Here is a 57671-nt window from a genome sequence, read left to right on the forward strand (position 1 = left end):
TCTCCTTCGATTCCGAAGAGAATGGTGTTAATCAGCTCTTTGTCGGTGTACAGCAGATTCAGGAACTTCACAGCGGCCTCCGTCTCCTTCGAGGTGCTGGACACCATCCAGGTTACGGAATTCACGGCGCTTGTATCGAAATAGAACGGGGCGATGCGCTTGGTCTCAATGTTTTTGCCGACCTGCGCACTCAGCTGCTTGCCAACCTCCATGCCGCTGTAGCCGCCCAGGAAAGAGAACCCGCGTCCGGAGGATACCATCTCCATCGCTGTAATCGTCGTAGTTGCGGTATCCTTCTGCAGATATCCGGCCTCGAACCAGTCTCTCATCATCTGAATCCCGTTCTTGAAGACATCCGATTCGTAGAAGTTCACGACCTTCCCGTTGTCACCGATCACAACGCCTACTCCGGTGGTATCAGTCAGGTAATCCACCTTGCTGGCACCCTTCATCCAGTTCACAAGTCCCGTATCCGTCGGATTCACGTTGATCGGGCCGAACGGAACCACATCCGGCAGCTTCTGCTTCACGGCCCCGAACACGGCAGGCAGATCCTCTACCGATTGGATGGAGTCTGCGGCTACGCCCGCCTCTGCCAGCATATCCGCGTTGTAGATGATATTGGTCGGCAGCGCCATCCCTTTATTCACCGGAATGCCGTAGATATGCCCGTCCATCGTGGTGGTTTTGAGAATATCCGGCCCGAAATCCTTGTCCAGAATAGCTGACAGCTCTTTGCCGTGTTCAGTAAGCAGCTCTTCAAGCGGAGCCACCTGGCTCTTGGATACGTAGTTGGAGAATTGTCCGAGCGTGGTGAAGACATCCATCTTCTCCCCGCTCTGGAGCGCAAGATTGACCTTCTGGGCGTAATCTGCCGGGCCGAAAAGACGGAAGTCCACCTTCACCCCGATCTTCTCCGTTGTGATGGCGTTGATCGCATCCGTTACCTTGCTGAGATCGTCGGGAATCCGGTTGAAGGAGGGCAGCGCGAATACAATCTCAGCCACCTTGGCCTTAGCTTCCGTATCCCCGGAATTCTTGGACGATGTATTGGAATTGCCGCCGCAGGCGGAGAGCAGCGAACCGCAGATTACCATGGACAGCAGCAGTGAACCTAACCCCTTTTTCTTCATTGTCATCATGCCTCCTGTTCTATATTTACATTCTCATTGTACTTGCCCTGGAGGGGGAGGGCTTTCAATAATACGGGCTGTTTTTATAAAAAACCGCACTGGGCGGGTGACGGGACGCGCGGCTCTGCATAGCTAAGTTACACCCTAGGAATGATTCCTGCCAACGAAGCAAGAAGCTCCGCCTCCGGTAGGAGAAGCGGAGCTTCCTAATGGTCATCCTTGTCATGACTATAAGGCGGATTTGTGCTTGGAACGGTAGGCCGCCGGGGTTTCGCCTGTCCATTTTTTGAACACAGTGGAGAAATAGGAAAGGGTATCGAAGCCGGTATCCATGGCAATCTCCCCGATGCTTGCCGTGCTCTCCACCAGCCTCTGCTTCGCTGCTCTGATCCGGCAGTCGTTCAGGTACTCCTTTACGGTCTGGCCGGTCCCGTTCTTGAACACCTTGGCCAAATAATCCGCGGTCAGATATACGCTGGCTGCAACATCCTCCCGGCTCAGATCCTGGGTATAGTGCTCTTGAATGAAGCGTTTGGCCCGCTCGACTACCCCTTCGGACTGCAGCACCTCCTTAATGGAATCGAGCGTCTTGTCCGTCAGCGCCTGCGCCCATTTCATGAAGTCGAACACGCTGCTCTCGGCATCCTGGGCCAACTGCTGGCTGAGCTCACCTTCGAAGAGCCGGTGGGCTTGAATGTGGTGGCGCGCGAGCAGCGAATAGACCACCTGAAGCAGGTCCTCGCGGATCGAATGGAGCGTAGCCGCATCCAGCTTGTTCAGACTCGTCAGCAGCTCCAGTTCTTTCTTGAGCCGGTTCACAATCTGAGCCTTCTCCTTCTGGACGAACAGCAGGGTGAACAGCTCCGTATCCAGGGTGAAGCGCTCGGTCAGATCCACTTGGAAGGGCTTATTCGGCAAATGCAGCTTCCCCCGGAAAATAATGTTCGACTCGTCCGCCTGCTCCAGCTCCGTCTTAAGCTGCGCCAGGCGGGAGATCGCCGCAGGCTCACTGAAGTAACAGGTAGCCGTACATTTCAGATACTGCCTGGACAGCCGGATGATCTCTCCGGCGCTCGCCTCCAGCTCCTTCATATCCGCCGGATTCTCGGCAATGATCGCATTGTAGAATACCTTATCCATCTGATAGGCAATCATCCGGCCGCTGCCCACCAGGCTGCTGAGTATTTCAGAGACCAGGTTCGAGAGGGCGTAGTGGAAGATGCTCTCGTCCCATTCCCGTTCAATCTGGGAGCGGGGAACGCTTACCAGCAGCAGCCTGTATTCTGCCTGCACCGGGACGGACAGCTCCCGCTTCTGCACCTCACTCTGGATCAGCTCACGCCGGGGAGAGATTGTCGCCGTCAGCACATCGCTCCAGAAGCTGCGTTCTATCAGATCCTGGTTCTTCAGCCACGCATGACCCAGCTTGCTGTATTCGCCTAACATGATTTTGTTCTTCAGCGTATCCATCGACTTGCGCAGCGCCGCTTCCAGCTCCTGCTTGTCCAGCGGCTTGACCAGATACGAGTCGGCGTCATACGAGATCGCCTTGGAGGCGAAGGTGAAGCTCTCATGACAGGTCAGGAAGATGAATCCGCCTTCATATTGACGCTCTCTGACCCACTTGATCAACTCTATGCCCGACCCGCGCGGCATTTCAATATCACAAATCATCAGATCCGGCTCGTCGTTCTCGAAGAGTTGCTTCGCATCCTGTATATTATGAGCGGTGAGCACTTCCGTAATTCCGAATTCCTCCCAGTTCACAATACCGCGCAACGCTTCAATTGTAGGAATATCATCGTCAATCAGCATACAACGCATATTATCCTCCCTCTAAGCCAGGCTGGCTCCATTCGAGTGGCTTCACAGGAATCCACAGCTCAACCCTCGCACCTGTAGTCTCGATATTCGACAGCTTAAGCAGATCTTCCCGTTTGTATAGCAGTCTGAGGGTCTTGCGGATATTGGCAATGCCCACTCTGCCTCCGTCCTCCCCTGCCTCTTCGCGCTCCGGCTGATCCAGCCATTCAGAAGCGAAGCCTGCCCCGTTATCTTCAATGACAATGCTGACAAATGGACTATCGTCCCGCAGCTCCATCCGCACCCTGATGAAAATAGACAGCAGCTCCTGAACGAACATAGCATGCTTGAACGTATTCTCCACAAAGGTCTGGATCATGAATTGGGGAACCGGCACCTGCCGCGCTTCCTCCTGCATCTCAATCATGAAAAAGATCTGCTCCGGATAACGGATCTCCTGCATCCGGATATAATTCTCAGTATGCCGGATCTCCTCCTCCATCGTCACTTCCATCAGTCCCCCTCTGAACATATACCGGAGATGCTCGGAGAGACGGTGGATCAGGCGGCGGATCTCCTCATTTTTATTCTGATAGGTTAGGCTCGTAATTGTTGAGATCGCATTCAGGAAAAAATGGGGCCGGATCTGCATCTGCAGATACTTGATCTCGGCGCGGCTGATTTCGATCTGTTCTTCATAGGACTGAATCTTCAGATCCTTGATCTCACTGACCATGGACTCCAGCGCATGGAACAGCTTCAGGAATTCCAGGGAGTACGGGGTATTCTGCGGAATCTGGTATTCCAGCTGCCCCTGCTCAACCGCCTTCGCCGCCTTCACCAGCTCCAGAATCGGCCTTAGCACATCTCTCGTCAGGAATCTCAGCACCAGCGGCACCACGATGACCGAGAGCACCGCCAGCAGGGCGATCCCCCACTGAATCAGCTTCAGGCCTGAGAACAGACTGCCCTTGGCAACCATTTGAGTCATCTGCCCGAACTCGCCGATCGGTTCAGATACAATCAGGTAATCCCGCTTATACTGCCTGCTTAAGCTCTCAAGCGTCGTATCCCCCTCATTAAGAGAGATATTATTCGCCGCCAGGATCATTCCTTCAGAGTCACTCAGCACATAACGGTTCTTATCGTTGCCTCCCCTATCAACCATGGCCAGCAGCGTGTCCGCTTTCACCAGCGTTCCGAAGCTGACCCCTGAATACGAAATATATTTGAACAAGTAGGACTCGCCGCGGATCTGGAAGACCTTCCATTCCCCGCTTGGTGCTGCCGGAGCCGTACTGAATTTATGCATATTGATAAAATCCACCAGAGCCAGCTTATCCTCCGATTGAATCCGGCGGTTGAACTGCTCCAGCACCAGCTCCTCCGAGAGCCTGATGAACATGCCGTCGCTCGAATTATCACCTGCTATTTTTGCCTGCAGGCTATTCTTGAGCTGCTGGACCTTGAAATACCGGCTGTTCTCATCCATCCCCGCCGAATTCACCGCAGTATCCACGTTATGGTCGAACACCTCTATGAGGTCCTTGGAGAAGTTGTTGAAGTTATTATGAATATTGGCCTGATAGAGGGCCAGTGTATTACGCGAGCTGGTCAGTGCATTACTCCGCACCACCTCCAGGGAGTAGATGTTACTCAGAACAAGGATGGACAGCAGGATCGCAAGAATCACTGTCATCTGCAATGCAAATTTGAACACGATACTGTTGGTACGGATCATCCCCGCCTCTTCCTTTCCCCGGAATTCAGCACGCCCCTGAGCCGATACCTTCTTAGGCCAGACCCAGGGGCGTGTAAGTATGCAATTTGCGATTGAGTACGTGAAAATTATTAGTATTGGGATAGCCGTGACTCGCCACTTTTCCCAATTATTAATCAACTCACAGGAGCAGCCGCCCAGTCCAGCGCAGCTTCGATATGCTTATCCCAGTACGCCCAGTTATGGTCGCCCGGGCCTTCTTCATAGTAATGGGCGGCCTGCTCGCCTTCCAGGAACTGATGGAACCGGCGGTTCACATCCAGCAGCATATCCTCGGTTCCGCATGCCATATACAGCTCCGGCAGGGCAAGTCCCTGCGCCTTCACGTCACGCACCAGCTGCTCAGGGTCCTTGTCGCTGCCGAGCAGCCGGCTCAGATCGCCGAAGACGCTGGCATAGTAGGAATAACTGGCAATTCCGTCTTTATAGTCTGGGGCAATATTGGCAACTCTATACGGAATTAAGGCCGAGGATAAGGCGATGATCCGGCCGAAGCGCTCCGCGTATTTCAGGCCGTTGCGGATCGCACCGTAGCCGCCCATCGATAAGCCGCCGATCCAGGTATCCTCTCTGGCCGCTGATAGCGGGAACAGCTTGCGGGTGAACTCTACCAGCTCCCTGCCGATATACTCACCGTAGTATTCTTCTCTTAGCTCATCATTTACATAGAAGCGGTTCTCCCCGGCCGGCATGAATACTGCCACTTGATGCCTGTCTGCCAGCTCCCTGATTCTGGAGAAGTTCAGCCAGTCGTTCTGGCTGCCGGAGAAGCCATGCAGCAGATAGAGCGATCTCAAGGGCTGGCCCGACCAGGCCGGAAGTCCCCAGCCCTCCGGCAGATCCACCGGCAATATGGCCTGAATCGTGACCTCCCGCTTCAGACTTGCCGAGAACAGGCTGATTTGCATTGTAGCCATCATCATTCCCCCTTAACGAATTAGAATCAGACCCAGTATACCGCTTCTTGTCCCTGCTGATCTATATATTCGATAACAGTCTTATAGTTCTGCAGGTTAATATGCAGCCGGCAATAGGCTGCTCCCTGCTCCCACATCAGCCTGATTTCATCCGCCTCTGCCTCAAGCACCCGGAAGGTTCCCTGGAAGGCGCTATACTCATTGCGGAAACGGATCAGCTTCATCAGCCGCTGCACGACCTCCCGCTCACTCTCCGCTTCAATCTCCTCCAGCGTATAGTTATGGCGGTTAATCTCCCGGCCTTCCCCCGTCAGGGCGACCTGCTCCAGATCATTGCGGCCGGCCAGCAAGCCTACATAATAGACCTGTGGAATACCCGGTGCGAAGAATTGAATCGCCCTGGCTGCCAGGTACGCATCGTCATCCTCATTCAGCGCACTGTAATACGTGCAGCGGATCTGATGGACATCGAAGCCGTCCGGCGCTTTATGCTCCTCGGACAGAATCAGGCTCAGGTTCGCTCCGCGCTCCACGCAGAGATCCACCAGCTCCCGGGCTTCCTTGGTATCGATCAGATCATCCAGGTCGGGCTTCACCGGAATACCGTCATGGCAGTCCAGCATCGTGAACTGCTTATGCGGGCGGGTCCGCAGATAGTCGTACAGCGCCGTATTGGATTTGCCGGTAAGCGCCTCAAGCACGCGGTAAGGCAGAATGAAATCATAGATCCAGCAGCCGTATTCCGATAGCTTAGTCTGGATACTGTGATGCGCGTGCACCTCCGGCAGCAGCTCGATATCCAGCGAATCGGCCATCTCTTTGATCCAGTCCAGGAATTCATAGATCTCCGGCTCCACATAGAAACAACTGGTGCCCAGCTTCTTGATCACGTACCCGACGGCATCCAGCCTGACAATCTTGACATTCTGCGCTTTGAAGTTCAGGAAGAACTGCCGCAGCAGGTCGCGGGTGAGCGGAGCATGGATATCCAGATCAATCTGCTCGGAAGGATCGGTTTTGCCAAAAGTGGTCCACACCTTCTCTTCCTCCCCTCCGGAGGTAGTGAAGGCAGAATACGGCAGCGGTCGCCGCAGGAACATCTTCTCGATATCCGCACGCACAGGCTCGCCATTCTCCCAGATCTTGTCCAGGGTGATGAACAGATCCGCATATTCCGAAGCCCGGCCATGCTCCAGGAAGTCCTGGAAATACGGCGATTGCCTGGAGATATGATTGACCATCAGATCCACCAGCACATCGAATTCTGCCCCGATGCTGCGGATGTCCTCCCAGCTGCCGAATTCCGGCTCGATCTCCAGATAAGTCAACGGCGCAAAGCCGCGGTCCCCCGAAGAAGGAAAGGGCGGAAGGATGTGAATCCCCCCGGCAAACAGCCCGGCGAAGGGACCTTGCAGCACCTGATGGAGCTGCTTCAGGTCTCCGCCCAGCGAATCGGGATAGGTAATTAACTGTACTTGATTCTTCAGTGTCATCTTAAGAAGCCTCCTACAGGTTGAATTGTTGCTTAATGACCGCAAGCGCAGGCAGATCGACTACCGCACCGGTGAATTTCAGTTTGTACGCGCTGACAGCAAATCCAAGCTCCAGCGCCTCTGTGAGCGTATACCCTTTGATAATAGCTGTATAGAATCCGGACCAGAAGGCATCTCCTGCTCCCGTTGTATCTTCAATCTGCGTCGCCTTGGTCGCAAACGACATCGTTTCGCTTCCGGTGGAGACGAGTGCCCCGTCCTTGCCCAGCGTCAGAATGACCAGCTTCGCGCCAAGCGCAAGGAATCTGGCGATCTGCTCCTCCGGCGTGCCGGGTCCGAACAGACGCTCAGCGTCATCCCCGGAAGGCTTGATGATATCCACCTTCGGAATGATGCTTTTGACATAGGCTACCCCGTCCTCCCCCTTCTGCCAGATCGAAGGATGATAGTTGGGATCGAAGCCGATCAGCACCTTATGCTTCCTTGCCGTCTTGATCACCCGCTCTACTGTCTCACGGGACGGATTCCTTGAAATCGGCCAGCAGGAGAAGTGGACAATTCTGGAATGAATCAAGGCTTGCTCCAGCGCTTCATTGTACTCCAGCCGGTAATCCGCCGCACGGTAAAAGATCGGAACCGGCGTAGCCTGACTTTTGGTAATCACCACCATACTGGTAGAATCATCGACCTGCTGGATGCCGCTTGTCGCCATTCCGGCGCTCTGCAGCCGGTTCATCAAATAGTTGCCCAGGCTATCCCTGCCCACCGCCGAAGCCACATGCGACCGGATGCCCAGCTTCCCCGCATTGATGGCAATATTCGAAGGCGATCCGCCAAAATACCGTGTATATCCATCACCTACCGTGTCCTCGCCGTACTCATTGGAGATCATATCCACGAGCAGCTCGCCCACTGTTAACACATCGTTCGCCTGATCTTCAAACTGTATTGTCTCTCCGAGTTTAAACACCCGCACTCCCCCTTGGTACTCCAGTATCCTTGTGTCCTATCCATTCTATGGTCTCTGTGTACACAATACTTTCAAAAACCCGTCCTCTTTTTACAATTTAAGAGTTCAAGGCTCTTGCCAGGGCATGGATGTATCCCTCTCTGGCTCTGCGGCTGACTTCGGCTGCAGGGACAACATGCTCGAAGCCATGATAGCCCCCCGGGTAGAGATGAAATTCCACTTCTACACCCGCCTGTGCCAGCCGGGCCACATAGTCTATCGTCTCATCACGGAACGGGTCGAGCTGTCCGACGCAGATATAGGCGGGCGGAAGTCCCGCCAGTTGATCCGCACGGCCGGGTGCCGCATAAGGAGAGGTGTCTGCTCCCCCGGCAGGGCCGCCCAGGTACATCTCCCACGCGACCAGGTTGTTCGCCCGGTTCCACACCGCCGGGTGCGTGACCTCATAACTTGAAGGTGTAATGTTGCGGTCATCCAGCATTGGATACAGCGGAAGCTGGAAGCAGAGGGCCGGACCGCCCTTATCTCTAGCCATCAGGGCCAGGGCAGCCGCCAGACCGCCGCCCGCACTCGCGCCGCCTACGGCAATCCGGGCCAAATCGATGCTCAGCCCGTTGTTGATATCGGCCAGCCACACAAGCGCTGCATAACAGTCCTCAATGGCAGCCGGGTAAGGATGCTCCGGGGCAAGGCGGTAGTCGGGCGACACGACCACACAGTTGGCCGCGAGGACGAAGCTCTCGCATAACGCATCGTCACCGCTCGGCTGGCCCAGAATATAGCCGCCCCCATGAGTCCAGAGCAGGGCAGGCAGCTTATGCTTACTCCGCTTCGCCGGTTCATAGATTCTGATCCGTACCGGCCCGGAACCGGCAATCAGGACCCGCTCCGTAATGCGGACACGGTCCGACGGTTCTGTAGGCAACGGTATCATATTCCGGGCTGCGGCCAGATCCTCCGGCAAATGCAGCGGCGGCAATCCGGCCATCCCCTCTCTTAATTCCGGGGCCACGCGGTGAATGAAATTCATCTATATTCCCTCCATATCGCTTCTATGTGAATGAATCCTGCGTGCTTCAAGTGGTCCCCTTCTCCGATAACCGGACGGGAAGAATCGTCTCCAGCGGGACCGGCTCGCCGGCAATCTGCTGAAGCAGATATTGAACGGCCAGCTCGGCCATCTTCTTGATCGGCTGGACGATAGTAGTCAGATCCTCCGCATCCAGGGCGGCAATTCCGTCATATCCAATGACTTTGACTTGACCGGGCACGGCTCTGCCCAGCCTTCTGCACTGCTTCAGCACCTGAAGGGCCAGCATATCGCTGCTCGCGAACACGCCGTCCAGCTCAGGACGTTCCTCAAAAAGACTGCTGACCAGCTTCTCGTAATCCTTATACTTGAATCCGTTCAGATCGGTTTGCCGGACGGTATATTCAACATCTTGCCTGCTGACCTGCTCCAGGAAGGCGTCATGCCTTTGCTTGGCCAGCAGATTCAGGCGCAGATTCCCGCTGAGATAGGCGATGCTCCGGCATTTTTTGCGCAGCAGCAGCCGGGTGGCCAGCACTCCCCCTTGATAGTTATCCGAGGCAATGAACGGAATCGACTTAGAGATCTGCCGGTCCAGCGACACCAGCGGCAGGCTGATCGACTTGTAATCGTTCACGCTCATCGTATGGCTGCCCATGATAATGCCGTCAACCCGGCTGGCCCGCAGCAGATCGATGTATTCTTTCTCTTTTTTCTTATGATGCAGGGAATTGCACAGCATAAGCTTATAGCCTTGTTCATAGGCATAGGCCTCAATATGCTTGGTTACCTCTCCGAAGAACGGATGGGAGATATCCGGCAGAATCAGGCCGATTATATTGGACTTCTTGCGCAGCAAGGAGCGTGCCACCTCACTCGGATGGTAATTCAGCTCCTCCATGGCATCGTTTACCTTTTGCTTCAGACTCTCACTGAGGTATCCCCGGTTATTCAGCACACGGGAGACGGTAGTGACGGAGACGCCGACCTTCTCGGCAACATCTTTGATGGTTACAGCCATCCGTACCTCCTGACCCGGGTCAGCCTTCTTCCTCTGTTCAGCGGAACAGAGCATGACTCTGTGTTAACCGGTTAATATAATAGGGCAACATCAGCTTTAAAACGATAATGAACATCGAGGGTTTTAAAGTCTGAGCAAGAACATTGGGCTAATATTAAGCTGATATCACCCTGTTTCCTACTCCTACTCCTACTCCTAAATTCAAGTGGGTGATTGTATTTCCTGCAACAGAAAACGCATAACTGACTGTAAAATGAGATTCAATTGCATTTCATACAGTGGAATGTTGTGTTTTGGGTGAAAAATGGCCTCTTTTCAACATTCAATTGTACTGGATACAATAGATTCTATTTTGAAGGCTTTTTTACAGCATTCTAATGTACGAAATGCAGTTGCTATCGTTACAGCACCTGCAGCATCGGAAGGACTGCTGCGGGAATATTCACAATATTAAACCTGCTACTCTACTAGAGCAGACCTGGCAGGGATGCTGCCAATCCTGGGTATCAGGTCGTGCCGCGCTCCACAGCCGTTACCGGGAACGTATTCACCATCGCCACCGCCTGACCCTCGATCTGCTGGACCGCCAGCTCCATAATGGCTTCGCTCATCTCCTGAATCGGCTGCCGGACCGTGCTTAGACGCGGGGAGATCATGGAGGCGAGCTGCACATCATCATAGCCCACAATGCGCATCGCTGAAGGAATCTCCTTGCCGAGCAGGTTGCAGGCATGAATGACTTCGGCGGCAATCACATCACTGCTGGCAAATACGCCGTCGATCTCAGGATGCTCCTGGAGGTAGGCGGCAATGGCGGTATCCCCTCCGGTATAGCTCCCCTGTTCAACCTCCAGCTGCAAGAACAGCGGCGCAAGCCCTGCGTGCTTCAGCTCTTCTTCATACCCCTGCTTTCTCAGGCCGGCCAGCATGAAGTGATGCTGGGGACCGTCGATCCCCCGCTGGATATAGACCGTGTGCCGGCAGCCCTGGCCGGTTAATAACCGCGCAGCCAGCCGGCCGCCCTCCAGATTATCCGAGGTGACCACGGGAATATCTTCCGAGATGACACGGTCGAAGGAGACGATCGGCAGGTCCAGGTGAAGATAATGCTGCACATCCAGCACGGCACTGCCCATGATGATGGCGTCAACCTGGTTTTTTTTGAGCATCTCGATATAATCCACTTCCTTGGAGACGTTACGGTTGGAATTGCAGAGCAGCAGCTTGTAGCCCTTAAGGTCTGCGTAATATTCGAGATAGGCGGTCAGCTCGGCAAAAAAAGGATGAGAAATCGCCGGGATGATCAGCCCGATCATATTGGATTTTTTGCGGAACAGGGCCCGGGCCATTTCATTCGGCTGATAGTTCATTTCCTTCATCACCCGGTAGACCTTCTCCTTCGTCTTGTCACTGATATACCCTCTATTGTTAAGGACTCTGGACACCGTATTCACAGAAAGTCCTGCCTGCTTCGCAACATCCTTCAGATTCGCCATAGAAACCACCTTGCTTTTTAGTTCCAATTATAGATGAATTTCGCATGGATTTCAGCTATTGAAGCGTAATCGTCACTGCGGTGAACATTTGGACTTCCTCGCCTCCCCTTATTTCAGCGCCCCTTCCGTGATCCCTTTGATGATCTGTTTTTGCAGGAACAGGTAGATGATCAGCACTGGAATGATCGTCATAATCAGCCCGGCCATCAGCGGCGCATAGTCCACAGAATAGGAGGAGAAGAAGGTATACGTGGAGAGCGGCAGTGTCTTCTGATCCGGCGACAGCAGCACCAGGCTGGGCAGGAGATAGTCATTCCAGATCCAGAGCACATCGAGCACCAGCAGGGTGACGAATACCGGCTTCAGCAAGGGCAGCACAATACTGAAAAACGTCCGCAGCGTGGTGCTCCCTTCGATAAATGCCGATTCTTCCAGCTCATAAGGAATCCCCTTGATAAAGCCGTGGAACGTGAAGACGCCAAACGGCACTCCGAAGCCGAGATACATGAACAGCAGCGTCAGCTTGGTATTCAGCAGCCCCATATTCCCGTACAGCATGACCATTGGAATCATCAGGACCTGGAAGGGAAGGGCCATAGAGGCCAGCATGAGGAAGAAGAAGAAGGAATTCACCTTCCATTTGTAGCGTACGAACAAGTACCCGGTCATCGCCGAGAAAATAATAATGATCGTAACGGAAATCCCCGTAATGATCAGCGAGTTCATGAACCCCTGCATAAAGTCCATATTGTCAAAAGCGCTGGCATAGTTCTTGAAATTAATCGTTGTCGGCAGCGACAGAGGACTCTCGAAGAATTGCTGGGTGGTCTTGAAGGAGTTCATAATAATCAGCAGGAACGGTGTTAAAAAGGCCAGCAGCAGCAGGTACAGGAATCCTGTCCGCAGGCCCGGGAGGATGCGCCGGTTAGCATTCATTAAGATTCCACCTCCAGCTTCTTCAGCAGATAGGATTGCGTCAAGGCGATCAGTGCTACGACAGCGAACAGAACGACTGCCTCTGCCTGGCCGACACCGTATTGATTGGACAGGAAGGCTTTTTGCACGATATGGTAGGTAGCCAGCTCCGTTGAATTGAACGGTCCGCCCTTGGTTAACGCCAGGTTGATGTCATACGTTAAGAAGGACCGGGACAGGGAGATGAAAATACAGATGACGATCGCAGGAACCGTCAGCGGCAGGATAATTCTGCGGATCACTGAAGTCCGCCCCGCTCCGTCGATGCTCGCCGCCTCCAGCACATCATTCGGTACGCCAGTGAAGCCTGCGATATAAATGATCATCAGATACCCGATCAGCTGCCAGGCGGTCGCAATGATCAGCGCCCAGAATGCCGTCCCCGTATTCGTCAGCCAGGAGGTCTGAAACAGCTCCCAGCCGTATTTATTCCCAAGGTAAGGCAGCACCTGTGAGAAAAGCGTCTGCCACAGATATCCCAGTACGATCCCTCCGACCAGATTGGGTGTGAAGAACCCGGTACGCAGCCATTGTTCCCCTCTCCCGCCTCTCGTCAGGGCGAGTGCGATGAAGAAGGCGAACACATTGGCAATCACCACGGTGAAGAAGACATACTTCAGGGTGAACCACAGCTGCTGAAGGAACACCTTATCCCTGAATACTTCGAGATAATTCGAGAAGCCGATCAGGCTGCTGTCGCCTGTACGGACATCCCAGTTCGTAAAGGTCAAATATAAGCCGACGATGAACGGTATAATCACAACGGCGGCAAAAGCGAAGATAGAGGGACCTCCGAAGACCAGAAACGTCCCCGCATTCTTCAGTGATAGCTTTTTGTTCATAGTGCTGCCCCCTTTCCTCTTAACAGGCTGAACTGGAGAATTTTTTATGTTTTGGGATTAGCCGCGACTCCAGAGAAGTTTTGGACTTCCGGCCGCTGTTGTCTGCAGATTTCTTGATTTAAACCGTTTTTAACGGTTGAAATCCGCAGACAAAGGCGGTCGCTATCGCTCCTTCAGTTCCAAAATTCCCCTCCGCCACTTTTCCCTTAACTTAAGTCTTCAAGTTCAATAAATAGAGATTCTCTATTTCCCTGCATACGATTTCCAGTAATCCTGAACCTCCTGCGCCAGCCCCTGGCGGTCGATATTGCCTACCAGATACTTCTGCATCGCAGCTCCGGTCTTGGCCCAGTAATCCTGCGGCAGGTAATTAATGACACCGATGTTGATGATGTTCCCTTGCTTCACGTATTCGCTGACGGCATTGGACATGATGTTCGTGCTCTGTGCCTTGAGATCCTTATACGGCATGGACAGCCCCATATCGCTAATAATAGCCTTCTGCCCGTCCTCGCTGCTGACCATCCATTCAATGAACGCTTTGGCGGCTTCCTGCTGCTCAGGCGTAGACTTCGAATCATCAATGGCGAACAGCTTAGGCTCGCTGTAGGCGACTTGCGTGTTGCCGAAATCCTCCGGGTTATTGCTAACCGGCAGCGGCAGGATACCGAAGTCAGTATCGCGGCCTTCCAGCGTTCCAATGACCGCCCAGCTCCAGTCTCCCATGAAGTAGAAGGCGGCAGCTCCCTTGGCGAAATCTGCGCTGTCACGGTTATAATCGGCAACGAGCGGGTCGCTCTTACGTGCGTTGTACTTCTTCAGCAGATCGAAGGTATCCATCAGGCCGGTGAACTGCGGATTCTCCGTCAGCTTAACCTGCCCGTTCTTCAGCTCCTCCACAAACTTCCGGTTGTCCTCGACCTTCTGCGACTGCAGGGAATAGGTCAATCCCAGATAGTGGGCGCCGAGCGACCAGTCTGCTCCGTGAAGCATGACCGGTGCTTTGCCGGAGGCTTCAATCTTCTTGAAGACCGCTTCGAGGTCATCACGGGTCTTCACCGATGCTGGATCAAAGGCACCGCCGATCCCCTCTTCTACCGCACGCTTGTTGTACAGCAGACCGTAGCCTTGGGCAGTCCAGGGAATACCCAGGAATTGTCCGTCCAGCAATGCGCCATCGATGGCTCCCGGATTGGTCAGCGCTTCATATTTAGCCTTCTCTGGCTCTAAATCCAGAAAATCATCCTTATATTGAAGTATGGTGCCTGCATCCAGATTCACGATTGTCGCCGGATTGCCGGAGGCCAGCAGGGATTGGAACTTCTCAAGCTGCGCGCCGCCGATCGGTGTAGGAATCAGTTCAATCGTTACCTGCGGATTCTGCTCATGATACTTCTTGAACAGCTCCTCGAATACGGTATTGACTTCTGCAGAGGTATTGAAGAAGGTGAGCTTAACGTCCTTGGCGGCCTGCTCTGCTGCTGGCGTCTCTCCCTTTTCTTCCTTAACAGCACCGTTTGCCGAATTCCCCTTGGAGCAGCCTGCGAGTAACCCGGTGACCACCGTCAGAGCGATAGCGAAGCTTGCAGCTTTTCTCAATTTCAAATGAATTCCCCCCGTACTTTTGATTGTTTTGAATGCGCATACATTTCTGAATGCAACTTTATGATAACCGGTTAACATATTTATGTCAATCGGTTATCATATTTAAATTTTAGCTAATGTAGAGGAGTGAATATGACTCTTGCAGCGGGGAAAAACGAATCCGGCCCTCGCGCCGCTTCCAGTCCAATTGTGGTCGGTTTTTCGACCACATTCCGCCCACGCGCCTCCGCCGCGCCCAATGTAATCGGTTTTTCGACCACATTCCGCCCACGCACCTCTCCCGCTCCAATTGTAATCGGTTTTTCGATTACATTTCGCCCACGCACCTCTCCCGCTCCAATTGTAATCGGTTTTTCGATTACATTTCGCCCACGCACCTCTTCCAGTCCAATTGTAATCGGTTTTTCGATTACATTCGGCCCAAGCGCCCTCCCCGCTGTCCAATGTAATCGGTTTTTCGATTACATTTGCCCCCCAGCCCTCGCAGCCACACATTGTAATCGGTTTTTCGATTACATTCCGCCCCCCAGCGCTCGCCGCTGCCAATTGTGTTTGGTTCTAACAGGCCAGCAGCAAAAAAGGCTTCAGCCCAAATGAGCCGAAGCCTTTCCCCTACAGCTTCCCCCGGTAATCCTGGGGCGTCATGCCGAACTGCTCCTTGAACACCTTAATGAAATACTGGCTGTTGGCGTAGCCGAGCTGCTCCGAGATTTCATAGATTTTCAGCTCTGAATTGCGCAGACTCGCCACCGCCTGCTCCATCTTCATGTTCAGGATATACTCGCTGATGCTGATTCCGCTGACCTGCTTGAACAGTCTGGACACATATGCCGGATGAAGCGAGACCGCGTCCGCAACGAATTGCTGGCTGGCCTCCGCCAGATTAGCCGCGATACAGCTCTGCATCTCCTTGACGATGCCCATCCGGTTATTCTGTGTATCCCGTTCGAGCTTGCCCTGCAGGGTATCCACCAGCGCTTCCCCCCAGCTGATCAGTTGGGAGACAGAGCGGAAGAGCGTCTTCTCCAGAAGCTCGCGTCCCACCAGGTCCGATAACAGCGAATGATTCTTATGGGCTATATAGTGGAAGGAGCCGAGAATCATGGTGCGGATCTCCTCAATATATTCTTCGTTATACGCCGGCAGATTGTTGCTGAATTCCTTCATCTGCTGCAGCCGTTCCTTGTACCCCTGCCACTGGCCGGTCTCCAGCAGATGCATCAGTGTCGGGGAAGCATATAAGTCCTTGAGCGGCTGGACCGGCGAGCTCTTCTGCTTGTCCGTCAAGGAGATGAAATAGCCCTGGTCATTGCCCACTTGCTGTCTTAACGCCGACTGGGAATCCTCATACATGGCGCGGAGATCCAGCGGGAATTCCCCCGGGTAGGACAGAATCACCGAGATTCCGCCATTCAGATATTCATTGACACTGCTGTGCAGCTGATGGGTATTATGGGTTAGCTGCTTCAGAATCTTGCCTGGGTCAACCGCCCCTGCTTCATTGCTCTTCACAATAAACACCAGGTTCTCGTAAGCATCCCGGCCATGCCACAGCTCGAAGCCCGGGCCCAGCAGCTCGCAGGCGATGTTCGTCACCGCGTATTCAAAGAGCAGCTGGCTATCCAGCCCGAAGTTCGTGAAATGCTCCTCCAGACGGATCAGAATCAGGAAGACCCGGTCGTTCACCTGAAAATCGATCTGATAACCGCTCAGCTTCTCCTTCAGCCGTTCCTGCGGATAAGATTTGCCCTGAATCAGCTCGGCCAGCAGCTTGTCCTTCAGCGCCGGAAGATGCTCCCGGAAGGCCAGCATCGCCTGCTCATAGGAGGCCGTCCGGTCGAGCTCCTTCTTAATGGTCTTAATCGTGCCCTCCAGAGCAGCTCGCAGCTTCTGATGATCCAGCGGCTTAACCAGATATTCCACTACCCCATACTGGAGGGCTTCCCGGGCATATTCGAACTCGGCATAGCCGGTTAGCAGAATACATTTGATTCTCCGGTGGGTCCGCTGTACCTGCTTCACCAGCTCCAGCCCGCTCATCCCGGGCATAGCAATGTCCGTAATGACTATATCAACCGGGTATTGCCCGATCACCTGCATGGCCTGCGCGCCTGAATAGGCTTTATATACTTTTTCAATCCCGAAGTCCTGCCATGGAAAAGCAAGCTCCAGATCATCTACGACATATTGTTCGTCATCTACCAGCAGAATTTGCAGAATGAGCTTCTCCCTCCTTTTCAATACGAATCCGGTAACAGGTGCCTTCGGACAGCACGGAGTCTACGGATAACCCGGAGTCCTTGCCAAAGTACAGGCGCAGCCGCTGATTCACATTCCTTAGCCCGGTTCCGAGCTGTTCATTGCTGATGATATTGTCCTCGATATGGCGGCGGACCGCTCCGAGCCGTTCCTCCGTCATGCCGATTCCGTTATCCTTCACGGTAATCAGAAGATACGAAGCCTCTTCTTCGGCGGCAACCGAGATGATGCCGGGCCTCAGGCTCGGTTCAATACCATGCTTAATGCAGTTCTCCACCAGCGGCTGCAGAATCATCCTTGGCAGCCGGTATCTGCGCGCCTCTGCCGTGACACCGAACTCGAAGGTGATTTCTTTTTTGCGCAAATGAACCATATGCAGATAATGCTCGACGAAATCCAGTTCATCCTGAAGCGTCGAATCGAGCTGTTCAATCTTATGAATGTAACGGCAGTAGGAGGCCAGATGCAGCGTCATCGCGGTGACCGCATGATAATCCTCGATGCTTGCTTTGCTCTGAATGAAATTCAGGCAGTTATAGAGAAAATGCGGATTAATCTGCGCCTGATACTGCTTCAGCTTCGCTTCCTTCACTTCAATCTCGCCCAGGAGAACCTGCTCTATCAGTGTCTGGGTATTCTCCGCCATCCGGTTAAAGGAATTGCCGAGCACCTTGAACTCATTGACCTGCAGATCGACGGCACGGCTGGAAAAGTCGCCCCGGTCGAACCGGTCAATCGCCTTCCGCAGCATGATAACCGGCTTCTGGACCTGCTTGCGGAGCAGCAGCGTGTAGAACATAATACCCACCAGCACCACCAGTACCGCATAGAGGAACAGCCGGTTATTGCGGTTAATCGGCTCGATATACTGGCGCTTGGGATAGGCGTCAATGAAATACAAATCCAGCATATCTGACTTCATGTAGTTAATCAGGTACTCTGCACGGTTCTCTGTAGCGGAGATGGTCCCCCTGTTCCCGCTAATCTGGGGACTGATCGACTGTAACAGCTCCTGCGGAAACGCCGCCCCCGGCTGGATAAAGGCCCCCTCGGAGGCATCGTATAACAGCGGCATACCGGAGACATACTGCTCCATCATTTTCACCAGATTATCCAGAGAAATCCTGACTTCAATTAACAGCGAGCTGATATGACTGCGCATGATGTTGGAGTAATATCCCTTGCCTTCCTTATCCATGTGCAGCACCCAGCGGTTCCGCGCCTGCTCCGGGGGGCTGAAGGTGCTGAAGGAGAAGGAGGAATCCGAGGATACCGTCTCTTTCTCATCCTCATAGTACAGAATCACTGTATTCTTCCAGGAGGTGGAGGCTGTGTTCAGGGCCAGCTTATCGATGATAGTCAGCTTCATCTCATATTTGGAATATTGATCCCCGAACTTCAGAATATAAGGATATCCACGCACAGACTGGTCCTGTGACAAAGTAATGGTATTTGTCAGCACCTGTTCAAATTGCGTGGATAGCTGGGAGGTCATGAATTCAACCTCGTACATTTTATTTTTTCTCAGCTCATTCTGAATGTCCTTCACGTTCAGCCGGTAGATGAGCCAGAACGCACCTACGATGATCAGCAGCATCAGCATCAGGACAAACGACAGCCACTGAAAGATAGACAGACGATATTTCACATGGTCTCCTCCGAATGAAAGGACGGCCTGGGGGCCGCCCTTATTCTTTATCTCTTTATTTCTGCAGGGATTGATACCATTCATTGACCTCTGTGGTCACTTTGTCGCCGCCTGTAGTTTTCCATTTCTCTACAAAGGTATCGAATTCGTCTACCGGCGCTTTGTCATAAATAATTTTGTTCAGAATTTCCTTCTCGAGCTTCTCCAGCATATCTCCACGGGCGAGCTGAGTTTCAGTAGGCGTACCTGTGAACATCTCAGGCATTACACTGTCCTTCTGGTCGACGATGATCTTTGCTGCCAGGATCTGCTCAGGAATACGCTCAGACAGATTCTTCTCATACTGGTTAGCAGGCTCAGCGCCGCCGGCCAGCTTAGCCAGTGTATTCATCATCAGGTTAGGAATAATGGCTCCATCGTAAGTCAGGGTATAACGGATCGCATCCACCCAGCCGCCTGGAATCTTATCCGTATCCTGCTCTTTCAGGACGGTTCCGTCTTCAGCGATATCATAATCGTAGCCTTTGGCGAAGCCGTTCACGAAGGTTGTGCTGTCCGGGTTGGCCCAGTTATCAAACAGATAGTTCTGGTAGACGAAGAATGCGTCTTTATGCTCCATATCCTTGTTGATCAATACAGCACCGGAGGCGATCTTCGTGCCGTGTCTGCCTACCTTGCCATCCGGGCCTGCCGGAAGCGGATAAGCCTTATGCACTGCACCTGGAACGTTCTTCTGCAAGTCCGGCAGCGGCCAGCCTGTCATCCAGTAAGGGCCGACAATGATACCGGATTTGCCTGCTGTAAAAGCTTCTGTCGCTTTGTTCTCATCATACAGACCGGATTCGGAGGAGATATATCCTTCCTTCATCCATTTCTGCATCGTTGCCAGACCCTGCTTCATCTCAGGCTGAACAGAACCGTAAGCGAGCTGGTTGTCCGCTGTCTTGTTCCACTGGTTAGGCATGGCGCCGAACATCCCGAAGACCCATCCGGCTTCAGACATCCATGTGTTCAGATTATTTTTGAAGCCTACAGCCAGTCCCGTTGTATCCTTCTTGCCGTTGCCGTCAGGGTCCTGGTTCGTGAACGCATCAAGTACGGTTTCCAGCTCAGCCAGATTCGTCGGAGCCTTAAGGTTCAGCTTCTTCAGCCAATCCTCACGGATATACATGACCGGATCATTATTATAAGCGTTTTCCAGAATCGGAATACCCATACGCTTGCCGTCTCGCATGTAGGGATTCCATACGGTTGGCTCTTCGGCCATCGCTTTTTTGTAGATATCGGAAGCATATTTGTCGAACAATTCGCCCGCATCGGTGAACTGGCCGCTGTCAATCAGATCGGAGATCAGTGACGGGCTGCCGCGGAAGGAGATGATGTCCGGCATTTTCTCACCTGAGGTCAGCATCAGGCGCAGCTTGGTTTCATAGGCGTTATTCTGGTCGCTTACGGTCCAGAGATACTTGATGTCAATACCCAGCGTATCCTTGGCCCATTTGGTGTGCACGTTATTCTCGATGTTCTCGCCGTTCTTGAATTTCAGGCTGCTTGCGATGGGAAATACCGTTGAAATGGTTACCGGCTCTGTATATTTACCATTCTCAAAGGGTGCCGAATACATAGCGTCTTCGCTTGCCGCCGGCTTGTTGTCCCCTTCTGCCTTCTTGTTGTCAGCATTGCCGCCGCAGCCGGCCAGCAAGCTGCCCAGCATGACTGTGGATAACACGGCCGCCGCAGAGAATTTCATTTTCTTTATCATTTAATCTTGCACCCCTTTAATTAAAATTTAATCATATTAAGTATATGAGTCAATCTTTTTCAGCTTCCAGCGCGTGCATCACCCCCTTTAATAGGAAGGACGGCTATTCCTTAACCGCCCCGAGGACAATTCCCTTCACGAAGAAACGCTGCAGGAATGGATACACGATGAGGATCGGCGCCATTCCGATGAAGATCTGCGCGGCTTTGACCGTTCTTTGCGAGATATTCTCCAGATCCTCCGGCCGTACGGTCACCTTACTGAAGTCCTGCTGGACAATGACCGACTGCAGGAAGGTCGCCAGCGGATAGTTGCGGTGATCCGTCATATACAGCAGGCCGTCGAACCAGGAGTTCCAATGCCCGACGATCGTGAACAGCGATAGTGTAGCAATGGCCGGCATGGATACCGGGAGATACACGCTGAACAGTGTTCTGAAATGACCTGCTCCGTCGATGAAGGCGGCTTCTTCCATTTCTTTGGGCACAGCCCGGAAGAAGTTAAGCAGCAGAATGATATTCCATACCGAGACGGCACCTGGCAGAATCAGTACCCATAAGGAGTTCATCAGGTGCAGCTTCTGAATCAGAATGTACATTGGCACCAGACCGCCGCTGAACAGCATGGTGAAGACCAGCAGCCAGATATACATGTTCCGGCGTCTGAACCGGGCGTTCTCTTTGGACAGCGCGTAGGCAGCCAGAATGACTACCCCCATGCTGAACAGCGTTCCCAGCACCGTGCGCTGCAGCGTCACCCAGATGGACCTGGTGAAATTCTCATTGGCTACGGTCTTGGTGTAGGCATCCACTGTGAAATCTACCGGCCACAGACCCACCAGATTGGCATTGGCTGCCGATTTCCCGCTGAACGATACAGCAAGGACGTGAATCAGCGGGACAACACACATGATTGAAACTGCGATCATCAGGATATAGTTGAACACCGTGAAGATGCGGTAAGGTTTTGTTTTATGATACATGCCAGATTGGCCTCCATTCTAGAAAATACGGTAGTTAGCAAATTTATACGAAAGGCGGTAAGCTGTTACGATCAAGACAAAGCTGACAACGGATTTGAACAATCCGACCGCTGTGGAGAAGCTGAACTTACCGTCAACAATTCCTAGTCTGTAGACAAATGTATCGATGATGTCCCCTTTATCGAAGACAAGCGCGTTATACAGGTTAAAGATCTGGTCAAAGCCTCCGTTAAGCACGTTACCAAGCGCCAGTGTTCCAACAACGATGGTAATCGGCAGCATGGCCGGCATCGTAATAGACCATGTCTGCTGCCAGCGTCCTGCTCCGTCTACCTCAGCTGCTTCATAGAGTGCCGGGTTAATTCCCGCCAGGGAGGCCAGGAAGACGATAGTGTTGAAGCCGAACTCTTTCCAGACATCACTCACTACAACGACAAACCGGAACCAGTTCCCGTCACCCAGGAAGAAGATCGGCTGGATGCCGAATACACTGACCAGCACCTGGTTGATCAGGCCTCCGTCTCTGGCCAGCAGGTCGGAGAGGATACCGCCCAGGATCACCCATGAGAGGAAGTGGGGCATATAGACAATGGTTTGTACCATTTTTTTGAATGCCATCTTGCGGATCTCATTCAGCAGCAGTGCGAATAAGAAGGGAACGATCAGGTTGGCGATCATTTTCAGACCGGCAATAATCAGTGTGTTCCAGATGATCTGAACGTTCTCAGGAATACTGAACAGATATTCAAAATGCTCCAGCCCCACCCACTTGGAGGCGCTAAAGCCTAAGCCCGGCTTGTAATTCTTGAAGGCAATCGCAAGGCCCGTCATTGGAATATAGGCGAAGATCACGGTTAGGATCAAAGCCGGCAGAACCATCAGATCGAGACTAAGGTTCTTGGTCCATTTCGATTTTTTCCGGGGCCTCCCCGCATTGACATCCAGTTTCTCGCCTTTTACGCTGGCTGGCGTAACCATGTTTTTCATGCTTCTGCTCCCCTTTGCTGGTCAACGTGTATCCGTTTACTTTGTTTATAAATTAATAATACCTAGCCGGACATGACAGATACATGATAAATACAAAGCATCGATAACAATTTGATAACCACAATATTTTTGGGCATAGCATTACGTTGGCGCTTGGATGGACGCTCCGCGAACGAAACGTTGTTACAATCGCTGTTGTCCCCAGATTTTTATTTATTCTCCTTAGCGGTGAAAATCCGGGGACAAAGGCGACCGCTGCCGCTTCTCCACAATCGTTCCGTTCTCTCCGCTGTTTGAGCGGGAGGCAATTCGAGTTAATTCCAGCTGCGCCGCCCCCAAACGAGGTTTGGGCCGCCTATTACAAAATTAGTTGGAAAAACGTATCTTAATTTAGCCGATTTGGAGCATTTGAGGAAATTAGGTGGATTTATGCTATTTATTTTCGAGGAAATCTGCTTTTTGTTCTGATCCCGGCGTAACAAGTGCCTTTTTTCCAACTACTGTCTGGCCGGGTCTATTCCGCGCGCGAACAAGTGCCCAAAATCCAACTATTTCCTGACGTAGAAGCCGGACTTCGTGGGCAATGCAGACAAAACAGTTGTCCAACCTGGGCATCGCAGACAAAACAGTCCCCAAAAGTAGACATCGCAAAAAGCAGCTGTTCTCCCTTATCGGGAGAACAGCTGCTCAAATCAATGCTATAGACTCGCGGATACTACTCTACGGATTGAGGCTGATTATCCGGTACACTACCACGGCAGCCTGCTCCTTGGTCATCTGGGCCTTCGGCAGGAAGTTGCCGTTCTGCGCGCCTTGGATGACTCCTGCAGCCCGCAGCTTCTCGATAGCGCCTGAAGCTTCCGCGCTCAGCTGGTTCAGATCCTTGAAGCTGTGAATAACAGCGGAATCGCCCTTCAGCTTGATCTGCTCCAGCTGGACGAGCCGGTTCAGCATGACCGCCATTTCCTGACGGCTGAGTGCATCGCTCGGACTGTAGAGCCCGTCTGCTCTACCTTTTACAATGCCTAAGGCTCCAGCAATGTGGATAGCCTCGGCATATGGGGATTCCATGCTGACATCCTTGAAGACAGGTGCGGTTGTAGCAGCCTGAAGGTCAAACGCATCGACCAGCAGCTGGGCAAATTCCGCCCGGTTCATCAATACCCCCGACTCATAGGAAGCCTCTGCTCCCAGAGGAAGGATTCCCCTTGCAGCCAAAGCTTCAACACTCTCGGCAGCCCATTTGCTGCCCTTGTGATCCGTTAGCTTCACCGTGGCAATCCCATATTGTCCAAGCTCCTTGGTCTTGAAGGAGACATAGCCTGTAGCCGGATCATATTGACGTTCCTTCACAATTGCAAGCTTACCATTCTCCAGCACCTGATAGACCGCAAGCTGGTGTGCCCGCTCGCCTGACTTAAGTTCATAAGGCAGCAGCAGGGTAAGCGCAGCAGCGTCCACCGCTGTGTTCTTGGTTCCATGGATAGCAAGCGAGAAGTCCAGTACAGCTGCTCCGTTCAAGCGGGTCTTCACCGCTGCCGGCCATCCGTCCTGGGCCACACGCTTTACTTGAAGCTGTAGAACATCCCCGGCCTGTGTATCCTGCAATTTCAGCAGTTGGGTGTTCAGGCTCAGAACCGCCCCGAAGCCGCTCTCAATCTGAATCTCCTTAATCTTCGGCTGTGCGGCCAGACTCTGAAGCGGAAGCCCGAGCTGTAGCATTTCGGCTCCTGCCGCAGGTTTAACGGCGATCTTCAGAATGCCGCTGTCCAGTGACTGAAGCACGGCCTGGCGGACGGCCTCCGGTGAGAGATCCACATTCAGGATGCCGGCCTGATCCGGGGAAAGCTGAACGGTAAGTTTGCCATCCGTGAAGTTCACTGCTGCCGGAGCAGATGCCTTCACGGGTGGTAACGAGCCGGACGATGGATACGAAGAAGTCCCATCTGTAGGGGTTGGCGGTGCCGCCTCAGGTGCCACAAAGGTCAAAATCCCGAAATTGGAGGTATCCCGCCACGTATCCTCTCCCCTGTCATTCCATTTACTTGTACTGCGGGTGCCGTCGCCCCGGTCATCATTGATCTGGAGATCAAGCCCGATGGAGCTTCCCTCCGCCCCCTTGATCGTGCCGAAATTAATTTTGGCTTCCACACGATACCCGGTGTCCGTATGGACCACCGCGCTGGTCAATCTGCTGTCCGAGGCGCCTCCGCCAAAGGACGCTACATTATAAATGTTAATCCGGTATTGACCGTCATCCCCCTCATAATAAGGGGTTCTGCTGAAATTCTCATCGATGAAGATCTCCACGGAGTCCTGGTCCCATGGATTCGCGGCATCCGCCTTCAGCACGGCATCCTTCACATCTACGATCAGGTAGAGGCTGTCCTCCATCCACATTGATCTGGCTTCTGCGGTGGTGCTGTATGGAGCGGAAGTCAATTTGACTTCAAATGGCTTCGCCTTCTCCCACTGCGCATCCATCTGTCCGTCGATCTTCACCTGACCCTTCGGCGCTTCCGCCGAATTAGGCATTGCAGAGAGCCGGAGAACCCCATAATGGCTGGTATCCGTATCCTGGGAGCTGCTTCTGTCATTCCAGTAGGCAGGAACAGAGCCCGGAGCACCGGCATCGCTGACACGGACATCGAGACCCAGTTCCACGCCTGCGGCACCCTTGACCGTTACGAGCGGAATTCTCGCTTCAATGATATAACCGCCCTCACGTTCTGTGCTGGTGAAGCTGATTCCTGCTGTCCCGGAGCCCGAACGCAACAAGCTGATCTTGCGGTCATCCGGCTGATATGCCGTAGTCTTGCCATTGTTCTCATCCAGGAAAAGCTCAACCTTGTCTTCCCCGTTCACACTTGCATCGGTAACGTCTGCCTTCACATACAGGTTATCTGTATCCCAGAGCGTATGAACCTTGGCAGTTAAGGTGCTGCCCTGTTCCAGCGGAATCCCTGCTGTTTTGCTCCACAGGGCTTTCCCGGCTGCGCCTGCCTGAGGCGTACCCTCAAGCGCAACAGCTACATTGTGAATGGCCGGCAGCTTGGAAGGGTCCGCCGCCCCCCAGAAAGCAGGCTTCGCCTTCAGCTGCTCATCGAACAACATGGCATGGTTGTTGTAGCTTTTCTCATCCTGCACTCCCCAGATAGAGACCGAGGAGATCGTGTCCTTGTACTTCTTGTAGAGCTCGAACAGATCATTATAGCGTTTGCCCTGCCGGGCAGCGATATCTGCAGGCAGCGGAGCAGAAGGGCTAATGCCCGAATCAACATCCAGCTCGGTGATCTGAATGTCCAGCCCAAGCTGGGAGAACTGCTGGATCGTCTTTTCAATCTCCGGTATAGATGGGGAGAACAGCCCGTGATGAGATTGGAGGCCAACGCCGTCAATCAGATTTTTCGCCTTGAGCGTCTTCAGCAGCTTGTAGATATGCTCACGCTTTTCCGGTACCTCGGTGTAATAATCATTGTAATAGAGCTTCGCTTCCGGGTCCGCCGCACGGGCGAATTCAAATGCCTTCTCGATATAGTCCGGACCAATCAGGTTATACCAGGGGGACAGTCTCATCCCGTCCGGGCCGCCGCCATTGTCAGCAATCGCTTCGTTCACTACATCCCAGGCATAGATTTTGCCCTTATAGCGGTGCATAACCGTCTCGATATAGCTCTGTAGGCGCGTAAGCAGCAGCTCTCTGCTGGCCGGCTGGCCGTCAGGGCCCGTGAACATCCATTCGGCAGCATCCACATGCCACAGCAGTGCGTGTCCGCGAAGTCCCATACCGTTCGCCTGGGCAAAATCCACATATTTATCCGCCCCGTCGAACACATAAGTGCCCTCGGAAGGAGCAAGGAATTTGGGCTTCATTTCATAGGTGGCTGTGATGCTGTTGAAATGCTTCTTCAGCAATTCCCCGTAGACCCCTTCCATTTGCCAAGAGTACGCAGCAGCACCAATGGCGAAATCGTTCGCATAGATGTCTTTTAGCGCAGGGATATCCTGTTCAATACTCATCTCAGGCGCAGGTTCAATCACCACATCATCTACATAAAAAGATAACGTATCCACAGTCTCCTCTGTAATATAAGGAGTCTCCACGAACAGGTTCACCTCAGACGGCTGGTCGCTGTACTGGAAATTCCCCTTCAGCAGATGCCATTGATCCCACTGATCGGCCTTAATGTTAACCTTATCAATCGCATTCCAGCTCTCGGAGCCGGCCTTCTTATACACCGTCATTTGCAGGCTTTTGTCGGCCTCCGGCTTCTCCTTCAGACGGACATACAGCGAGAACTGGTAGCTCTTGCCCGGCCGCAGATGCTCCTTCACACTCAGGCTTGGCCCATGGAAGCTGCGCTCTCTTCCTTCGACCAGCATACTGTTAGTTCCGGTATTGGCAGTATCCTGGCTCACGAACAGTGACTCCGGTCCAATCCGGTTCCTCCAGCCCTGAAGCGTTCCGTCTTCAAAATCCGTACGCAGCCCTTCCTCTCCCTCCGGGACTTCAACCGCTGCGGCGGTAATCTTGATATCATCCACGTAGAATGCGGTTCCTGCTGCGGCTTCTGCATAAATCTCCGTGAAGCCTACCTTATCGCCTGTAATAAAAGTACCTTCCAGATACGTCCATTCCCCGGACCCCTTCGCTCCGCTAAGTTCCGCTACAAGCGTCCAGTCCTCTTTTTCGCCGATTTTGGTATGTACCGTGAATTTGACCGGCGCCGGAGATTTCACCCACGCTCCCAACGCGTAGGCTGTGTTCGGAGTCATATGATCCGTCAGAACCTGATTAGGCCCCTCCCAATCCTTGGTCCGTCCATCTACGTACAGACTGTAGGAGCCTCCATGATAGACCTCCTTCGTTACTGTAAGCTGTTCGTCGCCTTTCTTGGTCCAGCCCTGTGCAGTGCCGTCCTCAAAGTCCGAAGCAAGAACAACTGCCGTGCCTCCCTCAGCCGCAGCATAGACCGGTGTCCGCATAGGCAGCACCGAAGCTGCCAGGACGACCAGCGCCAGCGTGAGGCTCATCATTCGTTTACGCTTGAGCATCTGTACCCTCCTAAGAATCATCATTATAAAGCGCTTACAGAATGAATTATAGCCGATTGGAAATCGTTTACAAATAACAATTTGATAGGATTGATAACAAAATGATAAGCAGGGCAGGGGAATTGCAGACCACTAGCGGAACCTGTAACTATGCTACTCCCGCCACAGGTGCACCCAGAGCCACAGCAGCATTCACACCAGACCCCCGCCCGTTTTTCCCCAGCACATTGTGTGTAATCGGTTTTTCGATTACATTTCGACCGCACGGCACCATCCGGCGCAATGTAATCGGTTTTTCGATTACATTTGGACCGGACACCTCCACCCGGCGCAATGTGATCGGTTTTTCGATTACATTCGCCCCGCGCACCTACCCAAACAACGCAAAAACAGCACACTCCACAATCTGAAGCGTGCTGCAATTTGCATAACTATTATTCACTCCGCGTTATCTGCTAAGCAAACCGTACACTAACGCGTTCCCCCGTCTGCATCTCAATACTCACCAGACCGTCCGAATCCGGCTCTACCCGTTGCCGTTCTTCTCCGCGCGTAATCTCCAGAGGGCGTTCTGCCAGCATCGGACAGACTCCCCCAAGATGAGCGGTCACCTCCGCTTGCCCGAGAACGCCAGCGCTCCAGGTCAGGTTCACTTCATAGCCGCCGCGTGCCCGTAGCCCCTTCACTCTTCCTTCGCTCCAGCTTGAAGGCAGGGCGGGCAGAAGCTCCAGATACCCCTGGTGGGATTGCAGCAGCATCTCGGCAATTCCGGCCGTAGCCGCGAAGTTCCCGTCAATCTGGAACGGCGGATGGGCGTCGAACAGGTTCGGGTAGACACCGCCGCGTTCATTGTTGACAGCCTCCGGCTGAACCAGCGTCAGCAGGTTGGAGATTAGCTGCTTGGCGCGGTCACCCTGTCTGAATCTGGCCCATAGTCCGATTTTCCAGCCCAGGCTCCAGCCGGTTCCGCCGTCCCCGCGAATCTCAAGCGAGGTTCTGGCGGCTTCATACAGCTCGGGAACCAGCTTCTCCGTTACCGATCTGCCGGGGTAGACCCCGACCAGATGGGAGACATGGCGGTGATGAACATCCTCATCCTCCATATCCGCCGACCATTCCTGAAGCCGCCCTCCGGCACCAATCTGCAACGGCAGCAGCCGCGCGCGGGCGGCCTCCAGCTCAGCCGCAAATTCGCCGTCCAGCTCAAGCAATCCGGCAGCAAGGCTGCAGTTCGTGAACAGCTCCGCGATCAGCGACAGATCCATGGTTGCCGCTTCGCTGACGGCATACTTCTTGCCGCCGTCTACGATTTTGTGCTCAGGAGAAGTGGATGGTGAGGTAATCAGGTACCCGTCCGGGTTCTCGATCAGCCAATCCAGGCAGAACAAGGCCGCTTCCTTCATTACCGGATACGCAGTCTCCCGCAGATAGGACAGATCGCCGCTGTACGCATAATGCTCCCACAGATGCTGGGTGAGCCATACCCCGCCCATCGCCCAGGATGCCCAGACCGGATCTCCGTCACCGTAGCCGCCAACGGGAGCCGACTGCGCCCAGAGATCGGCGTTATGATGGGCTACCCAGCCGCGTGCGCCATAGTTAATCCGGGCCGTCTCACTGCCGTTGACCGCCAGCCTCTGGGTATAGTCAATCAGCGGCTGGTGCAGCTCGGACAGATTGCAGACCTCTGCCGGCCAATAATTCATCTCCGCATTGATATTCAGCGTGTAATTGCTGCTCCATGGCGCCCGGGTATCCTGATTCCAGATGCCCTGGAGGTTCGCCGGCTGTGTGCCGGGACGGGAGCTGGCAATTAGCAGATAACGGCCGTAATGGAACAGAAGCTCCACCAGACCAGGATCGTTACTGCCGTAGGCGGCAATTCTCTGATCCGTCGGCATGCCCTCAGGAGCTAGGCTCTCTCCAAGATGCAGCTCTACCCGGTCAAACAGCTCCCGGTGATCGGCAACATGACGGTCCCGCAGCCCGGCATAAGGCTCATCGATGATGCGCTGTACCGCTTCTGCAGTCTGCTGCCGCACATCATAATCCGCCTTCACTGTGCCCGATTCCGCATCGAACGAGGTTGCCGCACTGAAGTATAGAACCGCTTCCGTTGCGCCGGTAACTTGGATACCGTCAGCAGTAGCTTCCAGACGGCCTCCAGTCTGGACCGCAGCCAGACGGCCGTGGAACTCCAGACTCCGGGGGGACTCTCCACCGTAACGGACCGGCTGATCGACTTCATAATAATTCGGTGCCACATATTCAGGAGCATGTCCGGTAATCGTGTAGTGCTCCCCGTCTGCTTCCGAACGGTGGCGGAGCGGACTGTCCAGCTTCGCCCGGAAGCTGAGCCGGTTCTCCTCGCTGGCCGTTAAGCGGACAATGATCGCCTGGTCCGGGTGAGAGGAGAAGACCTCCCGGGTATACCGGACACCGCCGATCACATAGGAGACGGTACCAACACCCGTGGACAAGTCCAGCTTCCGGCTATACTCCCCGTCTATGGTCTGCCCGTGCTCCATCGTAAGCAGCAGATCCCCCAGCGGCAGGTAGGACTGGGCGTAGGGGCCCATCATTTTTTTGCAGAGCTCATCTGCTTCTTCATTCCTGCCTTCCGCAATCAGCGCCCTTACCTCAGGGAGAACCTCGCGGGCCTCCGGATTATTCCAGTCTGTCTTGTACCCGGACCACAGCGTGTCCTCGTTCAGAGCCAGACGCTCCTTCTCAATGCCGCCAAAAATCATAGCCCCCAGCCGTCCGTTCCCGACTGGAAGCGCCTCCACCCAAAAAGTGGCAGGGGTATTAAATGAAATATTCATTGCGCAGCTTACCTCCATACACCGTAATTTCTAATCTGGCTGAACCCTTAATTCCTGATAAGTCCTGATAACCCTTTCATTATATAGGCATCTGTCAGGAAAGACGAATCCGCAGGCTATATTCCAGAGGAGTGATGAGTGTTACGATGACTTTCTGGCAGCCTTCGGGATAGCTCATCCCCCGGATATCGGCCAGGTGATGCTCATGACAGCCCTGCTCAAGCTCCATCCAGTCCTCCCCTGTGCTATAGCGGAGTGTTCCGGCGGTCCAGAAGGAAGCCTCGCTCATCCCCGGTACCGGCGTCAGCGCGGAGCCTTCAAGTCTGCCCTCGCTGCCGAAGAGCAGGACGATCTGGGTCAGCACATCTGCCGGAGACGGCGCTGAGAAGTGCAGATCCCAGCCACCTTCCCACTCGCTTACCTTCACGCAGACACTGCTCGTCTGGTTATGGGTAAGCGGCCGCTCGCCATGAGGCAGCAGATACCACGGGCTGGTAGGCAGGCCGGTCCGGGATGGCAGCTTGTCCGCAGGAATCGTGCCGTAATACCCCTTTCCGGCTACAGACTCCAGACGATAGCCGCCTGAAATCTCCGTCAGTGTATCCATCGTAATCAGTCCCGGCTCGAAGCTAGAAGCCAGCTGAACTCCCAGCATCCTTGCCCGCCCATGCCGCAGCGAGAACAGCGAGGAAGCCTCGGTCATCACGCTTACACTGGTATTCCCGCTGCGCACCCGGGCTACCGGAGCGCCGAATTCCGTATGCTGCTTGCTGTGGCGGACAGGCCCGCCGTAGCCGCCCTGCCCGATTCGGCCAATCAGCTCCTGACGCCCCCACGCACCATTAATTACCTTGCGGTAGCTGTCCGGCAATTCTCCCGGCGCGACTGAAGCCGCCTGCATCTGCGGATAGAGCAGGAACCCCAGCATAATCTGATTGGGCAGAGAACCCGGATGGATAACCGAGCGGCCTGCCAGCTCCGCGAGAGCCGCGAATTCCGGGTCTCGGTCATGCTCAGCCATCAGCTGATAGCACAGATAATAGTCAGCCAGCGAGTAGACGCTGCCGAAATCCTGCCGCCCCGAGTAATCGGTGACCACCTCACCATCCGGGTGAACCAGATATTTCATCATCCGCAGATTCAGGCGCACAGGCTCCAGCAGCTCAGGACGGTTCAGATCCTGCGCGGCGTAATAGAGCATAATGTCACTGACCGTATTGTAGATTCCGTTACTCCGCTCCGTCCATTCGCCGTCCGGCGTAATGTCCATCCCCTCCTGAAGCCATTCTCCGGCTCTTGCCTGCAGCTCCTCCAGGGCAAAGATCCGGTATAAAGACCCCAGCGCGGCAGTCAGCACCCAGCGGTGATTCGGGGTATGCACACCCCCGGTAAGCATTGCCGGAATCGTACGCTCCAGGAAGACTCTAATCTGATTCGTCACCGGCTTCAGCGGCGGCCAGCTCTGCCGCTCCAGCAGCGTAAGGATATTGGCTAATCCGACTACCACGAACGCCGTATCCGGCGGGGAATGATAATTCGTCCAGCCCGGCGAGATTGTACCGTCCTCATGCTGGAACCGCTGCATGAATACCATCCCCTCCTGCAGCTGGTCCAGGAGGACCAGATCCCGGTAGTATCGGGACTGCGGATTCACCAGCGCACCCGCCCAGGCCGCCAGACACTGGGCTGTGCCTGTGTGATTCGGCCAGGCTACGCCGCTCAGCGGATCACGCACGCCCCCGGAGTACCGGCTCTCCCGGTCAGTTATTTGCTGCTCCATGGATTCCTCTGTCCATTTGTCATTAATGATCGTTATCTTCTTGAACATCTGTCTGCTCACCCTTTCACCGCCCCGGTCATTACCCCCGAGACGAAGTATCTTTGCAGCCATGGATAGACGAGCAGAATAGGCACTGTGGCGAACATTACAGTAGCCGCCTTCAGACTCTCCGGCACAACCGTGCTGACCGCGTTCCCCTCCATTCTCATCAGATCGGATACCTGGCTGTTCTGGATCATATGATAGAGCTTCAACTGGAGCGGATACAGCTCCGGCTTCGTGATATACATCAGCGTGTCCTGGAATCCGTTCCATCTGCCGACGGCATAGAACAGACTTAAGGTAGCAAGCACGGGCGTGGATAACGGCAGAATGATACGGATCAGCGTCCCGAATTGGCTGCTGCCGTCAATCTCAGCAGATTCCTTGAGCGCGTCAGGAATACCCGCCAGAAAAGAAATCAGGATAATCATATAGAAGGGGCTGATCAGCCCGGGCAGCACCAGCGCCCAGATCGTATTCAGCAAATGCAGCTCACGTGTCAGAATATATTCTGGAATAATACCGCCGCTGAAGAACATGGTGACGACAATGAGGAACATGAAGATTTTACGGCCTTTCAGATCCTTCTTCGACAGGGCATAGCCCGCCGCAACCGTCATCATCATGCACAGCGCTGTGAACAGCACCGTCAGGAATATGGTGAAGACCAGTGAGCGGATCATAGCGGCATCACTGAACACTTTTTTATACGCCTCAATATTGAAATCCATAGGGAACAGAGTGATTCTGCCCGAAGCAATCGGGACCGTTCCGCTGAAGGATACCGCGAGGATATGCACGAATGGAATCAGACATGCCAGTACCGATAAGGTTAAGCAGATCACAATCCATGTGTCAAACGCCTTGTTAGCTGCTCTTTCATTCATAATGTACACTCCCGATCCAAAGGTTGATTATAGGATGCTCTCGTCTGTAAGCTTCTTGGAGATATAGTTCGCCGCCAGCAGGAACAGAAGTCCGACCACCGCCTGGAACAATCCAACCACCGTAGCCAGCGTATACTGCCCCGATTCCAGACCGATCCGGTAGACAAAGGTACTCAGCACATCCGAGTATTCCATAACCGCAAGGTTACCGATCACAAACGGCCGCTCGAAGCCAATCGAGATCATGTTGCCCAGATTAATGATCAGCAGCGTAACAATTGTCGGCTTGATCCCCGGAATCGTAATATGCAGAATGCGCTTGATTCTTCCGGCCCCATCGACCTCCGCCGCTTCGAACAGCTCTTTATTGATGCCTGCGAGTGCCGCCAGATAGAGAATCGTCCCCCAGCCAGCGCTCTGCCAGACACCAGTCAGCAGGTACGTGATCAGCCAATAATTTTTGTCAGAGAGAAAAGGAATGGCATCCAGCCCCAGACTCGTTAACAGGTTGTTAATCATCCCGGACTGCTGGCCAAAGAGCTGGTACACAATCCCGCCGATGATTACCCAGGAAATAAAATGCGGAATATACAGAATCGTCTGCGACAGCTTCTTGAACCAGACCACCTTCAGCTCAAATAGCATAATGGCAATAATCAAGGGGGCGGGAAAAGAAATGATCAAATCCAGAAAGTTCAGCATCAACGTGTTGCGTAAGGTTATATAAAAGTCCTGATTCGCAAATACCTCGCGGAATCCGTCAAGACCAATCCATTCACTGCCACCAATGCCTTTGAAGAAGTTGAAGTCCTTGAACGCAATCTGCACACCATACATTGGACCGTATTTGAAAATAATAAAGAACAGCATGGGTAAGATCAGCAATGTGTACATCTGCCAATTTCTGCGGAAATAACGGGTGTATCCCACAACGATTCCTCCTCCACTGTGCCCCTAAGGCTGTAAGGGGAAGCAGCCAAGACCAGCAGCCCTGCCGCTCCCCTCCCTCACGGACCTCGAATTCAATTATTTCTGCTCGCTGTAGGCAGCCTTGCGTTCATCCAGAATGGCCTGTCCGCCGCTCGACATGTAGTCCTTCAGCATACTCTCATAGGTAACTTCAAATTCGCTAGGGGAGACCATTGTAGATTTCACCATCAGCTGCTTGATTTTATCGCTAAGTGTCGTGCCGTATTTGCTCTCGGCCTCAATAGGACGGCTAGTGAATACCGGCTCAATCGGGTTAGTGGTGGAAATCGTCAGTGATTTCGCAATGATATCCTGATACTGGGTGCGGAAGCTCTTCACGAAGGCTTCATTATTCTTCTCCTGGCTCTCAAAAATCCGTCCGTTCGCAATAATCCCGATATCCCCGCCGCCAGACAGCTTGTTCGAGGATTCGACAGACAGATCCGGAATGGAGACCGGCACGCCGTCTTCCAGCTTGTAATGCTCGCCTTCAATCCCGTTCTGGATATATTGCAGATGACCATCTGTAGACATCCAGTCCAGATACTTAATTGCTTCCACCGCATGCTTGCTGGACTTGGGAATCATGATATACATCCCGTTCGGAGCAGATACCGGCTTGGCCGTCTTCCCCTCGCTGTTCGTGAACGGATCAATGGCGCTCAGCACAGCCTTCGGGTTATTCTTCGTCAGAACGTCATAAGTACCATCAGGGTAGAAGATCGCATCGTTATCATCGCTGAATGCGCCCACAAGCCCGTTCCCGATATTCTGTGTAAGGGTCTCTTTATTCTCATCCAAGGCAAAATCCTTGCTGATCAGCCCTTCGTTATACAGCTTGTTCATATATTGAATGGCATCCTTGAATCCGGGCAGCAGAATCGGGTAGTCCCGGGAGCTCAGGTTCTGTGTAAGCTCGAAGCGCTCCTGCTCGCTGACAGGCTTAATGAAGGACCAGACCAGCGAATCATACTGCGCCGCAGCAATCGTCATGCCCAGCGGAATCACCTTGCCGCCGGTTTCACCCGGATCTTTGGTTTTGAACGCGGTCAGTGTATTATATAGCTCCTCTGAGGTAGCCGGAACGGGAAGCCCCAGCTTATCCAGCCAATCCTGACGGATGAAGGAAGCATATTTACCTATCGTAGAGCGTTTGGCGGGAATGCTATACTGGACGCCATCGTATTGACCGTAGCGCAGAGTATCTTCCCCAAGGAACTTGGTCAGGTTCTGTCCGTGTTCTTGCAGCAGCGGAGTCAGATCCGTCAGCCCGCCCTGCTCGGCATATTTGTTGAAGGTCCCGGAATCATAGGTGAAGACGATATCAGGAACATCGGTTCCGCTGGCCATCAGCACATTAAGCTTGGTCACTTCTTCCGAGCGGGGGATAGGCACGAATTCCACATTAATATTGTTAGCCTTGCCGAAATTCTCTTTCACATAATTGGTGAGGAAATTATCAGATGCCGTAACACCGGCTGGCGCATTGCCACGGTCAAAAATTTCGATCTTCAAGCTGCCGGCTGGTGCTGCACCGTTGCCGCTTGCTCCACTGGAATCTTTAGACGAGCATGCAGACAATACCATGGATGACATAAGAACCGCTAAGAGACCGAGAGCCAACTTTCTTTTACCGTTATCATTTGTCATATTTCCTGTCACCTATCCCTTTCGATTTCTGATTTCAATCAGCCTGTTGTCTCTGTATGATGCTTACGGCTTGACCATGTGATGAATTATTACATCGTTTGCGGAATTCGACAATATACATGTTTCCTATTGAATTTTCATGAAAAAACCAATGAAATTGCAGCTTTTTTCATTCTGAATATACAATTATCGCAGGAATGCTTCACGAAAATTGTATCCATAAACCTAAATACCTAACTCATATATAACTAATCATGTTATGTATTTACTACCCATTGCACCAAACCTCCCACAATAATCAAAAAAAGCGCAAACCCGGAATCTGCTGAAGCCGGATTTACGCAATGCTTATTCATCTTTATGGAGCTTCAATTTGCGGTAATCTCCCGGGGTCATACCCGTAATACGCTTGAAGACCCGTCCGAAGGTAATGGAATTAGCATATCCAATCTGCAGGGCAATATCCTGTATGCTCTCAGAAGTCGTCTCCAGCAGTTCCTTGGCCTTCATCAGCCGCAGCTCTGCGAGAAAGTCCACGAACTTCATATTGAATTCTTCCTTGAACAGGTAGCTGGCGTATTTCGCAGAGATCTGGAACCGTTCGCTCAGATGATTCAAGGACAGATCAGGATTAGCATAATGCTCTTCGATATAATGCTTAACCTCGGTAATCATCACCCGGTGGCTCTTCAGCTCATTGACAGACACATAGACATGGTAGGTTTCATTCAGCCAGCCGGTCAGCAGCTCCCGGATCTCTTCAAGATCGGTGCTGCCCCGGATGCGTTCCCGCAGACCACTGCTCCATGCTGCCGCGAGCTGACGGTCCAGCGTCTCCGCTATGCCCTTAAGCTCCTGCTCCAGCGCCTGGAGCAGCACTTCCAGTAGCATATAGATCTCTTCGTCCTTCAGGCGGTCCTTGCGGAAGGAATCGAAGATTTCGTCCAGCCGGATTCGCCAGTTCTCGCCCGACAGGCGGAATTCACGGACCAGCTGGGTGAAGCTGCCGAAGTATTTATAGCTCTGTAGCCCGGAATCGACCGGCTGATCCATTTGGACTGCCGCAATATCTGTTCCCAGGGCCAGCCTGTGACTGAGCACCTCAGCTGCTGCCGCGTAAGAATCCCGGATCTCCCGCCAGTCCCGGACGACCGTGCCCACTCCGAAGGTCAGGGATACCCGCAGATTATCCATAATCCAGCGGTGGCAGTCTCTTGCCAGCTCCAGCATCGTATCGCTGTCATTCTTCACCGGCCGGAACCGGAGGCCAATGATCATCCCAAGCCGCTCCCCGCTGATCCATTCGGCCCAGGCCTGTAGCTGCTTATCTGCCATCAGGTCCCCCAGTACATTGGTTAAGGCGAATTTCAGCAGGTTCTGATCCTGAGCAGGCAGCGCATGCCAGTCCTTCTCCCGGTTCAGCTCGGCTGCGAATACAACGAACGCTTCGAACTCCCTGGTGCCCTCGAAGGGGTCCAGCGTCTCCAGCCGCTCTGCCGCATCCTCCAGCCTTTGCCCGCTGAGGAAATCCAGGAATAGCTCCCGGCGCTGAATAACCAGATTCTCATAACGTTCCCGCTCATAGTCGGTAGTGATCTGCACCAGCCGGTCCAGCGCGTTATGCATCAGAGCCAGCTCATCGGAAGCTACGGCAGGCGCGGCATTCTGGGCCGCAGGCTGGAGTCCTTGAATCCGCACCATCAGTTGATGGATGGGCCGGTAATTCCGCCTGGTGATGTAGATGATGTACACTACGCCCAGCGCAATCGTCAGCAGCCCGAGAATGAACCAGACGTAGGAAATCACCGAGATCCAGTCGAATAAGCGCCCGGCCCGGAGTCCGCTCTCGAAGGTCCAGCCCAGATTCTTCGCCTCGACCTTCGAGAGCGTTCTATTCTTCCCGCCGTCTGCGGCAGGAGCGGAATCATAGATCGCCGTCCCTGAGACATCCTTGATCCGCAGGAAGGACAGTTCTCCACTAGTCAAGCTGTCCACCAGACGTTCTATGCGGTACACACTCACATTAATAACAATATAGCCATCGGAGCCCCAAGGAATCGGCAGCCTGCTGGCCAGGCTGATCACTGGCCGTAAATCCTGAGAGTTCCTGGGTTGAACCATCCGTACAGCGCTCCACCCCTGCTGCTGCTTATTCGCGGAGAGCTGCTGCAAATATTCCGCCTCCAGCCCCTGGCCCTGTCCTGGATTCACGTATCCGCTCTGGCCCAGCATCAGCTTGTCCTTGTTACGGTAGACATAGATCGAATCAATCAGGCTGAAGCGTTCAGATAGCCGGTTCATGCTCTGCACAATTTCATACGAGCTGCCAGCCGGTGAGTCTGTGCCGGAAGGAGCATCCAGGAAGTCATTATAAGAATAGTTATTTCCGATCTCCTGTAGCACCCCCAGCTCTATATCATTCAAGGTCCGCTCCACCGTATCCGCCACATAGCTGGTAGATATGTAATTGGCCTTCTCCGTCTCGCTGCGGGACAGCTCCGTAATGACCATGAAGGCCAGGAAGATTAGAACAGTGACTACAAGCAGGAAGACAGGGAAGTATGAGAATAGCATCCGACTATACCAACTGCGCTTCATAGAGCTTCCCCCTTCTTCTTATTCAGACTGCTGCTTTTTATGTGAAATGGACTTGACTCTGTACAGCAGCAATGCACCTAACGCGGCGCTGACCGTACAGGAGAAATACATCAGTCCCGGGCCTCCGCTATCCAGCAGATACCCGTTCAGCAGATTCCCGGCAATGCCTCCAAGACCCACAAACACCATATTGAACAGGCTTTGTCCTGTGGCTTGCAGCTCTTTGCCCGTAATAGAGGCCACATATTCCACAGCCGCAATGTAAAAGAAACCAAAAGACATGCCGTGCAGCGTCTGGACACCTATCATAACACCGGGAACAGGAATGAGCCATTGGATCGCCCAGCGGAGCATGTAGACAACAGAGGCCAGCATGAGTGTTTTCTCATAGCCGTACTTCTTCAGAACGCTTGCGGCCACGAGCATTGCCGGAACACTGGTAATGGAAGCAATCATCAGGGCGATGCCTGACCACGCGAAGCTCCCGCCCGCCATCTGGAAGGTCAGGACAAAGAAGGAGTTGAAGGCCGTAAGCGTCTGGTTCACCAGAAAACAACCGGCGAGAAACAACAGAAAGACCCGGTTACCCAGCAGCTGCCTGATTCCGCTGGTGAAGGTTACATGCTGCGTCCGCCGCTCCACATTCACCGGGATGGTCATCACGAGCATAAGAGCAAGCAGGTTGAAGAGCAGGAAGGGAATCCACAGCTCGGTGACCCCCAGCCAGTTCAGATACAATCCGCCGAAGTACCCTCCCAGCGCCGTGCCGATACTGCCGAACAGCCGGATGGTCCCGAACGAGGTACCTGCGGCTGAAGCTGCATTCACTGCATAAGCGTCGGCAACCGGCGTCTGGGTGCTCTGAAAAATCGTATACAAGCTGTATACCAGCACAATTACGACAAGCCATTTTACATTGTAGAGATAGACTATGGTGCCAGGAACAATCAGGGTAAGCATCAGTACCAGTCTTGTTCGTTGATAGCGGTCCACCAGAATTCCCCATAACGGCTGAAACAGAATCGCCAGCAAGGTGCCGAAGGCCATCATAATTCCAATTCTCTGGCTCGTCATGCCCTGATGAACCAGAAGGGAGGTGACATACGGGTTGAAGCTGCCCCCGGCCAGACCTGTGAACAGATACAGCCCGCGCATCTTCAGCAGGACCTCGCTCTCTTTGCTGCCTACAGAGAATCTCATTATACTTGTTCCGCGTCTCATATTCATACCCTCAGTTCTGCCCGGTTCCTGCGTTCAGCCTGCTTCGGGCCGCCGCCGCAGCACCTATCGCTCCCGCCTGATTGCCGAGCACCGCCTGCCGGATCAATAAAGATTGCTCAGGAGTATACCGGCTGACCCGCGCTACAACCTCCTGCACATAGCCCGGGTTCTTCTCCACGACACCGCCGCCCAGAATGACCAGCTCCAGATCCAGCGTAATCGCTATATTCTTGACCGCCGCCGCCATCTGTTCATACGCATGATCCAGCAGCGCAAGTGCTGTCTCATCCTGCCGCTGCGCCGCTGCAAATACATGCTCCGCCCGGACCGCATCGCCCTGCGCCAGCTCCCGGATCAATGAACTGCTGTTATTCCCGTGCAGCCTGGCCGCCGCCTTCGCCCCGATTCCCGTGCCGGATACCTCCATCTCAAACGGGCCGAACTCACTGTACTCCGGATCGGCAGCAGCATGAACCGCTCCCGGCTCAACGATGAGATAGCCGATCTCACCCGCCGCGAAGCTGGCACCCCGGTAGAGCTGGCCGTTCAGGAACAAGGCGCTGCCCACCCCAGTCCCGACCGTGATCATAATGAAATGCTCAGACCCCGCAGCAGAGCCCGCTGCATACTCGCCCATAGCCGCCATATTCACATCGTTATCCAGCACCACCAGTCCGGGATAGTAAGCCGCAATGACCGGACGGATATCCATAGTTGCAGGCCAATTGAGCGCCGGTGCGCTGGTCAGGGTGCCGGTGCGCTCATTCATGACTCCCGGGAACCCGATGCCCACTCCCTGCAAGGAGGAGAGCGAACTGCCGTTACGCTGGCAGAGCTGCTCCAGTTCAGCGAATAACCAGCGGAAGAATACCTCCGGCTCCCGGCTCAGCTGCGTCTCCACCTTGTACTGTTCAAGCACCGTTCCTTCTTCATCTGTGAGGCATAGCAGTGTCTTGGTGCCGCCCACATCAATTCCGGCAGTTAACATATTCATCTAGGATTCCCCCGTCATTCTATAAAATATATGCTTACGCTCCTATGCCCGCATCTCACGAAAAGCCAATTGGACCGCGGTCTGGACCGCTCCAAGCACCACATCCTTGTCCCCGTGGCTGGAGGCAGCCAACCGGGGCTTCCGGTGCAGCCCGCCTAGCCTGGCTTCCAGCCTTTCCAGCAGGATCTCTCCATGGCTGCCCAGTTCGCCTCCAAACACCACAGTCGCTGGAGCCATCACTGTACAAATGCTGCCCACAGCCTCTGCCAGCAGATTGCAGTAGGCCTCGATAATAGTCAGTGCAAGGGGCTCGCCTCTGCGCGCTGCATCCCATATCTGCGCTGCCGTTCCTCCAGGTGTGGACAGCAAATGCGCTGTATCAGCTGCACCTGTGTATTCTTTTGCCATCCGATGGGCCAGTTGCCTTAATCCGTCTGTAGACAGTACGTCCTCCAGCCTGCCTGCGCTCAGCATCAGATTCGCCAGCTCGCCTGCACCGCCGCCAAGCCCCCGGTAGATCTCCCCGTGGATAATGAGGCCGCCCCCGGTTCCTGCACCGATGGAGAAGTATAGGAGAGAGCCGCTTGCCTCCATTCCCGAAGAGGCATACTCCGCCAGAGATGCGAGGTTGACATCATTCTCTGTCACAAGGGGCACGGGGAACAGCCGGGCCAGATTAGCCCTTGCTAGCACCCCTTCACACCCGCGCAGCGGGGCAACCAGGTCAGACACGCTGCCATCTGCCGGGTCTACTACGCCTGGAATCCCGAAAGCCGCGGCCCGCAGCTTCTCCCGGGAGATCCCGGAATCCGCAAGCAGTCCCTCTATGCTCTGAACCAGGAAGTCTTGACACACCGCCTCTGTCAGCCCGCCCTCCGGCATAGACAGCTGCTTGTAATAGCAGATCTCTCCGCTCATATCTGCGAGTGCTATGCGCAGGCCGCTTCCCCCGACCTCGGCCCCTAGGGTATAGCAGCATTTCGGGTTGAATTCCACTAGTGTTGCCTTGCGGCCCTGGGTGTTCTCCGCTCTGCCGGTCTCTCTGACCAGTCCGCGTTCTATAAGATGAGCAATGGCCGAGGATACCGTAGGCTTGCTTAAGCCGGTATACCGGCTAAGATCCGCTCTGGATTGCGGCCCGCCGCCGATAATCCGGTCCAGAATCAGAAATTCATTCAGATTGCGCATGACCTTGGGGGTCCCGGCCGTTTGAATTCTCACGATTTATACTCCGTTCTATATATAGTTAATTAAGTTTACTAACTTAATGTATAGTTAAATATACAGTCTTTCGGGCGATTTATCCAGCCCCTAATAAAACAGTAGTCCACAGATCAGCTCTGCGGATTCTTGGAATATTCGATTTTGCGACGAGCTTGGGGGGAGGAACTGATGTGTACGAGCCTCATGTTGGGGACTGAGATTCCGCTATTTTGCCGAAATTGCTGCTTATTCGCTTGTTCGAGGACTGAGATTCCGCTATCTGACTTAGAAGTCACCCAAACGGCCTATTTGTGCAGCAATAGCGGATTGTCAGTCCGCCAAAAGTCACTATGGCGCTGTAAATCCACAATAGCGGAATCTCAGTCCGCAGCCACTTTGAAAACTTGGCCATAGCAGTTTAGCCGATGCCCTTGACCACACACTTTCTATTACCTATGCACACTTGACCATCCGCAGCATTCGCTCGGCCCTTTTCCCGGTCAGGTCAGGTCCGCCCCTCCCTCCCCAGCAGCAAGAACCCACAGATCAGCTCTGCGGATTCTTGGAATATTCGATTTTGCGACGAGCTTGGGGGAACTGATGTGTACGAGCCTGATGGCACGGACTTAGAATCCGCTATTTTGCCGAAATTGTTACTTATTCGCTTGTTCGCGGACAGAGATTCCGCTATCCGCCCTAGAAGTCACCCAAACAGCCTGTTTGAGCAGCAATAGCGGATTGTCAGTCCGCCAAAAGTCACTATGGCGCTGTAAATCCACAATAGCGGAATCTCAGTCCGCCCCCCACCACTAACCGCAAAAGTCCGCAGATCCTCCTGCGGACCGGGAATGCGTGCCAGGCTAATTCAGCATTTTCTCCATATGCAGCACTTTGTGGAAGCCGGCCTGAGCGGAGAACAAGCGGGTATTCTGCACCTTGAAGGTCTTGAACCCCACCCGCTCATACAGCTTCTTCGCCAGCGGATTAGTATCCACGACTTCCAGCAGCACCTTACTGCGGTCCGCCTCCCGGGACCACGCGAAGACGGCCTCCAGCAGCCGGGTTCCGACGCCAAGTCCTCTCGCTTCCGCAGACACTACAAGCGGATCGATATGCACTGCATTTGTGGGGGTATTACCATGGAGCAGGCGGAAGATGCCATAGGCTGCATAACGCCAAGCGCCGCCGAGCAGCCCGAAGGTCTGTCTGAGCGAACGGTAACTCAGCGTCATGAAGAAGCCATCTCCTGTCTCCAGACCGGCAAAGCCTACGACCCTTCCCTCATATACCGCGTACAGGGCCTTGTCATAACGCAGACAGCGGCTCAGGACCTCCACAATATCCTGCTCTTTACGGGAGAAGATCCATATTCCACTGAATTTCAAGGTAAAAGCCTGATAGTATAGCCTGGCGACCTCACGTTTCTGTTCTTCATCCAAGTGATCTGCGATCTCTACTTGTAGTGTTGACATACAGGTTCCTCCTTATTGTTCCACTCCAGATTCTATCTGCCTTGGTGAACGAGTGCTCTTCACGGTTACCTGCCGTTCTCTTGCCCTGTTCTGCCGAAGCCTTGGAGGACTGTATGAACCAGCAGCTGCGGAGCGTCATTCTTCGCCAGATTCCCCTTCTGGATCTCCTGCCAGGCAACGAACAACAGATTATACATGACCGTGATGATCCAGTGGGCGGGCATTCCGGTATTCAGCAGACCGCGCGCCTGCCAGCCCTCCACCGCTTCCCGCAGCGGCTGCTTAATCCGTGCTTCCTCAGCTACAATATGCGGGTTCTCGTCCACTGAGGCAGCGAAGCTGAGAAAAGACACCTTGCCGCCCAATGGAATCAGCACCTCGAACACTTCCGTAAGGAATGGAAGCATATCGTGCTCCTCTGCGGTAACGCCCCCGAGCGCTTCATCCACCAGCCCGATCGCATTCAACGCCAGCGCATCCAGCAGCAGCTCCCTGGTGGAGAAATAGCGGTGCAGCGTCGCAATGCCGATCCCTGCGTGATCCGCGATCTCCTGCAGCGTAGCGGTCGGCTTGAACGCCAGCAGCTCCGTCGACGCGTCCAGAATAGCCTTCCGTTTGTTATCTTTAACACTGGTTTTCATGAATATGGCCTGCCTCTGCTGTAGAATATGTGAGATTTCAGTTAACATAATGATACTTTAATTATTATAATGATATGTTTATCTATCATTTAAGTTTATTTTATACCGGGAGGTGGGTGGTGTCAAATTGTTCAAGGCCAAAGCAAAAACCCCCTCAAGAAAGCTGAACGCTTCTGTAAGGGGGTTGCTTTTTCCTCCACGGGGGAGGTTTGTTATCTATGGATTATCTTCTTTCATTCACACCGAGCTGTTCCTTCAATGCATCCTGTAAAATCCGCGAGTAATTCACATTATTTTTCGCGGCGAGGTCATCCAGCCATTTGGGAATAGTTAGTGTTTTTTTCACGGAACGCTCTGATATGGAACTTCGGTAGGGTGGCATGAACACTTCGATTAGAGCAGCAATTTTCCCTGTTCCTGCTGTGAGTGTATTGAGTACATCAATACCAGAGGGAGCAGGAATCAAGTCTCCGTCTTCCTCCATCCCAAATAGGTGCAGCGCGAGACAATCTTTGGCCATATAGAACGCTTCGTCTATATTCTGACCGCAGGTAATTGCACCAGGAAGATCAGGGAATTCTACAGTAATTCCATCTTCGTCTTGTTCAAAGGTCGCAAAATAGCGGTAAAATTTCAATTTATCCTTCATTTGTATAGTCTCCTTTCGATGGAACTATTGAAGTCCTGCCTGCTTGAGGATACTTATGATGGTTTTCTTCGGCAGATCTTTGTTGGGATGTGGTAAAGATAATACGTGTTGCAGCACGTGTCAATAGTTGAGTATACACAGTGTTAAATATTATAAAAAAACCCCTTAAAAAGCTCTAATAAGCTTCTTAAGAGGTTAGAATGTCGCCACTCAGATTACTGATTACTTCTTCCCGCACTCCATCCGCAGCACATGGAACGACTTCGGCTCCAGTGTATAGACCATCCGGCTTGCGGTCTCAATCGGCACACGCTTAGGCGCGATATTGCACGGTGCCTCAATCGAGTTCACTTCCGCCTCCTGTCCCTGCATGACATACGCCTCCCCGCGTCCGGTCAAGCTCAGCGCAGTCTCCAGCTCCACCTGAACCTTGCGGTCTAGCGTGTTCACCAGCTTCACGTAAAGGACTTGCTGCTCCTCATCATAAGAGACAGTGTAAGGAATCTCCTCCTGATCATGTACGGTCTGCAGCACCTTTGTTCCCATCAACGTACTGTACATTTGCTGCACATAATAGCTTGGTGTGCCGTAGCTGCTCTCCCCGTCGAACCAGATCATATCCGGCGACCACTGGGCATAACCGAGTCTGGCGAACAATGGAGCATAGGAGGCCAGCACGACGATGTCGGCATTGCGCTCAAGCCCCGTCAGGAATGCAGCCTCTGCCAGCGCAGCCCCCCAGCTGTTGAAGTGCGGCATATTCATCCCGTTGCCGTAGTGACCCGCATATTCCCCGGCGAACACCTTAATATCCCGCGGATACTTATCATAGAAATGCACGTTCTCGCACAGCCATTCCGGCTTCACATAATAATGCTCATCCACCGCATATACGAAATTCGGATTGCCCTCAGCCCGCTTGCGGTAATACTCCCACGCCCGGGTGTAGTTGTCTGAGCTGACATCCGGCCCGGCAGAGCCGATCAGCTGCACAGACGGGTACGCTGCATGAATCGCCTGCTCAAACAGATCGTATCTGGTGAAAAAGTCCGCGTGCTCCGTCTCCCACTGCTCATTGCCGATCCCGATCATCTCCAGACCAAATGGTTCCGGGTGACCCATCTCACTCCGCAGGCGGCCCCACGGTGAATCCACCGGTCCGTTGGCGAATTCCAGCAGGTCCAGCGCATCCTGAATATACTCCTGGAAATCTTCATCGTGTACACCCACATGCTCAGTAGACTGGAACTGGCAGGCCAGCCCGACATTCAGCACCGGAATCGGCCGCGCCCCCAGGTATTCACACAGCAGAAAATACTCATAGAACCCAATACCCAGGCTCTGATTATAGTGGCTGTACTCACTCGTGTACTGATTCTCTTCATTATTCCCGTGCAGCGCCCAGCGGCTGCTGTTATTCTTGCGCTGTTCGGCGGCACCCACACTCCGCTTCCATTGGTAGCGGTTCTCCAGGTTATAGCCCTCAACAATGCATCCTCCCGGGAACCGCAAGAAGCCTGGCTTCATCTCCTCCAGAAGTTCAACCAGATCCCGGCGGAACAGACCCAGCACGGCATCGGAGGGAATCATGGAGATGAAGTCGAAGCAGACCGTGCCCGGCGCATCCAGCCGGATGACGAAATCTCCATACGACACAGTTTCATTACTGCTAAGCTGCGCTGTATAGCGTGTCCACTCTTCCCCTACTGCTGCCGCGATGACAGCCTGCGCTATAACCGCGCTATTTTTCTCAACGGAAACCTCAATTCCCCCTGCATACCCCTCCGCTCTGGCATAGAAGGATACCGCATACGTAAGCCCCGGCTTCAGGGACACACCATCATAGGCCTTATTGGTAAAAGCGTTCTGCGTCTCCCCGGCGGTAAACGCCAGGTAATGGGGATTGACCTCATTCTGCGGATGCTCCGTCTGAATCTGAAGCTTAGCCCCGCTGGCCGCCTCAGCCGGATATGCTGTCCAGCCATAGAGCCCGTCGTAGCTCTCGCTGTAGCTCCCCCTGTCGCCCGTCGCCTTCATGAACTCGAAGGAACGGTTCTCAATCATCTCGGCATGCAGTCCGCCATCCAGCCCATAGTTGATATCTTCGAAGAACAGCCCGATCATCCCTTTTGAGATCGATACTGCGGGTTTATCTGTAATTTGTATTTTCATTTATTTCCCCTCCGCCACTTTTCCTTGTCTGTATATTTTCCAGTTCTCTATTTACCAGCTCATAAATAAGTAATTATCTCAGACGTAATGCTGCTGTCGTAGCGGTCAGAGATGCCGAAGTCCATCTTTTTATACGTCCAGGCGGCCCGGCCGATCTTGTATTGTTCGAACACGCCATGCACATCCTTGTACCAGTTCACCACGCTCTGCGATGGGGCTTGCTCAATGACTCCATATTCGCCGCAGTACAGATATACGTTTCGCTCTGCTGCAACATCGATTGCATTCTGGATCAGGCTGGTCATGTATGCCGGACCCATCTCGCTGATACCTTCTGCATGAAGCCCGGAGCCGAAAGCGCCAATAGCCGCCGAAGTGCTGCGGTAGTTCTTCAGGTCACCCGGATAGTCCATGTCGCTCTTAGGCATTTGCTCCACCCAAGCCGCACGCTGGTGTGTGAACAGGAACGGCTCATAGAAGTGGAAGGTATACACGATATTCTCATCAAAAGGCTGTTCCAGCAGCCCAAGGGTATGCACGCTGTTCCACTGGATGCCGCCGATAACGATTTTGGTCTCCGGGGCGTGCTTGCGGATCTCGGCAATCGTCCGGTGAGCCAGTGCATTCCAGCGGCTGCTGTCCTGCTCCACAATCTCATTCAATAATTCAAAAGCCACAGTATCCTTATAGCCGGCATACCGGCTGGCAATCGCCTTCCACAGATTCAGGAACCGCTCCTGGAGCGCCGGATCATCGAACAGGGAATTCTCGGCCACGCTGTTGAAGGAGAACCCGGGCGTTTTATGCAGATCAATAATGAGATTCAGCCTATGGGCAGCACACCAGCGGATACAGTTGTCGATATGCTTGAACCCGGCGTAAGTCTCAGCATTCCCCGAATCCTCTATCACTTCATAATCCACCGGCAGCCGGACATGGTCCAGGCCCCACGAAGCAATCGTCTCGATATCCTTCTCCGTAATGAAGCTATCATAATGGGCATGCTGATAAGGACACTGGGACAGCCAGCCTCCGAGATTCACCCCTCTGGTATAACCCGTCCATTCTTTCATCACGATCATCCTCTCCGGCCTCAGCCTTCATTGTAAGCTCTTACTTCTACCTGTCTTAAGCATAGATAAACCCTGGCCGCAGAACAATTACACATCGTGCGTAAGTACTAACATATTGTGCAATCCTCATTTACAAAAGGCACCCTTAGCTTCTACAATAGACCTATCTGCTGCGCAGGAGGTTCATATGAACATACACAATATCGGCTACAATCACAGCCATGACGCGGACTTCATCATCAACAGGCCCCAAGGGTCGGGAGACTATATGCTGTTGCTGCTGAAGACGCCGGCCATCTTCACTTTGAAGGGAGAGAGCCGGGTGACGGGGCCGGACTCCTTCATCCTGTACAGTGAGCATACGCCCCAGTTCTACCGGGCTTACGGGTCACAATTCACCAATGACTGGTTCCATTTCCGGCTGGACAAGCCGGGGGATGAAGCGCTGCTGCATCGGCTGGTGATCCCCAGAGATGAAGTAATCCCGATTGGCGATCTGAACGAGCTGTCGATCATCATTAACCATTTGTGCTATGAGGTGTATTCCGAGAACCCGCATAAGGACGAAACGATTGAATTATATCTCCGGCTATTCTTCATTAAGCTCAGCAACCGGATTCATTCGGCCCAGAAGGAAGTCGGCAACACGCACTACAACAAGATGTCCGTCATCCGCACCAAAATCTACAACCAGCCCTTCCTCAACTGGACCATCGACGGACTGTCCCACGAGCTGACCATGAGCCGCTCCTGCTTCCAGCATCTGTATAAAGACTACTTCGGCGTAAGCCCAATGGCCGACGTCATCGCCAGCCGGATCGAACATGCCAAATACCTGCTCACCACCACAGACATCTCCGTCAAAAAAATCGCAGAAATGAGCGGCTACGCCAGCGAGATCCACTTCATGCGCCAGTTCAAGCAGCAGACGGGGCAGACGCCGTCGCAGTATAGGGAGCACGTAATAAAGCCAGACCGCTTGTAAGCAGTCTGGCTTTATTTTTAGTGATATTCCAAGAACTCAAGACGATTCCCAAAAGGGTCGTTTATATAGAAACGCCTGACGCCTTCACCCGCCCTTGCTTCATCATTCGTGACTTGAATGTTATTCTGCAGCAGGTACTCACGCAACTCATTCAAGTGCTCTACATGAAATGCCGGATGCGCTTTGGTAGCGGGAACAAAATCCCGTTGAACCCCGATATGTACTTGATGCGTCCCACATTGGAACCAAACCCCGCCACGCTTTTGCAACAATTCTGGTTTGGGTATCTCCATCCAGCCTAACAACCCATTGAAGAATCTCCGGGCCTCAGCTTCACAGCCTTCCGGGGCTGCCAGTTGTACATGGTCTAGACCATAATAATTGTAGGTCATCCATCTTCCTCCTTAGCAGTTTCATCTAATGAAACTTGATTTCATAATATAGTTATATATTATAGTAATTCACAATATAAATCTATAAAATAACCCCACAAAGTGGGGCTTAAGCTTCGATGATGACTCAGGTACTTTGCGGGGACCCCAAAACATATAAATTCTCTTGTAAAAAAACAGCCCCCTCTAAGGCGGACTGCTTCATAACTTAAAGCTTATAGATAGCAGAAGTATAGTGCACAGATAATTTAAATCTTATATAAAGTTACTTCATAGTCTGCAAAAACCTTCCCGATCATCTCCTCCACCACACTCCACTCCCCGTTCGCCAGCCCGCAGCCAATGTTGTACGGAAGCGCCACAGACAGACCCTTGGCTTGCGCTTCTATCTTCAGAGTGGTTAACGCTTGCTCCAACGCAGCATAATCGGTATACCGGATTTTGCTTCTTCCATAGTTAAGCTGGCCGAACAGATTCGCCGTGTACTTCGCGCCCGTCTGCACCAGCTGGCAGTGTCCGAGCAGCTCGTCAGGCGTGTAAGAGTCACAGTATTTTTTATACTCAGGATATAAATTCGGATAACGGTCCCGCAGAATCCTCGCAATCCCCGACCCCATCACCCCCTGACAATTCACCTGATGTCCCAGAATATCTTCACTGGCCTCTAATAGATCGCCGTTTACGATTTGGATGGTCATGGTTCTCTCCTTGTTGTTGTGACTTTGGTGTTTGGTTACCTTTTATAATCCCATCATGTCCCGGATCTTGTCCACCGTCTCTAGTACAAACTCATCTACTTCCGCTTCCTTCATATAAACAGGTTCATATTCTATGGGCACTTCAGTGTTACAATAAAAGTGAATGATATTCTGTATTTGCTTATAGGTCTGACCCTTAGGGAAGAACGGTAAGTATTCAGGATATTGCTGAATATGCTGCACATCAGTCCAAAACACATGATTGCCATGCAGCTTCAAATATTTGAAGTCCAGCCAATACCAGTCCCGCTTTACCAGCTGATTGTAATTGGGAGTACCTTTTATAGCTTGATGTACCGTCTCCTCCTGCTTGCTCTTAGTTAACTTGATCCATTCGACATCCGTTATAAGATGACAGTAATACCCCCAATAGTAGGAACCTGCGCCAGAAGTAAGCTCAACATCCTTCAATGCATACTGCTCCCGGAACAGCTCAGGCTGAATCCCCTGTCCATCCTTAAAGTGGGTAACACTCTTAGGTACATGCCGAAATGGAGCAAGACTCCCCTCCTCATCAACGATCCCACAATCCGGGCCAATATTTCCTACCAGAAAATCAACCTTGGATACCGGAACTCCCGCCTTCATTAATGCTTCAGCTATTCTAAAATGAGTAACCCATGTAGCCAATAAGCATTCCTCCTGAGACTAACTATACTCTTATAATACACATTTTACCTACACATACCACTTCCGCTGCGCCTCATACATCGTCCGATACTCGCCCGCCGTGCTCATAAGCTCCTCATGCGTGCCGTCCTGCACGATCCGTCCGTCCTTCATCACGATAATTCGATCCGCGAGCTTCACAGAGCCTAATCGGTGGGAAACCAGGATTGCGGTTTTATCCCGGCATAGGGCGGCGAAATCGTTGTACAGATGGGTCTCCTCCAGCGGATCGATGGCCGCCGTGGGTTCATCCAGAATCATCAGGTCGCTGTCCCGGAACAATCCGCGCGCAATCGCCACACGCTGCCATTGACCGCCGGACAGATCGGTACCGCCGAACTCGCGTCCCAGCATCGTATTCAGCCCTTCCTTAAACCCTTCACCGGATAAAAGCATCCCGGCCTCCTCGCACACGGATACTACTGCGGAATCATCTGCTGGTTTAGAACATTGGCTGATTCGCACATTCTCTCGTAAGGTCTCATTATACTTGCGGTAGTGTTGAAAAACAGCCGACGTTCGCTCATAGCTAGTCCGTGAGGCCTCCACCTCCCCATACCACACTTCCCCTGCCGTAGGCGGGTATAAGCCCATAATGATGCGGCACAGTGTGGTCTTCCCGCTTCCATTCTCGCCTACAATTGCCAGCGTCTGCTTATTGGGGATGATCAGGTCGATCTCCTCCACCGCATTTCGGGTTGCCAGCGGATAACGGAATCGGACACCTTTTAGCTCAATATCACGGTCTGTCGGCCTTGGCAGGGTGTGAGTTCTCTGAATAAGCTCGTCGATGAAATCCAGAAAATTCTCAGTAGACCCGATATTCTCCGTAGCCCAGGCGATTCTCTCGGTGATCAGTTTGTTCATGAACCGGTACAGACTGCCAATCGAAGCCAGCACCGCCGCAAAAGCTCCAATCGAAATCTCCTGCCTCATCACAGACACGAACAGCATATACACGATCAGGCCGTAGCCTATAACCGTCACTATATTCAGAATGAGCTGAACGAGCTGCTTGCGCACCTGCGTCCGAAGTACAATAGCGTTCAACCGTTGCAGGGCAGAGGTATACAGATTCTCGAAAAATGCAGTAGCTCCCAGCAGCCGGGTCTCCGAGAGATACGCTTTGTCCGTCAAGCACCGTTCGTAGTAGTCACTTTCCCGCCGGATCGGGGCAGATGCCGCCTCCAGATTCTTGAATGCTGACATCAGCACCCCTTGGGAGAGCATCACCGGGATGAATACGACGACAATACTTAGCGCAAGCACTGGCTTGAGCGTGAACAGATACCACCCGATGAACACAAAATAAGTCGTATAGTAGAACAGAATATCCAGTAAGGTAGTACCGATCCAGATCAGCTTGCCGCTCCCGTTCACAGCCTTGTGGATATAATCCAGCCGCTTCGTGTCCTCGAATTCAGAGACCTGTAACGAATCTACTCTCTTAAAAATCATCAGGTTCAGGTGCTTGCCCACGCTTAGCCCGTAAATCTCCTCATAACAGTTCCCGAGTCCGTCCATGACATGATAGAACAGATATATAAGCGCCAGCTCGCCCAAGGAAAATAGAATCATCTTGAATTCTATTCGATCTGTAGCATAGGCAGCCGCTGCATCCAGAAACCTCTGCATAAATAATACCTGCAACACCCAGGAGACCGCCTGGAGTAAGGCAATACCGATGTACGTGTAAGACATCCCGGGATTCACCTGGAATAAAAGACGCAGGCATCTGGTCCCGTTCCTCAGGAATCCCTGCCCCTGTAGTCTATCCATGCTGCACCATACTCTCTGCCTCATACCACGACTTCTGGCTGGCGAACATTTTCCGGTAGATTCCATCCGGGATTTCCAGCAATTGCTCATGGGAGCCCTGCTCCGCAATCCGCCCGCTTCGCACCACCAGGATCACATCCGAGATTCTCGCAGCACCTAGCCTGTGGGTGATGTAGATAGTGAACCGGTCTGCGCGGATGCTGCTGAACATTTCATATAGCCGGCTCTCTTCGATGGGGTCCAGCGCAGCCGTAGGCTCGTCCATAATATGGATAGCTGAGCTGGAGTACAACAGTCTGGCTATCGCCAACCGTTGCCACTGCCCGCCGGAGAGGTCCAGACTGTTCTCTTGGATTTTGCCGACGTAAGTATCGAGACCGTATTCCAGCCCCTGGACCATCCTGTCCAGATTCATCTTGCTTATGCTGTGACGGATTCGCTCTTCATCTAGCCTAAGAATATTCCCCAGCCTTATATTATCCTGGATCGTCAGCGCGTACCTGGCGTAATTCTGGAAAACCACTGCGATGATGCTTTTCAGCTCCGGGTAGCTGTACTCCCGCAGGTTCTTATTATTAATGTAGATTTCGCCCTCGTAGTTATCGTACATCCCGGTAAGCAGTTTGATTAGGGTAGACTTTCCGGCCCCGTTCTCCCCGACAATGGCATAGCTTTTCCCGCTAACCATGGTGAACGAGCATTGATTCAATATGTATCTCTCCGTATCCGGGTAGCGGAAGCTCACCTGCCTGAATTCCAGCGATTGAAAGACGAAGCCGCCCCACTCCACAGGCAGAGCAGCAGCATCCTTCTTCTCACTGAGTCCGGCAAAAGCAGAGAAGTCCTGCAGATACTCCTTCATCCGCGCATGCTCCTGCATCGTCTCGGCTAACTGCCAGGACATCCTCTGCACAAGGCTGAAGATCGCGGTCACCAGCGAAATGTAGAGGCCAATCGATACCTCGCCCAAGTGCAGCGCAGGCAGTAGCAAGGCCACAATAATGATGCCGATCAGCAGGGCGATGATCGAGCCGCTTTTCAGATGAATGAAGCTGCGGATCTGTATCTTCTTCTCCACCAAGTATGTCTGATCATACAGCTTATCGTACCGCTCCCTGAGCGCCGGACCATAACCGAATAACGTGCGTTCCTCCGCATCCTCCCGGCTGGTCAGGATATGGGCCAGATCCGCACTCCTTCTACGTATCCGTTGCGCATCCATCCCCAGCACATAATTCGCTTTGCCCGTCTTCATGGCAATATAGAACAAAGGCACCGCAACCAGTACAATCACTATCCCCGTAACGAACGTGGACGACATCACAATCACAAGCAGCGAAGCAGTCCCAATCAGCAGATTCAGTCCACTCATCATATTGTTGAACCCGCCCATGAAATGACCCACCGGATCTCCGCACACCCTATCAATTAACTCCGAAGTCTCCTTATTCTCAATATGCTGATACGCAAGCCGCGCCCGCTTGAGCACCATCTCCCGCTTCAGCCGCACATTCAGCCGGTTGCGCCCCGTCAGCTCAATCAGCTGCATCAGGCTGGGAAGCAGATGAGTGACGATCACATAACCCAAAATCAGCGCAAGCGGCCTATAGATTAACGAATACTCCGCCCGGCCATTCACAATATGGGTCGCCGTATTAATGAAATAAGCCATCACCAGCGTCTGATACGCAGGCATCAGGGCATCCACCAGCATATACCCCACCGCCGCCGCCGTCTGCACCGGAATCACCCGAAGCGGAATCCTGATTAGATCGAATACTGTATATTTTCTTGAAGTAAGCATGTAGTCTCCTTGTTGGAATGAATTATGGTAGGGACGAATCACAATAGGAAAGACTCGCAAAGCGTGCCCTAATTCATAGTATCATTTCCATCCTGGAGGAATAACCTGTCAGATTATAGGGATAGCGTAGAATAATAGAGAAGATTAAGGCCGTTATACACGATATGCACCACGACTCCCGGCCAGATGGAGCCTGTCTTGCGGAACAGGTACGCCACCAGAACACCGACCATGAACGCGTCTAACAGGATCACGGTGAATCCATGAACCACGCCGAAAATTGCAGCGCTGCCTACTATTCCGGCCCATGGGCCATAACGGTTCAGTGCATTGGCAATGACGCCGCGGAAGACAAATTCCTCGCTTAGCGGCGTTAGAATGGCCCCGGTGATAAGCAGAATAAACATGGAGAGCGGACCGCCTTGCGCTGCCGTCTGGAAGTCCGCCTGGGTGTTGATCTCGGTAACAAAGTGATAATAGATCCCTTCGATCACAAAACATCCCCCGAACGCGGCAATCCCGATGACAACCGCCATCAGCAGCCATTTCCGCTCCGTCATCCGAAACCCGAAAGCGCGTAAATTGCGAATCCGCAGGGCGTAGGCTGCAAACAAAGCCAGGAAGCCAATCAGACCATTGGCTGCACCTCCGATATTAATCCGCAAGATGGCTTGCTCATCAGGAATTTGAAGCATCCAGACCCCAAGGATTACGACGCCGATCATATAGAGGGACAGTGCAGTTAGAATCTCCGGCCAGCCGGGCCGGGTGTGAGGCATTTCAGTTAAGGAAGGGCTGCTCATTGCCAGTCCCCCGATCGTGACCATTTTTACTCATACTATTTTCCTCCTACTCTTCTCATCGAAGCTCGAATTTGTTGCTCAGACCTATCCTACCAACCCCGCCGGAACGGAACTTAAACGAACCACTGAATTTTTGCTTAATTTTGTCCCCGCTGTTTAGGTTCTGTTAAGATAACTATGCTATTTTGAACAAGGGTGACAAAATGCCAAATCTATCCGCGATTAAAATCGCTATCGTTGACGACGAACCTTCGATCATCACCATGCTGCAAATGGTGCTTCGCCGCGAAGGCTTTCAACAACTGTACGGGGCTTCCACTTGTACTGAAGCTATTAGCCTGGTACAACGCGTGGTTCCCGATATCGTCCTGCTTGACATTATGCTTCCCGACGGCAGCGGGCTGGAGCTCTGCTCCAAAATCCGCGAATACGGGAATCCTTATATCCTGTTCCTCACTGCCAAGGCGACTGATCTCGATATTCTAAAAGGCTTCGCCATGGGCGGGGATGATTATATCACCAAGCCCTTCAACCCCCTGGAGGTAGCCGCAAGAATTCAAGCACGCATACGCCGTTTGGAGCCGGAAGCTCTGGCAGCCAGTGCTGCGAAATATCCGGATGCGGGAATTTACCGGTTCAGTCGCTTCACCCTAAACGAGGCGGAGGGCGAACTGACCGTTGAGGGACAGCCTGTTCCTTGCCCTGCACAGGTCTTCCAACTATTACTGCACTTCTGCCGGCATCCCGGAATCGTCTTCTCCAAAACCCAGCTCTACGACAAAGTCTGGGGCATCAACGGCCAGGGCGATGATTCGACCGTGATGGTGCATATCCGCCGCATTCGGGAGCGGATCGAACTCGATCCCGGCGACCCGAAGCTGCTGCTTACGGTACGCGGACTGGGCTACAAGCTGGTGAAGGAGCCGGAGGAACGATGAGAATCCAGCAACGCATGGCCTTCCACTTCACGTATCAGTTGATTTTCTATGCGCTGGCGATTGTGACCATTGCCTTGGCTGCCTGCATCATGTTCTTCCAGAACATGACCAGCAATGAGATCCGCCGGAACTTTCCGGTTGGCGTCCTGGAGCAGATCTCCCAAGAAGCCCAGTACAAAGACGGGAAGCTTCATATCTTTTCCCAGTGGAACAAGCTTATTGGGGAGAAGGGGATGTGGCTGCAGGTGGTTAGTGCGGAGGGAGACGTAGTCTACAGCATTAATACAACGTCCAACTCTGCACTGCCTGCCTCCTATTCCACCGCTCAATTGCTCGATATCCAGGAGACACGGAGGCTGGGTTCTTATGCTGTGCAGACACAACTGAATTTCTCGTTCAAGGACCCGCTTCTATATGTACTCGGTTATCCAACTCCTGACCTGGACCAGCTTACAGAGTGGTTCAACGCTTACGGACAGCAGGGCATGGTAAGGAGTGAGGCGGTTCCCCTCTTGGAACAGCAGCTTCGGGAGACCAGCAGTTATCTGCAAGTGATCGATCCTGAGAGTAACACCGTACAAGGCATCGGCGATCAGACATATGTACCAAAAGCATATCGGCCCTTGGACATTCTGGCCATCCAGCAGTCTCCAGACAACTACGACGCGGGCATTGTGGCCCACCGGGACGAGCCGAGCGGGATGACCTGGATCGTCTATACGACCCACGCAGCGGGACTCCCTCTGAAGCATCCTGTATTGGAAAATGTAACGCCAAGGCTGATCTGGATTGCAGTGCTGATCCTGATCCTCGCGCTGTCGGTCTCCATCTGGCATGGCTACCGCTTCGGGCGGCCCCTGATTCTGTTCGCAGGCTGGTTCGAACGGATGGGCCAAGGGCAATACGATGAGGTGCTTACCGCCAAGGACAAGCGCAAGGTATTCCGCCGCAACGGCACGATGCGAACCCGCAATCGGCTCTATCAGGAAGTTATTCAAGCCTTTTATCAGATGACTCATCAATTGGCTCAAATCGAGAGGGACCGCAAGAGGCTGGAGAAAGAGCAGGCGGAGTGGATGTCAGGAATCTCCCATGATCTGCGCACCCCTCTGGCCACGATTCAAGGCTACGGGTATATGCTGGAGAAGCTGCCCGAGCAATGGAGCCAAGAAGAAATGCGGATCATGGGCGCGACCATCCGGGAAAAAGGGGATTATATGCTGGAGCTGATCTCCGACTTCTCGCTGATCCACGAGCTTAAGCAGAGCGATTCCATCATGGTCCGCCGGGAGACAGATCTGGCAGAGTTGGTGCGCTGCTCGGTGTTGAAGTACGTCAATGACGCCACTATGTCTGAGTATCTGTTTCACTACACCGGGGAAGAGGGTTCCCTGCTCATACAGGCAGATGCCACCTGGTTACAGCGGCTGATGGACAATTTGCTGTCCAATGCCGTCAAGCATAATCCGCCCGGCACCACCATTACCGTCACTCTTACCCGAGTCCATGACAGAGCTTGCATACGGGTACTTGATAATGGCAAAGGAATGGACGAGGAAACACGGCATCATCTGTTCAACCGCTACTACCGCGGAACCAACACCGAAGA

The 57671-nt window shown here is 53.1% G+C and carries 43 protein-coding genes (2 of these 43 only partly in view); 4 read left to right on the top strand and 39 right to left on the bottom strand.

The features are described from left to right. The 18 genes from MKX51_RS21855 to MKX51_RS21940 all read right to left on the bottom strand — a co-directional run. A protein-coding gene (locus MKX51_RS21855; RefSeq protein ID WP_340993853.1) for an ABC transporter substrate-binding protein crosses the window boundary here: on the bottom strand, positions 1 to 1133 show its 5' portion. 409 nt of this gene lie to the left of the window's left edge; 1133 of the gene's 1542 nt are visible here — the first part of the coding sequence; the start codon lies at positions 1131 to 1133; its stop codon lies off the left edge, out of view. Between the two features lie 228 nt (positions 1134 to 1361). Continuing rightward, positions 1362 to 2957: a helix-turn-helix domain-containing protein gene (locus MKX51_RS21860; protein ID WP_340939040.1), complete on the bottom strand. Its 1596-nt coding sequence runs from the start codon at positions 2955 to 2957 to the stop codon at positions 1362 to 1364. Position 2958: 1 nt separating this feature from the next. After that, the gene (locus MKX51_RS21865) at positions 2959 to 4677 is read right to left on the bottom strand and encodes a sensor histidine kinase (RefSeq protein ID WP_340993854.1); all 1719 of its coding nucleotides are present in this window, start codon (positions 4675 to 4677) and stop codon (positions 2959 to 2961) included. A 155-nt stretch (positions 4678 to 4832) separates the two neighbouring features. Next, positions 4833 to 5633, bottom strand: coding sequence for an alpha/beta hydrolase (locus MKX51_RS21870; protein ID WP_340993855.1), 801 nt, complete (start codon positions 5631 to 5633; stop codon positions 4833 to 4835). A gap of 26 nt (positions 5634 to 5659) precedes the next feature. Then, on the bottom strand, positions 5660 to 7126 hold the full coding sequence (gene gtfA / locus MKX51_RS21875; protein WP_340993856.1) for a sucrose phosphorylase: 1467 nt from the start codon (positions 7124 to 7126) through the stop codon (positions 5660 to 5662). A 13-nt stretch (positions 7127 to 7139) separates the two neighbouring features. Continuing rightward, the gene (locus tag MKX51_RS21880; protein ID WP_340993857.1) at positions 7140 to 8096 is read right to left on the bottom strand and encodes a carbohydrate kinase family protein; all 957 of its coding nucleotides are present in this window, start codon (positions 8094 to 8096) and stop codon (positions 7140 to 7142) included. A gap of 97 nt (positions 8097 to 8193) precedes the next feature. Then, positions 8194 to 9126 carry an alpha/beta hydrolase gene (locus MKX51_RS21885; RefSeq protein WP_340993858.1) on the bottom strand — a complete coding sequence of 311 codons (933 nt, stop codon included), beginning with the start codon at positions 9124 to 9126 and terminating at the stop codon, positions 8194 to 8196. Positions 9127 to 9172: 46 nt separating this feature from the next. After that, positions 9173 to 10147, bottom strand: a complete 975-nt coding sequence (locus tag MKX51_RS21890) for a LacI family DNA-binding transcriptional regulator (protein WP_340993859.1) — start codon at positions 10145 to 10147, stop codon at positions 9173 to 9175. A gap of 506 nt (positions 10148 to 10653) precedes the next feature. Continuing rightward, positions 10654 to 11643 carry a LacI family DNA-binding transcriptional regulator gene (locus MKX51_RS21895; protein WP_340993860.1) on the bottom strand — a complete coding sequence of 330 codons (990 nt, stop codon included), beginning with the start codon at positions 11641 to 11643 and terminating at the stop codon, positions 10654 to 10656. A 108-nt stretch (positions 11644 to 11751) separates the two neighbouring features. Further along, positions 11752 to 12579, bottom strand: a complete 828-nt coding sequence (locus MKX51_RS21900) for a carbohydrate ABC transporter permease (RefSeq protein WP_340993861.1) — start codon at positions 12577 to 12579, stop codon at positions 11752 to 11754. Continuing rightward, positions 12579 to 13460 (bottom strand): carbohydrate ABC transporter permease, encoded by an 882-nt coding sequence (locus MKX51_RS21905; protein ID WP_340993862.1) that lies wholly within the window; start codon positions 13458 to 13460, stop codon positions 12579 to 12581. The genes MKX51_RS21900 and MKX51_RS21905 overlap by 1 nt, the downstream gene beginning before the upstream one ends. Positions 13461 to 13703: 243 nt before the next feature. After that, positions 13704 to 15065 carry an ABC transporter substrate-binding protein gene (locus MKX51_RS21910; protein WP_340993863.1) on the bottom strand — a complete coding sequence of 454 codons (1362 nt, stop codon included), beginning with the start codon at positions 15063 to 15065 and terminating at the stop codon, positions 13704 to 13706. A gap of 612 nt (positions 15066 to 15677) precedes the next feature. Then, positions 15678 to 17306, bottom strand: a complete 1629-nt coding sequence (locus MKX51_RS21915) for a response regulator (protein ID WP_340993864.1) — start codon at positions 17304 to 17306, stop codon at positions 15678 to 15680. Then, positions 17260 to 18972 carry a sensor histidine kinase gene (locus tag MKX51_RS21920; protein ID WP_340993865.1) on the bottom strand — a complete coding sequence of 571 codons (1713 nt, stop codon included), beginning with the start codon at positions 18970 to 18972 and terminating at the stop codon, positions 17260 to 17262. The genes MKX51_RS21915 and MKX51_RS21920 overlap by 47 nt, the downstream gene beginning before the upstream one ends. 55 nt (positions 18973 to 19027) lie before the next feature. Next, complete coding sequence (locus MKX51_RS21925; RefSeq protein WP_340993866.1) at positions 19028 to 20734, bottom strand: extracellular solute-binding protein; 1707 nt, start codon at positions 20732 to 20734, stop codon at positions 19028 to 19030. A gap of 103 nt (positions 20735 to 20837) precedes the next feature. Continuing rightward, positions 20838 to 21716: a carbohydrate ABC transporter permease gene (locus MKX51_RS21930; RefSeq protein ID WP_036724075.1), complete on the bottom strand. Its 879-nt coding sequence runs from the start codon at positions 21714 to 21716 to the stop codon at positions 20838 to 20840. An 18-nt stretch (positions 21717 to 21734) separates the two neighbouring features. Beyond that, positions 21735 to 22694, bottom strand: a complete 960-nt coding sequence (locus tag MKX51_RS21935) for an ABC transporter permease (RefSeq protein ID WP_076076378.1) — start codon at positions 22692 to 22694, stop codon at positions 21735 to 21737. A 729-nt stretch (positions 22695 to 23423) separates the two neighbouring features. Beyond that, complete coding sequence (locus MKX51_RS21940) at positions 23424 to 27758, bottom strand: endo-1,4-beta-xylanase (RefSeq protein ID WP_340993867.1); 4335 nt, start codon at positions 27756 to 27758, stop codon at positions 23424 to 23426. Positions 27759 to 27859: 101 nt separating this feature from the next. On the opposite strand from MKX51_RS21940, the gene MKX51_RS21945 reads away from it, so the two are divergent. Next, positions 27860 to 28168 carry a hypothetical protein gene (locus tag MKX51_RS21945; RefSeq protein WP_340993868.1) on the top strand — a complete coding sequence of 103 codons (309 nt, stop codon included), beginning with the start codon at positions 27860 to 27862 and terminating at the stop codon, positions 28166 to 28168. Positions 28169 to 28213: 45 nt separating this feature from the next. Here the strand turns inward: MKX51_RS21945 and MKX51_RS21950 are convergent, their stop codons facing one another. The 15 genes from MKX51_RS21950 to MKX51_RS22015 form a co-directional block, all read right to left on the bottom strand. Beyond that, on the bottom strand, positions 28214 to 30583 hold the full coding sequence (locus MKX51_RS21950; RefSeq protein ID WP_340993869.1) for a glycoside hydrolase family 95 protein: 2370 nt from the start codon (positions 30581 to 30583) through the stop codon (positions 28214 to 28216). A 94-nt stretch (positions 30584 to 30677) separates the two neighbouring features. Further along, on the bottom strand, positions 30678 to 32411 hold the full coding sequence (locus tag MKX51_RS21955) for a hypothetical protein (RefSeq protein WP_340993870.1): 1734 nt from the start codon (positions 32409 to 32411) through the stop codon (positions 30678 to 30680). 8 nt (positions 32412 to 32419) lie between these two features. After that, a complete protein-coding gene (locus MKX51_RS21960) occupies positions 32420 to 33292 on the bottom strand; it encodes a carbohydrate ABC transporter permease (protein WP_340993871.1) in 873 nt (290 codons plus the stop codon). Between the two features lie 27 nt (positions 33293 to 33319). After that, positions 33320 to 34186 (bottom strand): ABC transporter permease, encoded by an 867-nt coding sequence (locus tag MKX51_RS21965; RefSeq protein WP_340995676.1) that lies wholly within the window; start codon positions 34184 to 34186, stop codon positions 33320 to 33322. Positions 34187 to 34318: 132 nt separating this feature from the next. Then, positions 34319 to 35911, bottom strand: coding sequence for an extracellular solute-binding protein (locus MKX51_RS21970; RefSeq protein WP_340993872.1), 1593 nt, complete (start codon positions 35909 to 35911; stop codon positions 34319 to 34321). Positions 35912 to 36259: 348 nt separating this feature from the next. Beyond that, on the bottom strand, positions 36260 to 38509 hold the full coding sequence (locus tag MKX51_RS21975) for a helix-turn-helix domain-containing protein (protein ID WP_340993873.1): 2250 nt from the start codon (positions 38507 to 38509) through the stop codon (positions 36260 to 36262). Between the two features lie 18 nt (positions 38510 to 38527). Further along, entirely contained in the window at positions 38528 to 39709 is a 1182-nt protein-coding gene (locus tag MKX51_RS21980; RefSeq protein ID WP_340993874.1) for an MFS transporter, read from the bottom strand. Positions 39710 to 39740: 31 nt separating this feature from the next. Then, complete coding sequence (locus tag MKX51_RS21985) at positions 39741 to 40724, bottom strand: ROK family protein (RefSeq protein ID WP_340993875.1); 984 nt, start codon at positions 40722 to 40724, stop codon at positions 39741 to 39743. A 42-nt stretch (positions 40725 to 40766) separates the two neighbouring features. After that, on the bottom strand, positions 40767 to 41945 hold the full coding sequence (locus MKX51_RS21990) for an ROK family transcriptional regulator (RefSeq protein WP_340993876.1): 1179 nt from the start codon (positions 41943 to 41945) through the stop codon (positions 40767 to 40769). 842 nt (positions 41946 to 42787) lie between these two features. Beyond that, positions 42788 to 43399 carry a GNAT family N-acetyltransferase gene (locus tag MKX51_RS21995; RefSeq protein ID WP_340993877.1) on the bottom strand — a complete coding sequence of 204 codons (612 nt, stop codon included), beginning with the start codon at positions 43397 to 43399 and terminating at the stop codon, positions 42788 to 42790. A 65-nt stretch (positions 43400 to 43464) separates the two neighbouring features. Beyond that, positions 43465 to 44040, bottom strand: a complete 576-nt coding sequence (locus MKX51_RS22000) for a TetR/AcrR family transcriptional regulator (RefSeq protein ID WP_340993878.1) — start codon at positions 44038 to 44040, stop codon at positions 43465 to 43467. A gap of 223 nt (positions 44041 to 44263) precedes the next feature. Continuing rightward, positions 44264 to 44689, bottom strand: coding sequence for a type II toxin-antitoxin system HicB family antitoxin (locus MKX51_RS22005; RefSeq protein ID WP_340939007.1), 426 nt, complete (start codon positions 44687 to 44689; stop codon positions 44264 to 44266). A gap of 24 nt (positions 44690 to 44713) precedes the next feature. Then, positions 44714 to 44806 (bottom strand): type II toxin-antitoxin system HicA family toxin, encoded by a 93-nt coding sequence (locus tag MKX51_RS33245; RefSeq protein WP_445322026.1) that lies wholly within the window; start codon positions 44804 to 44806, stop codon positions 44714 to 44716. A 105-nt stretch (positions 44807 to 44911) separates the two neighbouring features. Continuing rightward, positions 44912 to 46861 carry an alpha-L-arabinofuranosidase C-terminal domain-containing protein gene (locus MKX51_RS22010; RefSeq protein WP_340993879.1) on the bottom strand — a complete coding sequence of 650 codons (1950 nt, stop codon included), beginning with the start codon at positions 46859 to 46861 and terminating at the stop codon, positions 44912 to 44914. Positions 46862 to 46920: 59 nt separating this feature from the next. Continuing rightward, positions 46921 to 47934 (bottom strand): glycoside hydrolase family 5 protein, encoded by a 1014-nt coding sequence (locus MKX51_RS22015; protein ID WP_340995678.1) that lies wholly within the window; start codon positions 47932 to 47934, stop codon positions 46921 to 46923. A 187-nt stretch (positions 47935 to 48121) separates the two neighbouring features. On the opposite strand from MKX51_RS22015, the gene MKX51_RS22020 reads away from it, so the two are divergent. Further along, on the top strand, positions 48122 to 48919 hold the full coding sequence (locus tag MKX51_RS22020) for a helix-turn-helix transcriptional regulator (protein ID WP_340993880.1): 798 nt from the start codon (positions 48122 to 48124) through the stop codon (positions 48917 to 48919). Positions 48920 to 48936: 17 nt separating this feature from the next. Here MKX51_RS22020 and MKX51_RS22025 read toward each other — a convergent pair whose 3' ends face one another. From MKX51_RS22025 to MKX51_RS22050, 6 genes are all read right to left on the bottom strand, one after another. Next, positions 48937 to 49311, bottom strand: a complete 375-nt coding sequence (locus tag MKX51_RS22025) for a VOC family protein (RefSeq protein WP_340993881.1) — start codon at positions 49309 to 49311, stop codon at positions 48937 to 48939. A 248-nt stretch (positions 49312 to 49559) separates the two neighbouring features. After that, positions 49560 to 50009 (bottom strand): Appr-1-p processing protein, encoded by a 450-nt coding sequence (locus MKX51_RS22030; RefSeq protein WP_340993882.1) that lies wholly within the window; start codon positions 50007 to 50009, stop codon positions 49560 to 49562. 42 nt (positions 50010 to 50051) lie between these two features. After that, on the bottom strand, positions 50052 to 50699 hold the full coding sequence (locus MKX51_RS22035) for a hypothetical protein (RefSeq protein WP_340993883.1): 648 nt from the start codon (positions 50697 to 50699) through the stop codon (positions 50052 to 50054). Positions 50700 to 50747: 48 nt separating this feature from the next. Next, a complete protein-coding gene (locus MKX51_RS22040) occupies positions 50748 to 52439 on the bottom strand; it encodes an ABC transporter ATP-binding protein (protein WP_340993884.1) in 1692 nt (563 codons plus the stop codon). A gap of 70 nt (positions 52440 to 52509) precedes the next feature. Beyond that, complete coding sequence (locus MKX51_RS22045; protein ID WP_340993885.1) at positions 52510 to 54321, bottom strand: ABC transporter ATP-binding protein; 1812 nt, start codon at positions 54319 to 54321, stop codon at positions 52510 to 52512. Positions 54322 to 54434: 113 nt separating this feature from the next. Then, on the bottom strand, positions 54435 to 55124 hold the full coding sequence (locus tag MKX51_RS22050) for a CPBP family intramembrane glutamic endopeptidase (RefSeq protein WP_340993886.1): 690 nt from the start codon (positions 55122 to 55124) through the stop codon (positions 54435 to 54437). A 203-nt stretch (positions 55125 to 55327) separates the two neighbouring features. On the opposite strand from MKX51_RS22050, the gene MKX51_RS22055 reads away from it, so the two are divergent. Together MKX51_RS22055 and MKX51_RS22060 are read left to right on the top strand one after the other, a co-directional pair. Next, positions 55328 to 56062 (top strand): response regulator transcription factor, encoded by a 735-nt coding sequence (locus MKX51_RS22055; protein WP_340993887.1) that lies wholly within the window; start codon positions 55328 to 55330, stop codon positions 56060 to 56062. Further along, positions 56059 to 57671: the 5' portion of a HAMP domain-containing sensor histidine kinase gene (locus tag MKX51_RS22060; RefSeq protein ID WP_340993888.1), read on the top strand. 127 nt of this gene lie beyond the right edge of the window; the window shows 1613 of its 1740 coding nt (coding positions 1-1613); it begins with the start codon at positions 56059 to 56061; its stop codon lies beyond the right edge, outside the window. Before MKX51_RS22055 ends, MKX51_RS22060 begins: the two co-directional genes overlap by 4 nt.

It is taken from the genome of Paenibacillus sp. FSL M7-0420, from assembly GCF_038002345.1.
In the GTDB taxonomy this organism is placed as follows: domain Bacteria; phylum Bacillota; class Bacilli; order Paenibacillales; family Paenibacillaceae; genus Paenibacillus_AQ.

What these genes read in the sequence shown, in the direction of transcription:
- MKX51_RS21945 (WP_340993868.1), top strand. Translation starts at nt 27,860, where the DNA reads ATGATAAGCAGGGCAGGGGAATTGCAGACCACTAGCGGAACCTGTAAC.
- MKX51_RS21935 (WP_076076378.1), bottom strand. Translation starts at nt 22,694, where the DNA reads ATGGTTACGCCAGCCAGCGTAAAAGGCGAGAAACTGGATGTCAATGCG.
- MKX51_RS21970 (WP_340993872.1), bottom strand. Translation starts at nt 35,911, where the DNA reads ATGACAAATGATAACGGTAAAAGAAAGTTGGCTCTCGGTCTCTTAGCG.
- MKX51_RS22050 (WP_340993886.1), bottom strand. Translation starts at nt 55,124, where the DNA reads ATGAGCAGCCCTTCCTTAACTGAAATGCCTCACACCCGGCCCGGCTGG.
- MKX51_RS22030 (WP_340993882.1), bottom strand. Translation starts at nt 50,009, where the DNA reads ATGACCATCCAAATCGTAAACGGCGATCTATTAGAGGCCAGTGAAGAT.
- MKX51_RS21940 (WP_340993867.1), bottom strand. Translation starts at nt 27,758, where the DNA reads ATGCTCAAGCGTAAACGAATGATGAGCCTCACGCTGGCGCTGGTCGTC.
- MKX51_RS21865 (WP_340993854.1), bottom strand. Translation starts at nt 4,677, where the DNA reads ATGATCCGTACCAACAGTATCGTGTTCAAATTTGCATTGCAGATGACA.
- MKX51_RS22045 (WP_340993885.1), bottom strand. Translation starts at nt 54,321, where the DNA reads ATGCTTACTTCAAGAAAATATACAGTATTCGATCTAATCAGGATTCCG.
- MKX51_RS21985 (WP_340993875.1), bottom strand. Translation starts at nt 40,724, where the DNA reads ATGAATATGTTAACTGCCGGAATTGATGTGGGCGGCACCAAGACACTG.
- MKX51_RS21895 (WP_340993860.1), bottom strand. Translation starts at nt 11,643, where the DNA reads ATGGCGAATCTGAAGGATGTTGCGAAGCAGGCAGGACTTTCTGTGAAT.
- MKX51_RS22005 (WP_340939007.1), bottom strand. Translation starts at nt 44,689, where the DNA reads ATGAAGGATAAATTGAAATTTTACCGCTATTTTGCGACCTTTGAACAA.
- MKX51_RS22010 (WP_340993879.1), bottom strand. Translation starts at nt 46,861, where the DNA reads ATGAAAATACAAATTACAGATAAACCCGCAGTATCGATCTCAAAAGGG.
- MKX51_RS21900 (WP_340993861.1), bottom strand. Translation starts at nt 12,579, where the DNA reads ATGAATGCTAACCGGCGCATCCTCCCGGGCCTGCGGACAGGATTCCTG.
- MKX51_RS21950 (WP_340993869.1), bottom strand. Translation starts at nt 30,583, where the DNA reads ATGAATATTTCATTTAATACCCCTGCCACTTTTTGGGTGGAGGCGCTT.
- MKX51_RS21860 (WP_340939040.1), bottom strand. Translation starts at nt 2,957, where the DNA reads ATGCGTTGTATGCTGATTGACGATGATATTCCTACAATTGAAGCGTTG.
- MKX51_RS21965 (WP_340995676.1), bottom strand. Translation starts at nt 34,186, where the DNA reads ATGTACACATTGCTGATCTTACCCATGCTGTTCTTTATTATTTTCAAA.
- MKX51_RS21890 (WP_340993859.1), bottom strand. Translation starts at nt 10,147, where the DNA reads ATGGCTGTAACCATCAAAGATGTTGCCGAGAAGGTCGGCGTCTCCGTC.
- MKX51_RS21955 (WP_340993870.1), bottom strand. Translation starts at nt 32,411, where the DNA reads ATGTTCAAGAAGATAACGATCATTAATGACAAATGGACAGAGGAATCC.
- gtfA (WP_340993856.1), bottom strand. Translation starts at nt 7,126, where the DNA reads ATGACACTGAAGAATCAAGTACAGTTAATTACCTATCCCGATTCGCTG.
- MKX51_RS22055 (WP_340993887.1), top strand. Translation starts at nt 55,328, where the DNA reads ATGCCAAATCTATCCGCGATTAAAATCGCTATCGTTGACGACGAACCT.
- MKX51_RS22015 (WP_340995678.1), bottom strand. Translation starts at nt 47,934, where the DNA reads ATGAAAGAATGGACGGGTTATACCAGAGGGGTGAATCTCGGAGGCTGG.
- MKX51_RS21905 (WP_340993862.1), bottom strand. Translation starts at nt 13,460, where the DNA reads ATGAACAAAAAGCTATCACTGAAGAATGCGGGGACGTTTCTGGTCTTC.
- MKX51_RS22040 (WP_340993884.1), bottom strand. Translation starts at nt 52,439, where the DNA reads ATGTCTTACACGTACATCGGTATTGCCTTACTCCAGGCGGTCTCCTGG.
- MKX51_RS21930 (WP_036724075.1), bottom strand. Translation starts at nt 21,716, where the DNA reads ATGTATCATAAAACAAAACCTTACCGCATCTTCACGGTGTTCAACTAT.
- MKX51_RS22025 (WP_340993881.1), bottom strand. Translation starts at nt 49,311, where the DNA reads ATGACCTACAATTATTATGGTCTAGACCATGTACAACTGGCAGCCCCG.
- MKX51_RS22000 (WP_340993878.1), bottom strand. Translation starts at nt 44,040, where the DNA reads ATGAAAACCAGTGTTAAAGATAACAAACGGAAGGCTATTCTGGACGCG.
- MKX51_RS22020 (WP_340993880.1), top strand. Translation starts at nt 48,122, where the DNA reads ATGAACATACACAATATCGGCTACAATCACAGCCATGACGCGGACTTC.
- MKX51_RS21995 (WP_340993877.1), bottom strand. Translation starts at nt 43,399, where the DNA reads ATGTCAACACTACAAGTAGAGATCGCAGATCACTTGGATGAAGAACAG.
- MKX51_RS21925 (WP_340993866.1), bottom strand. Translation starts at nt 20,734, where the DNA reads ATGATAAAGAAAATGAAATTCTCTGCGGCGGCCGTGTTATCCACAGTC.
- MKX51_RS21975 (WP_340993873.1), bottom strand. Translation starts at nt 38,509, where the DNA reads ATGAAGCGCAGTTGGTATAGTCGGATGCTATTCTCATACTTCCCTGTC.
- MKX51_RS21960 (WP_340993871.1), bottom strand. Translation starts at nt 33,292, where the DNA reads ATGAATGAAAGAGCAGCTAACAAGGCGTTTGACACATGGATTGTGATC.
- MKX51_RS21980 (WP_340993874.1), bottom strand. Translation starts at nt 39,709, where the DNA reads ATGAGATTCTCTGTAGGCAGCAAAGAGAGCGAGGTCCTGCTGAAGATG.
- MKX51_RS21885 (WP_340993858.1), bottom strand. Translation starts at nt 9,126, where the DNA reads ATGAATTTCATTCACCGCGTGGCCCCGGAATTAAGAGAGGGGATGGCC.
- MKX51_RS21870 (WP_340993855.1), bottom strand. Translation starts at nt 5,633, where the DNA reads ATGGCTACAATGCAAATCAGCCTGTTCTCGGCAAGTCTGAAGCGGGAG.